At 71.1% G+C, this 57,671-nt stretch carries 46 protein-coding genes and 1 pseudogene (1 of these 47 running past the window's edge); 25 read left to right on the top strand and 22 right to left on the bottom strand.

Annotated elements, in window-relative coordinates; translation table 11 throughout:
• The 4 genes from QIT00_RS12130 to QIT00_RS12115 all read left to right on the top strand — a co-directional run.
• Window positions 1-1,217 carry the 3' portion of a hypothetical protein gene (locus QIT00_RS12130; protein WP_282535203.1) on the top strand. 496 nt of this gene lie to the left of the window's left edge, so 1,217 of the gene's 1,713 nt are visible here — the last part of the coding sequence; the start codon falls outside the window, past its left edge; it ends in the stop codon at window positions 1,215-1,217.
• A gap of 182 nt (window positions 1,218-1,399) precedes the next feature.
• On the top strand, window positions 1,400-1,969 hold the full coding sequence (locus tag QIT00_RS12125; RefSeq protein WP_282535202.1) for a hypothetical protein: 570 nt from the start codon (window positions 1,400-1,402) through the stop codon (window positions 1,967-1,969).
• Window positions 1,970-1,974: 5 nt separating this feature from the next.
• Window positions 1,975-2,574, top strand: a complete 600-nt coding sequence (locus QIT00_RS12120; RefSeq protein WP_282535201.1) for a hypothetical protein — start codon at window positions 1,975-1,977, stop codon at window positions 2,572-2,574.
• A gap of 92 nt (window positions 2,575-2,666) precedes the next feature.
• The gene (locus QIT00_RS12115; RefSeq protein ID WP_282535200.1) at window positions 2,667-3,524 is read left to right on the top strand and encodes a polysaccharide deacetylase family protein; all 858 of its coding nucleotides are present in this window, start codon (window positions 2,667-2,669) and stop codon (window positions 3,522-3,524) included.
• A gap of 161 nt (window positions 3,525-3,685) precedes the next feature.
• Here the strand turns inward: QIT00_RS12115 and QIT00_RS12110 are convergent, their stop codons facing one another.
• From QIT00_RS12110 to QIT00_RS12100, 3 genes are read right to left on the bottom strand one after another with little or no spacing between them, the layout of a single operon-like run.
• Window positions 3,686-4,354, bottom strand: coding sequence for an ABC transporter (locus QIT00_RS12110; protein ID WP_282535199.1), 669 nt, complete (start codon window positions 4,352-4,354; stop codon window positions 3,686-3,688).
• A complete protein-coding gene (locus QIT00_RS12105; protein ID WP_282535328.1) occupies window positions 4,351-5,211 on the bottom strand; it encodes an ATP-binding cassette domain-containing protein in 861 nt (286 codons plus the stop codon). The genes QIT00_RS12110 and QIT00_RS12105 overlap by 4 nt, the downstream gene beginning before the upstream one ends.
• 53 nt (window positions 5,212-5,264) lie before the next feature.
• Window positions 5,265-5,942, bottom strand: a complete 678-nt coding sequence (locus QIT00_RS12100; protein WP_282535198.1) for an AIM24 family protein — start codon at window positions 5,940-5,942, stop codon at window positions 5,265-5,267.
• 137 nt (window positions 5,943-6,079) lie between these two features.
• On the opposite strand from QIT00_RS12100, the gene QIT00_RS12095 reads away from it, so the two are divergent.
• On the top strand, window positions 6,080-6,805 hold the full coding sequence (locus tag QIT00_RS12095) for a peptidyl-tRNA hydrolase (RefSeq protein ID WP_282535197.1): 726 nt from the start codon (window positions 6,080-6,082) through the stop codon (window positions 6,803-6,805).
• Here the strand turns inward: QIT00_RS12095 and QIT00_RS12090 are convergent.
• Window positions 6,729-7,805 carry a phosphotriesterase family protein gene (locus QIT00_RS12090; protein ID WP_282535196.1) on the bottom strand — a complete coding sequence of 359 codons (1,077 nt, stop codon included), beginning with the start codon at window positions 7,803-7,805 and terminating at the stop codon, window positions 6,729-6,731. The genes QIT00_RS12095 and QIT00_RS12090 overlap by 77 nt on opposite strands.
• Before the next feature lie 171 nt (window positions 7,806-7,976).
• Between QIT00_RS12090 and QIT00_RS12085 the strand changes: the two genes are divergently transcribed.
• The 5 genes from QIT00_RS12085 to QIT00_RS12065 all read left to right on the top strand — a co-directional run bounded on the left by QIT00_RS12085 (window position 7,977) and on the right by QIT00_RS12065 (window position 13,972).
• On the top strand, window positions 7,977-8,717 hold the full coding sequence (locus tag QIT00_RS12085) for a DUF4142 domain-containing protein (RefSeq protein ID WP_282535195.1): 741 nt from the start codon (window positions 7,977-7,979) through the stop codon (window positions 8,715-8,717).
• A gap of 184 nt (window positions 8,718-8,901) precedes the next feature.
• Window positions 8,902-10,371, top strand: a complete 1,470-nt coding sequence (locus tag QIT00_RS12080; RefSeq protein ID WP_282535194.1) for a multinuclear nonheme iron-dependent oxidase — start codon at window positions 8,902-8,904, stop codon at window positions 10,369-10,371.
• A 5-nt stretch (window positions 10,372-10,376) separates the two neighbouring features.
• The gene (locus QIT00_RS12075) at window positions 10,377-11,378 is read left to right on the top strand and encodes a TIGR04222 domain-containing membrane protein (RefSeq protein WP_282535327.1); all 1,002 of its coding nucleotides are present in this window, start codon (window positions 10,377-10,379) and stop codon (window positions 11,376-11,378) included.
• A 140-nt stretch (window positions 11,379-11,518) separates the two neighbouring features.
• Window positions 11,519-12,292 carry a TIGR04222 domain-containing membrane protein gene (locus QIT00_RS12070; protein WP_282535326.1) on the top strand — a complete coding sequence of 258 codons (774 nt, stop codon included), beginning with the start codon at window positions 11,519-11,521 and terminating at the stop codon, window positions 12,290-12,292.
• 102 nt (window positions 12,293-12,394) lie between these two features.
• Entirely contained in the window at window positions 12,395-13,972 is a 1,578-nt protein-coding gene (locus QIT00_RS12065; RefSeq protein WP_282535193.1) for an alpha/beta hydrolase, read from the top strand.
• 195 nt (window positions 13,973-14,167) lie between these two features.
• Here the strand turns inward: QIT00_RS12065 and hemQ are convergent, their stop codons facing one another.
• On the bottom strand, window positions 14,168-14,887 hold the full coding sequence (gene hemQ / locus QIT00_RS12060; RefSeq protein WP_282535192.1) for a hydrogen peroxide-dependent heme synthase: 720 nt from the start codon (window positions 14,885-14,887) through the stop codon (window positions 14,168-14,170).
• A gap of 4 nt (window positions 14,888-14,891) precedes the next feature.
• Entirely contained in the window at window positions 14,892-16,373 is a 1,482-nt protein-coding gene (hemG, locus tag QIT00_RS12055; RefSeq protein WP_282535191.1) for a protoporphyrinogen oxidase, read from the bottom strand.
• 100 nt (window positions 16,374-16,473) lie between these two features.
• Here hemG and QIT00_RS12050 point away from each other — a divergent pair, with 100 nt between their 5' ends.
• Window positions 16,474-17,847 (top strand): FAD-dependent oxidoreductase, encoded by a 1,374-nt coding sequence (locus QIT00_RS12050; protein WP_282535190.1) that lies wholly within the window; start codon window positions 16,474-16,476, stop codon window positions 17,845-17,847.
• 84 nt (window positions 17,848-17,931) lie between these two features.
• Here QIT00_RS12050 and hemE read toward each other — a convergent pair whose 3' ends face one another.
• Complete coding sequence (gene hemE, locus QIT00_RS12045) at window positions 17,932-19,023, bottom strand: uroporphyrinogen decarboxylase (RefSeq protein ID WP_408909760.1); 1,092 nt, start codon at window positions 19,021-19,023, stop codon at window positions 17,932-17,934.
• Between the two features lie 91 nt (window positions 19,024-19,114).
• Here hemE and QIT00_RS12040 point away from each other — a divergent pair, with 91 nt between their 5' ends.
• The 6 genes from QIT00_RS12040 (at window position 19,115) to QIT00_RS12015 (ending at window position 26,286) form a co-directional block, all read left to right on the top strand.
• On the top strand, window positions 19,115-19,777 hold the full coding sequence (locus tag QIT00_RS12040) for a DUF3000 domain-containing protein (RefSeq protein WP_282535189.1): 663 nt from the start codon (window positions 19,115-19,117) through the stop codon (window positions 19,775-19,777).
• 334 nt (window positions 19,778-20,111) lie between these two features.
• Window positions 20,112-20,774, top strand: a complete 663-nt coding sequence (locus tag QIT00_RS12035; protein WP_128374800.1) for a response regulator transcription factor — start codon at window positions 20,112-20,114, stop codon at window positions 20,772-20,774.
• Window positions 20,775-20,892: 118 nt separating this feature from the next.
• Window positions 20,893-22,182: a ribonuclease D gene (locus QIT00_RS12030; protein WP_282535188.1), complete on the top strand. Its 1,290-nt coding sequence runs from the start codon at window positions 20,893-20,895 to the stop codon at window positions 22,180-22,182.
• Window positions 22,183-22,425: 243 nt separating this feature from the next.
• Complete coding sequence (locus tag QIT00_RS12025) at window positions 22,426-23,652, top strand: thiolase family protein (RefSeq protein ID WP_282535187.1); 1,227 nt, start codon at window positions 22,426-22,428, stop codon at window positions 23,650-23,652.
• Complete coding sequence (locus QIT00_RS12020; protein ID WP_282535186.1) at window positions 23,649-25,784, top strand: 3-hydroxyacyl-CoA dehydrogenase NAD-binding domain-containing protein; 2,136 nt, start codon at window positions 23,649-23,651, stop codon at window positions 25,782-25,784. Before QIT00_RS12025 ends, QIT00_RS12020 begins: the two co-directional genes overlap by 4 nt.
• 124 nt (window positions 25,785-25,908) lie before the next feature.
• A complete protein-coding gene (locus QIT00_RS12015) occupies window positions 25,909-26,286 on the top strand; it encodes an NTP pyrophosphohydrolase (RefSeq protein WP_282535185.1) in 378 nt (125 codons plus the stop codon).
• On the opposite strand, the gene QIT00_RS12010 is transcribed toward QIT00_RS12015, so the two are convergent.
• The 9 genes from QIT00_RS12010 to QIT00_RS11970 all read right to left on the bottom strand — a co-directional run bounded on the left by QIT00_RS12010 (window position 26,268) and on the right by QIT00_RS11970 (window position 38,119).
• Window positions 26,268-27,770 (bottom strand): ArnT family glycosyltransferase, encoded by a 1,503-nt coding sequence (locus QIT00_RS12010; RefSeq protein ID WP_282535184.1) that lies wholly within the window; start codon window positions 27,768-27,770, stop codon window positions 26,268-26,270. The two genes, QIT00_RS12015 and QIT00_RS12010, sit on opposite strands and share 19 nt — an antisense overlap.
• Window positions 27,771-27,867: 97 nt before the next feature.
• Window positions 27,868-29,382 carry an amino acid permease gene (locus QIT00_RS12005; RefSeq protein WP_282535183.1) on the bottom strand — a complete coding sequence of 505 codons (1,515 nt, stop codon included), beginning with the start codon at window positions 29,380-29,382 and terminating at the stop codon, window positions 27,868-27,870.
• A 190-nt stretch (window positions 29,383-29,572) separates the two neighbouring features.
• Window positions 29,573-31,501: a 1-deoxy-D-xylulose-5-phosphate synthase gene (gene dxs / locus QIT00_RS12000; RefSeq protein ID WP_282535182.1), complete on the bottom strand. Its 1,929-nt coding sequence runs from the start codon at window positions 31,499-31,501 to the stop codon at window positions 29,573-29,575.
• Window positions 31,502-31,907: 406 nt separating this feature from the next.
• Window positions 31,908-33,230: a sugar ABC transporter permease gene (locus QIT00_RS11995; RefSeq protein WP_408909759.1), complete on the bottom strand. Its 1,323-nt coding sequence runs from the start codon at window positions 33,228-33,230 to the stop codon at window positions 31,908-31,910.
• Window positions 33,227-34,066, bottom strand: coding sequence for an ATP-binding cassette domain-containing protein (locus QIT00_RS11990; RefSeq protein ID WP_282535181.1), 840 nt, complete (start codon window positions 34,064-34,066; stop codon window positions 33,227-33,229). The genes QIT00_RS11995 and QIT00_RS11990 overlap by 4 nt, the downstream gene beginning before the upstream one ends.
• A gap of 189 nt (window positions 34,067-34,255) precedes the next feature.
• A complete protein-coding gene (locus QIT00_RS11985; protein WP_282535180.1) occupies window positions 34,256-35,350 on the bottom strand; it encodes a substrate-binding domain-containing protein in 1,095 nt (364 codons plus the stop codon).
• Between the two features lie 135 nt (window positions 35,351-35,485).
• On the bottom strand, window positions 35,486-36,685 hold the full coding sequence (locus QIT00_RS11980) for an ROK family transcriptional regulator (protein ID WP_282535179.1): 1,200 nt from the start codon (window positions 36,683-36,685) through the stop codon (window positions 35,486-35,488).
• Between the two features lie 112 nt (window positions 36,686-36,797).
• Window positions 36,798-37,721 (bottom strand): helix-turn-helix transcriptional regulator, encoded by a 924-nt coding sequence (locus tag QIT00_RS11975; RefSeq protein WP_282535178.1) that lies wholly within the window; start codon window positions 37,719-37,721, stop codon window positions 36,798-36,800.
• 185 nt (window positions 37,722-37,906) lie between these two features.
• Window positions 37,907-38,119 (bottom strand): hypothetical protein, encoded by a 213-nt coding sequence (locus QIT00_RS11970; RefSeq protein ID WP_282535177.1) that lies wholly within the window; start codon window positions 38,117-38,119, stop codon window positions 37,907-37,909.
• Between the two features lie 182 nt (window positions 38,120-38,301).
• Here QIT00_RS11970 and QIT00_RS11965 point away from each other — a divergent pair, with 182 nt between their 5' ends.
• Window positions 38,302-38,595: a hypothetical protein gene (locus QIT00_RS11965; protein ID WP_282535176.1), complete on the top strand. Its 294-nt coding sequence runs from the start codon at window positions 38,302-38,304 to the stop codon at window positions 38,593-38,595.
• Between the two features lie 85 nt (window positions 38,596-38,680).
• Window positions 38,681-40,162, top strand: a complete 1,482-nt coding sequence (locus QIT00_RS11960) for an MFS transporter (RefSeq protein WP_282535175.1) — start codon at window positions 38,681-38,683, stop codon at window positions 40,160-40,162.
• A gap of 10 nt (window positions 40,163-40,172) precedes the next feature.
• Here QIT00_RS11960 and QIT00_RS11955 read toward each other — a convergent pair whose 3' ends face one another.
• The 4 genes from QIT00_RS11955 to QIT00_RS11940 all read right to left on the bottom strand — a co-directional run bounded on the left by QIT00_RS11955 (window position 40,173) and on the right by QIT00_RS11940 (window position 44,608).
• On the bottom strand, window positions 40,173-41,093 hold the full coding sequence (locus QIT00_RS11955) for a carbohydrate ABC transporter permease (RefSeq protein WP_282535174.1): 921 nt from the start codon (window positions 41,091-41,093) through the stop codon (window positions 40,173-40,175).
• Window positions 41,093-42,016 (bottom strand): carbohydrate ABC transporter permease, encoded by a 924-nt coding sequence (locus tag QIT00_RS11950; protein ID WP_282535173.1) that lies wholly within the window; start codon window positions 42,014-42,016, stop codon window positions 41,093-41,095. The genes QIT00_RS11955 and QIT00_RS11950 overlap by 1 nt, the downstream gene beginning before the upstream one ends.
• Window positions 42,017-42,065: 49 nt before the next feature.
• Complete coding sequence (gene ngcE, locus QIT00_RS11945) at window positions 42,066-43,514, bottom strand: N-acetylglucosamine/diacetylchitobiose ABC transporter substrate-binding protein (RefSeq protein ID WP_282535172.1); 1,449 nt, start codon at window positions 43,512-43,514, stop codon at window positions 42,066-42,068.
• Between the two features lie 545 nt (window positions 43,515-44,059).
• On the bottom strand, window positions 44,060-44,608 hold the full coding sequence (locus tag QIT00_RS11940; protein WP_282535171.1) for a DUF1062 domain-containing protein: 549 nt from the start codon (window positions 44,606-44,608) through the stop codon (window positions 44,060-44,062).
• 366 nt (window positions 44,609-44,974) lie between these two features.
• Here QIT00_RS11940 and QIT00_RS11935 point away from each other — a divergent pair, with 366 nt between their 5' ends.
• The 3 genes and pseudogenes from QIT00_RS11935 to QIT00_RS11925 form a co-directional block, all read left to right on the top strand.
• The gene (locus QIT00_RS11935) at window positions 44,975-48,862 is read left to right on the top strand and encodes a GH92 family glycosyl hydrolase (protein WP_282535170.1); all 3,888 of its coding nucleotides are present in this window, start codon (window positions 44,975-44,977) and stop codon (window positions 48,860-48,862) included.
• Between the two features lie 289 nt (window positions 48,863-49,151).
• Window positions 49,152-49,685, top strand: coding sequence for a hypothetical protein (locus QIT00_RS11930; protein ID WP_282535169.1), 534 nt, complete (start codon window positions 49,152-49,154; stop codon window positions 49,683-49,685).
• 352 nt (window positions 49,686-50,037) lie between these two features.
• A pseudogene (locus QIT00_RS11925) lies at window positions 50,038-51,204 on the top strand (MFS transporter); the annotation flags it as partial.
• Here the strand turns inward: QIT00_RS11925 and QIT00_RS11920 are convergent.
• Window positions 51,167-51,334: a hypothetical protein gene (locus tag QIT00_RS11920; RefSeq protein WP_282535168.1), complete on the bottom strand. Its 168-nt coding sequence runs from the start codon at window positions 51,332-51,334 to the stop codon at window positions 51,167-51,169. The pseudogene QIT00_RS11925 and the gene QIT00_RS11920 overlap by 38 nt on opposite strands.
• A gap of 78 nt (window positions 51,335-51,412) precedes the next feature.
• Window positions 51,413-54,130 (bottom strand): aconitate hydratase AcnA, encoded by a 2,718-nt coding sequence (gene acnA / locus QIT00_RS11915; RefSeq protein WP_282535167.1) that lies wholly within the window; start codon window positions 54,128-54,130, stop codon window positions 51,413-51,415.
• A gap of 332 nt (window positions 54,131-54,462) precedes the next feature.
• Here acnA and QIT00_RS11910 point away from each other — a divergent pair, with 332 nt between their 5' ends.
• The 3 genes from QIT00_RS11910 to QIT00_RS11900 all read left to right on the top strand — a co-directional run.
• Window positions 54,463-55,215 carry a TnsA-like heteromeric transposase endonuclease subunit gene (locus tag QIT00_RS11910; protein WP_282535166.1) on the top strand — a complete coding sequence of 251 codons (753 nt, stop codon included), beginning with the start codon at window positions 54,463-54,465 and terminating at the stop codon, window positions 55,213-55,215.
• A 356-nt stretch (window positions 55,216-55,571) separates the two neighbouring features.
• A complete protein-coding gene (locus QIT00_RS11905) occupies window positions 55,572-57,095 on the top strand; it encodes a Mu transposase C-terminal domain-containing protein (RefSeq protein ID WP_282535323.1) in 1,524 nt (507 codons plus the stop codon).
• On the top strand, window positions 57,092-57,671 hold a 580-nt coding region (locus QIT00_RS11900), incomplete at its 3' end, for an ATP-binding protein (protein WP_282535165.1). The genes QIT00_RS11905 and QIT00_RS11900, both read left to right, overlap by 4 nt.

Below are 57,671 nucleotides of genomic sequence, written 5' to 3'. Positions count from 1 at the left end.
TCGCGGCGGCGCTCGGCTACTGGGCGCTGGCGCTCATCGCCCTGTTCGGCGGCGCGGACGTGTGGGCGGCCGTGGTCCTCCCGCTCCTGATGGTGCTGCCGGTGTGGGCGCACCGGCAGCGGGTGACGGCCCTGATGCGCCACGGCCTGAGCCGCCAGGCCTTCGACCGGGCGCCGCGCGAACGACTGCCGGACACCGCGCAGTACCGCCGCATCGGCCAGGCGATCGCGCGCGAACAGTACGCGGGCCTGGCCATCTACGACCCGTTCCGGCCGTTCGTGGGCGCCGGAGAGCCGTACAAACCCTGGTCGTTCGTGGTCGAGCTGCAGCCCGGCGCGCGCAAGCAGCTGCGGCCGGACGCGGCGGGCGGCGGCGTCGCGACGCTGACCGGGCGGGACGTGATCGACCTGATCCGGCCGCGCCTGGAGGACCTGCGGACGTCGGCGGCGGCCACCAGCCGCGACCGGCTGCGCTCGCTCGAGGTCGACGAGATGGTCTACCTGCCGGTCGGGGTCGCGCGCGACCTCGTGGACTACGACCCGGACAACGTCCGCCACCACCGCGAGGGCGCGGTCGGCGAAGGCGCGGAGGCGCGCCGCCACTTCCTGCGGGTGCGGGTCGGCGCGTGGGACGAGCAGATCGGCATCTCGCTCCTGGTCCGGGTCCACACGCAGGGCGGTGTGCTCGTACTGGAGGTCGTGCCGCATGTGCTGACGCCGGTGCGGCCCGAGTACAAGTCGGTGGACGTCCTGGCGGAGCGCCTGGACGACGGTCCGCTGCGCGACGCCGTGCGCGCCCTGGTCACCGCGCCGTCGGCCGGTTTCGCGGCGGGCGTGTGCCTGGTGACGACGGCGTACTCGATCGGCCGCACCTGGCTGAACATCCCGGAGTTCGCCCCGCCGGACGGACCGGACAGATCGGTGCGGGAGCTGGGCAGCGCGCAGGAGGTGTCGCTGTTCCAGGAGATGGACATCAGCCGGTACGTCAAGACGCTGCAGGACCGCATCACGGGCGGCGTACGGGAGGCGCTGCGCGTACGGGGCTACGAGACGGGCGAGTTCGAGAAGTACGTCATCAACGTGGGCGAGGGTGGCGTGTTTATCGGCCAGATGAGCGGCGGAGCGGTCGCGAGCGGCGAGGGGGCCCTGGCCAAGCAGGTCGACTCCCGTCGCTCCCGTACGGCGGCGAAGTCGGAGACGGGAGGGGGTCTGCGGTGAGTGAGGCCACGGGGCGGGAGCCGGAAGGCGACGAGCCCGCCGACTCGGGCTCTCCTGAGGGCGGTTCGAGGGACGGTTCGGGGGACGGTTCGGGGGACGGTTCGGGGGACGGTTCGGGGGGCGGTTCGGGGGGCGGTTCGGGAGGCGGTTCGAGGGGCGGCTCGGAGGACGGCTCGGGGGGCGTGTCGATCGGAGCGCTGTCCGGCGGCGCGGTCGCCGCCGGGCGCGGCGCCACGGCGGAGGACCGCGCGGAGCGCGTCGCCGACCCGGTGCCGGAGGGCCGAGGCGCGGGCGCCGCGCCCGCGGTGCCGCCGCCCACCGCGGGCGGTATCAGCATCGGCGCGATGAGCGGCGGAGCCGTGGCGTCCGGGCCGCGGGCCAGGGCGGTGGACGCGTCGACCCGCGCCGCGCCGGGCGCGGACCCCGTCGCCGTACCGGACGAACTCCGCGCGGCCATCGCGGAGTTGCGCGCCCAGCTGCGGGTACTGCTGCCCGCGGGCGAAGCGGACCGGCCCGAGCAGCCCCCTCCGGGCGAGGACGTCTCCGACGAAGGGCTGGACGAAGAGCTGGCCGAGCTCGACGCCGGACTCGCCGAGGCCGAGGACGAGATCGACGCGACCGGGCAGGTGCGCCAGGACCGGCTGCGGCGGCTGCGCGAGCGCCTGGAGCTCGGCGCGACGGCAGCGGCCGGACTCGCGTCGACGGCCGCGCTCGCCCAGCAGATCGCCCAACTCCTGGGCGGACAGGGGTGACCGGCATGGACCTGTGGGACGAGGACCGGCAGGAGTGGGCCCGGCCGCCCGACAAGGACATCCCGCCACCGCCGAGCCGGGCGCGCCGCGCGCTGATCGCCGCGGCCGCGACCCTGCTGCTGTGCGGCGCGCTCGTCGGCGGGATCTGGCTGTGGACGGACGACGACACGGGCGGCGACCCGCCCGGCATGGGCGGCGATTCGGCCACGCCGTCCGCCTCCTCCGCGTGCGAGGCCGTGGACACCGCGATCAGCGCCGAGTGGGGCCTCGGCAGCGGCACCGAGGAGAACGTGGAGAACACCGCGGCGTCCCTGTTCAGCGGCTGCACCTGGACGATGCCGGGTGACGTCTCGGGGTCCTTGACGCAACTCTCCCTGTTTTACGGCAAGAGGATCCCCGTCGAGCCCACGCCGACGCCGACCCCGGTCGACGGCGTCCCCGCGGCGGAGGTCTCGGGCAACGAGGTGGCCTGCCTGATCGTCTGGCCGACCTCGTTCGGACAGGCAGCGGTCCGCGCTATCCCCTCGGCCGAGGACTTGTACGAGAACCCATGTGACCTGGCGAGCGAGTTCGCGGGTTCGGTGGCGCCCAACGTCCCGGAGTGAGTCCGCACCGAGACCTCACTCCGGCACGGGACCACCCCCGGGCCCCAGCGCGGCAGAGCAAATAGTCCTATTTACGGCGTTATGGTCGCCGGGTGATCGTTCCCGTACGAAGACTCGCCGCCCTCTGTGTCCTTGGTGCCGTCGTCACCGGCTGCGGTACCGGCCACACCTCCGCACCCGACCCGTCCCGGCCCTCCGGGCAGGCCTCGCCCAGCGCCTCCGCCGCCGCCCGGCCGCCGACACTCGCGCCCGGACCCGAGGGACTCGCGCCCGTGTTCAAGAGCGCGCGGCACGCCGTCGGCAAGACCGTCGCGCTCACCTTCGACGCCGACATGACCGCCGACCAGGGACCGCGCGCGGCTCGGGGCGAGCGGTTCGACAACCCGGCGCTGCTCGCCACGCTCCGCCGCCTCAAGGTGCCCGCGACCGTGTTCATGACCGGGCGGTGGGCCGAGGAGTACCCCGACCAGGCCCGCTCGATCGGCGCGGACCCGCTGTTCGAGGTCGCCAACCACTCGTACAGCCACTACGCGTTCACCTCGCACTGCTACGGGCTGCCGACCGTCGCGCCGGACCGGATGACGGCCGATGTGGAGCGGGCGTTCACGGCGTTCAAGAAGGTCGGCATCGAGAACGCCATGCCGTACTTCCGCTTCCCCGGCGGCTGTTACGACCGCACCGCCCTGCGCAACGTCGCGCGGGCGGGCGTGACGGCCGTGCAGTGGGACGTGGTCGGCGGCGACGCGTTCGCCACGGACGCGGACGCGGTCGCCGAGGAGGTTCTGCGCGGGGTCCGCCCCGGCTCGGTCGTCGTCCTGCACTGCACACGCAGCGCGGCCCCGGCGACGGAGCGAGCGATCCGCAAGGTCGTCCCGGAGTTGCGCAAGCGCGGCTATCGCTTCGTACGGGTGTCGGAGCTGATCGGGGCCGCCGGCTCGGGCACGCGCTGAGCTTTCCCCTCCCCGGTCAGGGGCGCGGGGCTGTGACATTTGCGGCTCCGCCGCGGGGCGCGACCAGCCACAACGGCGCAGCAGACGAACGAACAGCGCCGCAGCCACGCGGCGCCAGCCGCATATCGGACCCAGCCGGGAAGGGGCGGGGAGGGGAAGACTCACGCGCGGCGCGAGCTCAGCACGCACGCCGCACCCGCAGCGGCAGCAGCAACCCCCAACGCCCCTACCAGCGGCAGCACCAGCACCGGCACCGCCCCCGTGCGGGACCCGGAGACCAGGCCCCACACCACCGCGCGGGCCGGTGAACCGACCGTCACCACGGCCAGCAGGGCGAGCAGTGCCGTGAGCGTGACCGACCAGCCGGGGCTGCGCAGCAGCGGCCAGGTGCACAGGGTCCCGACCGCCGTGCCGACCGACGCGCAGACCAGGACCGCGAGAAGTGCGGCCACCACCATGGGCAGCGGGTCGACCCGCACCTGATGGCTGGTGTTCCGCCAGTCGCTCATGGCCACGACCAGCGCGTTCCCGGCCACCCCGAGCGCCACCGCACCGCCCGACGCCGTGAGCAGCGCGGCGAGCTGAGCCCGCGCCGGACCGGCCGCGGCGGCCGTGACCTGGCGGGCCGCGGGCGGTTCCTGCGTGGCGCAGATCCTCGCGAGCCAGGCGGCGACGGGGAGCAGCGCGGCGCTCGCGTAGCCGAGCGAGTCGAGCACCGGGTCGCCCGCCCGAGCGCCGACGGCGACCAGGACGGCGTACAGCAGTACGGGCGGGAGCCAGCGCTGTGAGCGCAGCAGCAGGGCCGACTGGTAGCGGACGAGAGCGGTCATCGGCGCATGTCCTCTGGGGTGTTCGCGTCGGCCACCGGTTCTCGTACCGCCCGGACGTGCCACGGCGGATCGGCGTGCAGCAGCGTGCGCAGGAGCGTGTCCGAGTGCGCGGCCGCGACCGTGAAGCGGGCGGTGCCCGCCGCGTCGACCTCGGCGTGGGTGCCCTCGGGGAGGGCGGCGGGCAGCGGCGTGCCCGCACGGGCGCGGGCAAGCACCGTGACCTGTGGCGCGGGTTCCGGGGGCCGGGTGGTGTCGGGTACCAGGGCCGTGCCCTCGACCCGGTGGGCCGCGTCCACCGTGCCCGCGAGGCGGCGCGGGTCGTGGTCGACGTACACCACACGGGCACCCGTGGACGTCAACTCCCCTACGGCCAGGTCGAGTTCCGCGCGCGCTTCGGCGTCGAGCCCGGTCCAGGCCTCGTCGAGCACCAGCAACTCCGGCTCGGCAAGCAGGGCCTGGCTGACGGCGACCTTCTGGCTGGTGCCCTTGGACAGCTCGCGCAGCTGCGTACCGGCGTGCTCCTCCGCGCCGAAGCGCGCGAGCCAGGCCGTCGCCCGGTCCGCGGCGACCGGGCCGGGCAGTCCGTGCACGCGGCCCAGGTGCGTCAGGTAGCCGATCGCCGTGAACGGCAGTGCGGACGGGAAGCGTTCGGGTACGTACGCGGTGCGCGGGCGGCCGGTGATCCGGCCCTCGCTGGGCGCGCCGATACCGGCGAGCAGCCGCAGCAGCGTCGACTTGCCGCTGCCGTTGGCCCCGGAGATCCGCAGCAGCGCGCCGGCCGGCACCTCCAGGTCGACGCCGCGCAGCACCCAGGGGCCGACCGGTCCGTACCGCCGGCCGACCCCGGTGAGCCGCATCCGGGCGGGCCCCGTACGGCGGGTGCGCACCTCGGTCACCTCGGTCACCTCGGTCAGTTCTGGCCGGGCTTGTGCGGGACGGCCTCGCTCGGGCGCACGATCACGAAACCGTCGCCCTGCAGCATGAGTTGGACCGCCTCGCCGGAGCCGCCGCGGATCATCGAGCCGAAGCTCTGCGAGCGGTTCAGCGAGGTGTGCAGCTGCGAGCTCCAGCCGACGACGGCGTCGGTGTCCACGTACACCGGGGCCTGCTGGCTGACGGGGATCACGATGGGGTCGCCCTCGCAGATGACGGCGAGCTTGCCCTGCCCGGTGAAGACACTGTTGAACAGCCCGCCTCCGGCCATGCCCGCGCCCTTCACCGTCTGGATGTCGTACGAGAGGGAGGGGTCGAAGCAGAGGACGTTGCGGCCGTTGATGGTGAGCGAGTCGCCGGGGTCGATGTCGACGATGAAGCAGTTGGCCGCCTCCTGCGCGAACCACGCCTCGCCCTGGCCGCGCACCGCCATCAGCGCCAGGCCCTCGCCCGTGATGGCCCGCTTGAGCATGCCGCCGACGCCCTGCCCCTTGTGCTCGAACTGCAGATTGCCGCGGAAGGCGATCATCGAGCCCTGCCGGGCGTACATCTCGCCATTCACCACGTACTTGATGGACTTCGAGTTCTGCTGGCTCATGCCCGGCGCCGTGGCGGGCTGTGCCATGTTCTGCGAAGCGAACAGTTCGCTCTTCATCGGAACCCCCGGTTCTGCTGCCGTCGACCGGTCTGTGCGCCGGTGCGTCCCTCCGGGTCGGGAGGGCAGGGTCGACTCTAACTGCGGTGCGGCGCCCGGCGGGAGGGTGGCCGTGCCTCGCTGGCACACTGGACGGAGTGAGCAGCCTGAACCCCTCCGCCGAGCCCGAGAACGTCTCCCGCGACCCCGACGAGGCACCGCAGTTCGTCCTCCCCCTCGTCGTCCGCATCGAGAAGGCCGCGCCGCCGGCCCGCACCGACGCCCTGGAGACCGCCGCCCGCGCCGTCCTGACCCTCCTCGCCGACGAGCACGCCCTCGGCGAGGGCCCCTGGGCGCAGGCCGTACGGGACTGGCAGGACGCCCGGATCCGCAAGGTGGTCCGGCGGGCGCGCGGCGCGGAGTGGCGGCGGGCGGAGGCGCTGCCCGGGATCACGGTCACCGGCAAGGCCACGGAGGTGCGGGTCTACCCGCCGGTGCCGCTCGACGGCTGGCCCAAGGACCTGGCCCGCCTCCAGGTCTCCGGCACCGACCTGGACGACCCGGAGCCCCCGCCCGCCCCGGACCGCGCCGAGCCGGTGCTCTGGCTCAGCCCGGACCTCGACATGTCGGCGGGCAAGGCGATGGCCCAGGCGGGCCACGGCGCGCAACTCGCCTGGTGGGCACTCTCCGACGCCCGGCGCGAGGAGTGGCGCGACGCGCACTTCCCCCTCGCGGTCCGCACGGCCACCCCGGCCGACTGGCCCACGCTGACGACGAGCGGCCTGCCGGTCGTACGGGACGCGGGCTTCACGGAGATCGCTCCGGGGTCGTGCACGGTGGTGGCGGACCATCCGGCACTGCGGGGCGCTCCGCAGGCACGCTAGAGACGGCCCCTGGGCCGTCCTGGCCGCCCTCGAAGAACCGCCGCGGCACCTCCGTGAGCATCACGTCGAACTGCTCGCGGGTCAGGCCGTGTTCGAGTGCGTACGGGATGACGTCCTCGAAGAGGTGCGTGTAGTGCCACTGCGGCAGGAGTTCGCGGACGGCCGGGTCGATCCAGTCGATGTAGCAGGACGCGTCCTGCGAGAGGACCATCCGCTCGCCGTAGCCGCGGCGCACCATCTCGATGAGGGTCTTCGCGCGGGCCTCGAAGGTCGTGTCGAGGTTGATGCCGAAGCGGTCCATGCCGAGGACGAAACCCGCGTCGGCGAGGCTCGCGAGGTGGTCGCAGTCCGTGCTGTCGCCACTGTGGCCGAGGACGATACGGCCGGGGTCGACGCCCTCCTCCTCGCACATCACCCGCTCGACCTCCCGGCCGGTGTGCGAGGCGGGATGGGTGTGCACGGTGATGGGGGTGCCGGTCTCCCGGTGCGCCCGCCCGACCGCCCGCATCACCCGCTCGACGCCGGGAGTCAGGCCCTTCTCGTCGATCGCGCACTTCAGCATGCCCGCCCGGACACCGGTGCCCGCGATGCCGTCGCGGATGTCGCCGACGAACATGTCGACCATGGGGTCCGGCACTTCGGTGCCGAGCGCCTCGTTGAGCGCGGGCCCGCGGTGGTGGAAGTAGAAGGGGACGTCGTCGTACGTGTAGACGCCCGTGGCCACCACGATGTTCAGCGGAGTCGACTCGGCGATCGCCCGGACCCGGGGAATGTAGCGCCCCAGACCGATCACGGTGGGGTCGACGATCGTGCGCACCCCCGCGTCGAACGCGCGCTGCAGTCGGTGGACGGCGTCGGTGACGCGTTCCTCCTCCGAGCCCCACTCCTCGGGGTGGTTGGCCTGCACGTCCGCGGTGAGCACGAAGAGGTGCTCGTGCATCAGCGTCACACCGAGAGCGGTGCTGTCGACGGGGCCGCGCACGGTCTGGACCTGCGTCATCGTGATTCCTCTCGGCGGCGGGTGCGCCCACCCTGCTGCGGTCGGTGGGGAGCGTCAACCTGACGGACGGAAGTCAGCCGTTTCCGGGCCCTGTTGAACACGCCCGCCCCGCACTACGTATGCCCGTGCAACAGCGTTCGCGGGGGATGTCGATCGTGAGAGGCGAGGCTCTTGTTCCGACGGATCAACGGCACGGTCCTGATCATCGCCGCCCTCGTGGCGACCCTCGGGGCGCTCGCGTTCCCCGTCTGGTCGTACGGGGACCGGTCCGGGACCGGGGAGGCCAATCTGGACGCGTCGAGTGTCGCCACGCGGTGGGGGCCGTTGTCGGCGACCGACCGGGATTTCATCGTGAAGGTCAGGCTCGCCGGGCTGTGGGAGCTGCCCGCCGGCCAGCAGGCGATCGAGCGGGCGCCCAGCGAGGCGATCAAGGCGGCCGGTGACCATCTGGTCGTCGGGCACGCCGATCTCGACGAGCGGGTGCGCGCGGTCGCGGCCCAGCTGGGCGTCGAGCTGCCGAACCAGCCGAACGAGCAACAGCAGGGCTGGCTGGACGAGTTGACCGAGGCGCAGGGCGAGACGTACCAGCGGAAGTTCGCGAACCTGCTGCGCAACGCGCACGGCAAGGTGTTCTCCCTGATCGCGCAGGTGCGGCACACCACCCGCAACACCCTGGTCCGGCAGCTCGCCAGTGACGCCAACCAGACCGTGCTCGACCACATCACGATGCTGGAGGCCACCGGGCTCGTGGACTTCGACGCCCTCGCCTCCGAGGCCGCGAACCAGGCCACCGCGAGCCCGACCGGACCGCCACCGCCCTCGGGCCCGCTGCCCACCGACCCGGTCCCGGCGACGCCGACCGGCAACCAGTCGTTCACGTCCCGGCCGAAGCCGTCGGAGATGCCGCACTGAGTACGTGCGTGCAGCCGCACTGAGTACGTACGTACAACAGCACCTGATCGGCCCACGGTGTCGCGAAACCTCAAATCAACCTCTGAACGTCCCCGTGCATGGGTTCGGCGACCGCTGCCGGGGCCATGACACCTGCACGCACAGTGTGGTGCCGAGAGACATCGGTGCGGCGAAGGAGGGGGACATGCAGCAGACAGCACACCTGGGGACCGGCATGGGCTGGCGCCCGGAGATCGCCGAGGCCGTGGAGCGGATGCCCGGGCTCGACTGGGTCGAGGTCGTCGCCGAGAACGTGTGCCCCGGCCACATACCGGACTCCCTGACGCGGCTGCGCGAGCGCGGCGTCACCGTCGTCCCGCACGGTGTGGGCCTCGGCATCGGCGGCGCCGAGCGGCCCGACCCGGAGCGGCTCACCGCCCTCGCCGAGCGCGCCCAGGCACTGGGTTCGCCGCTGGTCACCGAGCACATCGCGTTCGTACGGGCCGGGGGTGCCCTGACCGCCTCCCCGCGCCTGGAGGCCGGGCATCTGCTGCCGGTGCCGCGCACCAAGGACTCCCTCGACGTGCTGTGCGAGCACGTCCGGATCGCGCAGGACGCCCTGCCGGTGCCGCTCGCCCTGGAGAACATCGCCGCCCTGATCAACTGGCCGGGCGAGGAGATGACCGAGGGCCAGTTCCTGTACGACCTGGTGGACCGGACCGGCGTACGGCTCCTGATCGACGTCGCCAATCTGCACACCAACCACGTCAACCGGGGCGAGGACCCGTGCACCGCGCTCGACGAGCTGCCGGTGGAGGCCATCGCGTACGTGCACGTGGCGGGCGGGTTCGAGCGGGACGGCGTGTGGCACGACAGCCACGCCCACCCGGTCACGCAGCCGGTCCTTGACGTGCTCGCCGAACTCGCCTCGCGGGTCAGCCCGCCCGGGGTGCTCCTGGAGCGGGACGAGAACTTCCCGGCGCCCGAGGAGCTGGAGCGGGAGCTGCAGGCGATCCGCCGTACCGTCGCGGCCGGCGCCGCCCGGCGGCTGATCCCGGCCACTCCGGAGCGGGCCGCCGAGCTGGTCACCGCCGCCCCGGCCCGCGCCGAGCGCACGGCGACCGAACACGTCACCGTCGGCCGCCCCTCCGGCGCCCCGCTCGGTACGGGAACGCCCCCTCCGGCCAGGGAAACGGAGGCGGATCCCGAGTCGGAGTCCGAGGCCGACTCCCCGGCCACGGAGACGGAGACCGTTCCCGACCCCGCCCGGCAGCGGCTCGCGCTCGCGCAGGCCGCGCTGCTCTCCGCGCTCGTCGCCGGTACACCCGTGCCCGAGGGCTACGACCGGCAGCGGCTCGCCGTGCAGAGCCGCGCGCTCACCGGCAAGCGGGCCGACGTGATCGCGAAGGTCGCCCCGGAACTGCCCGTGATCCTCGGCGACACGTACCGCCCCAGCTTCTTCGCGTACGCCGCGAAGCGCCCGATGACCGGCGGCTACCGCCGCGACGCCCTGGACTTCGCCGAGCATCTGCTGCTCGACGGCCGACCCGAAGACGCCGAAGCGCGGCGGGAGTTGAGCGACTGGTGGCTGGAGCGGTCCGGGCCAGCACCGGTCTCCACCCACCCCGTGGCCCGTTTCGTACGCCGGGCCCGCTACACCCTGACCGGACGGTGAGCGACATGTACATCGTCCTGACGCTCCTGTACTACCTGGGCATCGGCGGCTCCGCGATCGGGCTGCTCGTCAACGTGGTCAAGGCCCGCTCGGCGGGCACGCCCACGCATCCGTACGTGTCCGACCCGCTGGAGGCGGCGTTCCTCGCGGGCGGTCCCGGCCGGGTCGCGGACACGGTCCTGACGGCGATGCACGCGGACGGACGGCTCGCCCTCGCCGGGCCCGGCGTGGTCGGCGTGCGGCAGGCCGTCGCGTACCACCCGGTGGAGCAGGCGGTCCTGGACGCGCACGCGGCGGCGCCGAGCGGCGCCCTGCACTGGCTGCGGATCGGCGTGATGCGCAGCCCGTCCGTGCAGGCGGTCGGGGACGCCCTCGCGCTGCGCGGGCTCCTGGTGCGGCCCGAGGAGCAGCGCCCGCTGCGGCGCTGGTCCGGCACGCAGACCCTGGTGTCGTTCCTGGCGTTCTGTCTGGCGGTCGTCCTGACGGTGGTCCAGTTCGCGGCCCTCGACGGTGCGGGCTTCGGGGTGCCCTTCGTCGTCGTCGCGATCCCGGTGACCGGCGCCGGGTTCGTGATCGGCCTGGTGTGCCTGGGGATCACCGGAGCGCGGGTGACCGGCGCGGGCAAGCGGGCGCTCTTCCAGTTCCGGTCGGCGGGCAACGGCGCGGACCCGGTGCACCTCGTGGCATGCGACGGTCCGCGTGTCGTGCCGGACCCGGTGATGCGCGAGCAGCTGACGACGGCGAGCCGGATGCGGGCGAACAGCGCGGCGGCCTCGGCGGGGGTCGGCGCGCCGGTGGTGTTCGTCGGCGACACCTCGGTGACGTGGTGCGGCGGCGGCAGCGGCGGCTCCTCCTGCGGGGGGTCGTCCTGCGGCGGCTCGTCCTGCGGCGGCTCGTCGGGCGGCTCGGGCGGCTCCAGTTGCGGGGGCGGAGGGGGCGGTTCCAGCTGCGGTGGGGGTGGCGGAGGCGGTGGTGGCGGTGGGGGTTGCGGAGGCGGCGGCTCCTGATCCGCGTACGCCCCTCGGCCCGCCGACCTCCACCCCCGCGTCACAGATCGCCCGCCCTCCACCGTCCCCGGTCGTCCGCATCGTGAACGCCCCATGGCGCACCGGCCCCCACCTCGCATACAAAATCCGCCATGTCCGCCATGTTCTGGGTGTTCTTCCTCGTTCCGGCCTGGGCCATCGCCGGCCTTGCCTGCGCCCGCCTGTGTGTCGCGGCGACCCGCGCCGCGGAAAGCCCCGCGGCCGAGCGGCGCGCGGCGGCCCGGCATGAACTGACCCTGTACGAGGCCGCGTTCCTGGCCGGCGGGCCGCGCCGGGTCGCCGACCTGACCCTGGTCTCGATGGCCGGCGCCGGACGGCTGCTGCTCGCGCACACCGGCTGGGCAACCGTCGTCGACCCGGACGGCCGGGACGAGATGGAGCGCTGTGTGCTCGGCGCGATCGGGCCCGAGGGCCAGCAGCGGATCGCCCCGGTGCGCGCCTCGGCCGCCGCCACGGTCCCGGTGCACGCACTCGCCGAACGGCTCACCGCGGCGGGGCTCGCCGTACCGACCGCGGCGCGGCTGCACGTCACGGGGGCGATCCGGCAGGTGCGGGCGGCGGCCCTCGCGGTGTTCGCGCTCGCCGTGGTGGCCCTTGCCCTGCACCCGCGGGAAGCGGGCGGTGCGCTTCCGGTCCTGGCCTGGTTCGCGCTGCCGCTCGCGCTGACCCTCGGCTCGCTCGCGATCGCCCGCACCGAGATCCACGCGTACACCCGCTGGGCCTCCCCCGCGGGCCGGCGGCTGCTCGGGGCGCTCGGCCCGGCGCTCGACCAACGGGACCCGCTCGCGGCGGTCGCGGTGCGCGGCGTGGACGCGCTCTCCGACCCGCGCCTGCGGGCCGCGTTCGCGCACGGGCGTACTCGTCAGGGTCAATAGCCCGGATGGGGCGCGGCGTTGCTTTACTTCGCCAACCGCCCGCCGAAGGATCCCTTCTGTTCTGCTGCCGTCTGCCGCCGCTCGAAGGGATGCCGAAGCACGATGCGTGCACCGCTGCTGTACGGATTCGCCGGTTCACTGGTCCTCACCGCCCTGACCGCCGCCCCCGCGGGAAGCACCCCCGCGGGAAGCGTCCCCGCGCCCCCGAGGTCCGCCGAGGCGCGCGGCACCGCGCAGGCCGCGCAGCGCGCCGCGGCCGCCGGGCTCGACTGGGCGGCGTGCCCGAAGGAGGAGGCCCTGCCGGATTCCGTGAAGTGCGCGACGGTGACCGTACCCCTCGACTACGCGCGGCCCGACGGCAAGAAGATCAAGCTGACCGTCAGCCGCGCCAAGGCCAAGGGCAAGGCGTCCGAGCGGCAGGGCGCTTTCGTCTTCAACCCGGGCGGGCCCGGCGGTTCCGGAATGTACTGGCCGCTGGCGGCGGGCACCCCGGAGTGGCGGCGGATCGCGAAGGCGTACGACTTCGTCGGCTACGCGCCGCGCGGCGTGGGCCGGTCGGCGCCGCTGTCCTGCCAGGACCCGAAGGAGTTCGCCAAGGCGCCGACGGACGAGCCGACCCACCCGGACCGGGCGCACAAGGAGAAGCGCATCGCCCAGGCCAAGGCGTACGCCGAGGGCTGCGCGCGGAACGCGGGCGAGGCGCTGCGGCACTTCAACACGCTGAACAACGCCCGTGATCTGGACGTGCTGCGCGCGGCGCTCGGCGAGAAGAAGCTCAACTTCATGGGCGCCTCGTACGGGACGTACTACGGCGCGGTGTACGCCACGCTGTTCCCCTCGCACGTACGCCGCATGGTCTTCGACTCGGCGGTCAACCCGGACCCGGAGCAGATCTGGTACCGCAACAACCTCGACCAGTCCCTGGCCTTCGAGGCCCGCTGGGCCGACTTCCGCACCTGGGTCGCCAAGCACGACAAGACGTACCACCTCGGCAAGACGGCCCGCGCGGTGGAGCGCAGCTACGAGAAGGTGCGCGACCGGCTCGCGAAGAAGCCTGCCGGCGGCAAGGTCGGCCCCGGCCAGCTGCAGTCCGCGTTCCTCCAGGCCGGGTACCACGACGACTACTGGCCGCGCCGCGCCACCGCACTGTCGAAGTATCTGAAGGGCGACCCGGAGCCGCTGATCGAGCAGGCCGCGCCGAAGCCGCGGGCGGCCGTGGAGAACGAGAACGGCAACGCGGTCTACATCGCCGTCGAGTGCAACGACTCCGGCAACTGGCCGCGCGACTTCGCCACCTGGGACCGCGACAACTCGGCCCTGGCCCGCCTCGCGCCCTTCGAGACCTGGGACAACGCCTGGATGAACCTGCCCTGCGCGTACTGGCCCGCGCCCCGGCAGGAGCCCGTCGACGTCCGTACGGCGCCGGGCGCGCTGCCCGCCACACTGATCCTCGCGGCGGAGCGGGACGCGGCCACCCCGTACGAGGGCGCCGTCGAACTCCACCGCAGGCTGGCCGGGTCGGCGCTCGTCACGGAACGGGACGCGGGGACGCACGGGGTCGCGGGCGGCACCAACAAGTGCGTCAACGGCCACGTGGACACGTACATGCTGTCGGGCCGCACCCCGCAGACCCCCCGCGAGGAGTGCGCCCCGCACGCGGAGCCGGAGGCGACGGCCTGAGCGGGTCTCGCCCCGGACGCCGCGAGGTTCTTTCCCCTCCCCGCCCCTTCCCGAAGTCCTCGCCGGACGGGCCTCCTCAAGCGCCGGAGGGGCTGAAACTCAGCCCCTCCGGCGCTTGAGGAGCGGGGGTCCGGGGGCTGGCCCCCGTGCCGACGGCAGTCTTTCGGGAAGGGGCGGGGTGGGGAATTCGACGCCTCAGGCGAGGCCCGCCACCAAGTCCGCCACAGACTTCCGCCGCCCCGTGTAGAACGGGACTTCCTCACGCACATGCATCCGCGCCTCGGACGCCCGCAGATGCCGCATCAGGTCCACGATGCGGTACAGCTCGTCCGCCTCGAAGGCGAGCAGCCATTCGTAGTCCCCGAGGGAGAAGGACGCGACGGTGTTGGCGCGCACGTCCGGGTAGCCGCGGGCCATCTTGCCGTGGTCGGCGAGCATGCGGCGGCGGTCCTCGTCGGGCAGCAGGTACCAGTCGTACGAGCGCACGAAGGGGTACACCGAGACGTAGTTGCGCGGGGTCTCGTCGGCGAGGAACGCCGGGATGTGCGCCTTGTTGAACTCGGCGGGGCGGTGCAGGGCCATGTTCGACCAGACCGGTTCGAGGGCGCGGCCCAGCTTCGTGCGGCGGAAGAGGTTGTACGCCTCCTGCAGCTCGTCCGCGGTCTCGGCGTGCCACCAGATCATGACGTCGGCGTCGGCGCGCAGGCCGGAGACGTCGTACGTGCCGCGGACGGTGATGTCCTTGGCGGCGAGCTGGTCGAACAGGTCCTGGACCTCGTCGGCGTAACCGGCCCGGTCTTCGGGCAGCAGGTCCTTCAGCTTGAAGACCGACCACAGCGTGTACCGGATGACCTCGTTGAGGTCCTTGGCCTTCTTGCCGGCGTTGGGGATCTTGGCGGGGGCGTCGTCACTCATGCGGCTATTCTCCTCCGCCGCCGTGCAGACTCTGCACCGGGTTCGCGCTCAGCAGATCGATCCCCGTACGGTCGCCCGCCAGCTGGTCGACGGCCGCGTGCGCGCTCGCGACGCAGGCCGGGATGCCGACGCCGTCGTACGCCGCCCCGCAGACCGCGAGCCCCGGCAGTTCCGCCACGTGCGCCCGGATCCGCGCCACGCGCGCGTGGTGCCCGACCGGGTACTGCGGCAGTCCGTCGTCCCAGCGCGTGACCCGGGTGGCGACGGGCGCGGCGGTCAGGCCGACGGCGGCGCGCAGGTCGGCGCGGGACACGTCGACCAGCTCGTCGTCGCCGCGCCGCAGCACCTCCTCCTCGCCGTACCGGCCCACGGAGGTGCGCAGCACGACCAGTTCGGGGTTCTCCTCGGCGATCCACGCCCACTTCTGCGAGGCGAAGGTTGACGCCTTGATGGTGTGTCCATCCACGGGCGGTACGAGGAAGCCGCTGCCCTCGGGCAGGTCCACGTCCCGGCGCCGGAACGCGAGCGTCATCAGGGCCATCGAGGCGTACTCGACGGCGCGCAGTTCGGCGGCCGCGGCGGGCGCGTCCGGGGCGAGCAGCCGGGCGGCCTGCGCGGCGGGCACGGCCAGGACCACGGCGTCGGCGAGCAGTTCACGGCCCTCGGTGCGCACCGACCAGCCGTCGGGAGTGCGGCGGACCGCGTCCACGCGCGCGTGGAGGGCGATTTCGGCACCCTTCGCGCGGACGGCGTCGGCGACCGCGAGGGGCAGCCGGCCGATGCCGCCCTCGATGCCCATGAACACCGGCCCGGTCCGCTGGTTCCGGGCGGCCCGCTCCTGCACCGCGCGGACCCCGGCGAGCAGCGAGCCGCCGGAGCGCGCGACGTCGAAGAGCTGCGGCACGGCCATGCGCAGCGACAGGCGGTACGCGTCGCCCGCGTACACCCCGCCGAGCAGCGGCTCCACGAGGCGGTCCACGACCTCACGGCCGACGCGGGACGCGACGTACTCGCCGACCGCGATGTCCTCGCCGATCTCGCCGGCCTCCGTGGGCGGCAGCTCGCGCTCGGCCTCGACGCGGCGCAGGCCCTCGGCTGACAGCACCTCGGCGAGCACGGCCGCGTCGCCGGGCACGCCCATCACGTGGCCCTTCGGCATGGGCGTGAGATGGCCGCGGTTCCACAGGGCGGCGCTCGCGACGGCGGGCGGTTGCAGCGCGGCGTCGAGGCCCACTTCGCGGGCGAGGGCGACCGCCTCGGGGCGCCGGGCCAGCATCGACTCGGCGCCGAGGTCGACGCGGACCCCCTCGATCTCCCCGGCGTGCAGCTTGCCGCCGACCCGGCCGGACGCCTCCAGGACGGTGACCTGCGCACCGCCCGCGAGCAGCCGGTGGGCGGCGGCGAGTCCGGCGATGCCGCCGCCGACGACGACGGTGCGGGGCGATCGCCCCTGTTTCTGGCTGGTCCTGGCATCCGATGCGCGCATACCGCAAGCCTCTCAGACCGGCGGCGTGCCCCGGCCACGCTCCGCTTCGCTGTCAGCAGAGCACTGCGGGAACCCCGCGTTCCGCACGTAGCGTTGCCTCATGAGCGAACGACTGGTGGTCATCGGGGCGGACGCGGCGGGCATGTCGGCGGCGTCGCAGGCGCGCAGACTGAAGGGGCCGGACGAGCTGGAGATCGTCGCGTTCGAGCGGGGACGGTTCACGTCCTACTCGGCGTGCGGCATCCCGTACTGGGTGGGCGGTGACGTGGACAGCCGGGACGAGCTGATCGCGCGTACGCCCGAGGAGCACCGGAAGCGCTCCATCGACCTGCGGATGCGCACCGAGGTCACGGAGATCGACGTGCCGGGGCGGCGGGTACGCGCCCGTGACCTGGAATCGGGCGAGGAGGCCTGGACTGCGTACGACAAGCTCGTGATCGCCACCGGCGCCCGCCCGGTCCGCCCGGAGCTGCCGGGCATCGACGCACCGGGCGTGCACGGCGTGCAGACCCTGGAGGACGGCCAGGCCCTGCTCGACACGCTGCGGCGGACGCGCGGGGAGCGCGCGGTCGTGGTGGGCGCCGGGTACATCGGCGTGGAGATGGCGGAGGCGCTGACGAAGAGGGGCTATCAGGTCACGGTCGTCAATGCCGACCCCCAGCCCATGGCGACGCTCGACCCGGACATGGGCGCCCTGGTCGGCGAGGCGATGACCGGCATGGGCATGGAGATGGTCAACGACGCCGAGGTCACGAAGATTCTCACGGGCGAGGACGGCCGGGTCCGCGCGGTCGCCACGGACGACGCCGAGTACGCGGCGGACATCGTGATCCTCGGCATCGGCGTCCGCCCGAACACCGACCTGGCCAGGAACGCCGGCCTGCCCCTCGGCGAACACGGCGGCCTGCTCACGGACCTGGCGATGCGGGTGCGGGGCCATGAGGACATCTGGGCGGGCGGCGACTGCGTCGAGGTCCTCGACCTCGTCTCCGGCCGCGAACGGCATGTCGCCCTGGGCACGCACGCCAACAAGCACGGCCAGATCATCGGTTCGGGCGTCGGCGGGGACTACGGCACGTTCCCGGGCGTCGTCGGCACGGCGGTCAGCAAGGTCTGCGACCTGGAGATCGCCCGTACGGGACTGCGCGAGAAGGACGCCAGGGCGGCGGGCCTGCAGTACGTCACGGCCACCATCGAGTCGACCAGTCGCGCGGGCTACTTCCCCGGCGCCGCCCTGATGACGGTGAAGATGCTCGCCGAGCGCCGCACGGGCCGCCTCCTCGGCGTGCAGATCGTCGGCAGGGAGGGCGCCGCCAAGCGCGTGGACATCGCGGCGGTCGCGCTCACGGCCCGCATGACGGCCGAGCAGCTCACCACCCTGGACCTCGGGTACGCCCCACCCTTCTCCCCGGTCTGGGACCCGGTCCTGGTGGCGGCACGGAAGGCGGTGACAGCGGTACGAAAGGGGGGGTAGGGAGCCCCCGCCCGGCCCTCAGCGCTCAATTCCAGCCATTTGACGGAGCGTTGAGGGCCGCCGGAGCACGGAGGCGGGAGTTCCTCAGCGAGCGGTGCGCGTGTGCACGTATTCCACGAGGCGGGTGAGCGCGTCCGGGTCGGTGGTCGGGAGCACTCCGTGGCCGAGGTTGAAGACGTGGCCCTCCAGGCCGTCGGCCGCCGCGAGGACCTCGTCCGTCTTGGCCTCCACCGCGTCCTGCGTGGAGAAGAGGACGGCCGGGTCGAGGTTGCCCTGGAGCGCCTTGCCGGGGCCGACGCGGCGGGCGGCCTCGTCGAGCGGGACGCGCCAGTCGACGCCGACGACGTCCGCACCTGCCTCGCCGAGCAGCCCGAGCAGTTCACCGGTGCCGACGCCGAAGTGGATGCGCGGCACCCCGTACCCGGAGACGGCCTCGAAGACCTTCCGCGAGGCGGGCATCACGGAGCGGCGGTAGTCGGCGGGCGACAGGGCGCCCACCCAGGAGTCGAAGAGCTGCACGGCCGAGGCGCCCGCCTCGATCTGCACCTTCAGGAAGGCCGCGGTGATGTCGGAGAGCCGGTCGAGCAGGTCGGCCCAGAGCTGCGGGTCGCCGTACATCAGGGCCTTGGTGTGCTCGTGGTTGCGGCTCGGGCCGCCCTCCACGAGGTAGCTGGCGAGCGTGAACGGCGCCCCGGCGAAGCCGATCAGCGGCGTCGCGCCCAGCTCACCGGTCAGCATGCCGATGGCCTCGGTGACGTACGAGACGTCCTGAGGGGTGAGGTCGCGCAGCTGCGCCAGGTCGGCGCGGGAACGGATCGGCCGCTCCACGACGGGGCCGACGCCGGGCTTGATGTCGAGGTCGATCCCGATGGCCTTCAGCGGGACGACGATGTCGCTGAAGTAGATCGCCGCGTCCACGTTGTGGCGGCGCACCGGCTGCAGCGTGATCTCGGTGACGAGGTCGGGCCGCATGCACGAGTCGAGCATCGTGGTGCCCTCGCGCACCTTGCGGTACTCGGGCAGCGAGCGCCCCGCCTGTCGCATGAACCAGACCGGGGTGTGCGGCACGGGCTCCCGCCTGCACGCCCGCAGGAAGGCGGAGTCCTTGACCGCGTCGGCGGCGGTCGGGTTCGGGTTCGGCTGCTGGCCCGCTCGGGGAAGGTCGTTGGCGCTCACGTCGGAAAGTCTCGCACGTGCCGCGAACTGCGCGGCCGGGACCGGGTGTCCTTCCCTGCAGAGGCGGCCCGTTCCGCTTAATCTTCCCCGCATGGCTGCGGCGCAGGGACGACTCTCGGAGGATGCTGACGGGATGGACAGTAGGGAGGGGAATGCGGCGGCCGATGCTGTTCCGCTCCCGTTCCGCACCGCCGTGGACGCGCTGCGCGCGGCCCGGCTGCGGCCGGAGATCGAGATCGACCCGACCCGCGCGCCGAAGCGGCTCGCCCCGCACGCGTACGCCCTGGAGGCGGCGGTGGTCGAGGACGACGAGGACCTCGCGGACGGCCGTCTCGTCCTGCTGCACGACCCGGCCGGCCACGACGCCTGGCAGGGCACGTTCCGCCTCGTGACCCTGGTCCGCGCGGAGCTCGAACCCGAGATGGCCGCCGACCCGCTGCTCCCCGAGGTCTGCTGGTCCTGGCTGACCGGCGCACTGCAGGGCCGCGGACTCTCGTACGGAGAACCCAGCGGCACCGTCACACGGGCCAGTTCGCACTACTTCGGCGGGCTCGGCACGCGCCGGCCCGCCTCGCAGATCGAGATCCGGGCGTCGTGGACGCCGCGCGAAGGCATGGGCGGAGTGCCGGACACGGCGGCGCATCTGGCCGCGTGGTGCGATCTGCTCTGCCAGGTCGCCGGGCTGCCGCCGGCCGGTCCGGCGGACGCCTCGGTGGTGTCGCTGCCGCAGCGCCGCGGGCCGCAGACGCACTGAACACGTTCCCCCGACAACCGACGGGCCCGGCGGTCGCCGGGCCCGTCCGCGTGTGCGAGGCACACCGGCGGCGCGTCATCCGTACGGCCCATCAACGCTTCGAACGGATGCGGTACGGGACCGTCGTTGACCGGTGACTGACCGACGGGCGACTCGGTTCGATCTTCGGATGATCGATCACACGTCTGAATTGCCCGAATTGCGAGTCACCAAATCGTGATCATTCGCTAAAGGCGGGTGGGTTTGCTGCCGAAGACGTCTGTGACCTTGAAAGCACGGTTGTCCCGGCTTCTTCCCCGAGCCGGCCCGTCCCCGCCATCCTTCAGGAGGCCTGGTGTCCGTTCTCCTCGAGCAGCCCGCAAGCCTGGTCGCCTACCGCCCGAACAAGCCGACCGCCATGGTCGTCGTGGCGGACCCGCGCGTCCGTTCCACCGTCACCCGCCACCTCTGGGCGCTCGGAGTGCGCGACGTGATCGAGGCGTCCTCGATCGCGGAGGCCCGTCCCCGCATCGGCAACCCGCGCGACATCTGCGTCGCCGATGTCCACCTGCCCGACGGCTCGGGCCTGACCCTGCTGTCCGAGACCCGCGCCGCGGGCTGGCCCAACGGCCTCGCCCTCTCCGCCGCCGACGACATCGGCGCCGTACGCAACGCCCTCGCGGGCGGCGTCAAGGGCTATGTCGTCACCGGTACGCGGACCAACGTCGGCCTCCCCACCCGCCCCGGCGCCGCACCCATCGGCGCCGCCGCGGCCCGTATGCACCGCCGCCCGCCGGGCGCCCCGAGCCACCCGGGCGGGTACCGCGAGCTGTCCGGCCGCGAGGTGGAGGTGCTGCGGCTCGTCGCGGAGGGCCAGTCCAACAAGGCCATCGGCGTCTCGATGGGCCTGTCGGCCCTGACCGTCAAGAGCCACCTCGCCCGCATCGCCCGCAAGCTCGGCACGGGCGACCGGGCCGGAATGGTCGCCGTCGCCCTGCGCACCGGCATCATCCACTGACCCCGACCCCTTGCCGCACACGGGTACATAACCGCTCAAAACCCAGCACATAAGTCCCGCGCCCGCCGACGGAACGTTCCGTCGGCGGGCGCTCTGCTCGCACAGATACCCTTGACCGGTGACCGACGCCCAAGAGACCGCAGAAGACAGACCACTGCGAACCACCGGAGGCGCTCCTCCGGACGAAGGCGTCGCAGCCCCCGAGGAGGAGCCGATTCCGCTGCTCGAACCGCGCGAGGGCGTCCCCGAGGTGATCGCCGACGAGGACTCGCTCGCCGAGGTCGTCGCCGCTTTCGCCGCAGGCCGGGGACCCGTCGCCGTCGACGCCGAGCGGGCCTCCGGCTACCGCTACGGCCAGCGCGCCTATCTCGTACAGCTGCGCCGCGAAGGTGCCGGCAGCGCCCTGATCGACCCGATCGCCTGTCCCGACCTGTCGGGGCTCTCAGCGGCGATCGCGGATGCCGAGTGGGTGCTGCACGCCGCGACTCAGGACCTGCCGTGCCTGCGCGAAATAGGCATGATCCCCACCCGCATCTTCGACACCGAGCTGGCCGGACGGCTCGCGGGCTTCCCGCGCGTCGGCCTCGGCGCGATGGTGGAGTCGGTGCTCGGGTACGTGCTGGAGAAGGGCCACTCCGCCGTCGACTGGTCGACGCGGCCGCTGCCCGACCCCTGGCTGCGGTACGCCGCGCTCGACGTGGAACTCCTCGTGGACCTGCGCGACAGCCTGGAGAAGGAGCTCGACCGGCAGGGCAAGCTGGAGTGGGCGCACCAGGAGTTCGACGCGATCGCCAGTGCCCCGCCGCCGCCCCCGCGCAAGGACCCGTGGCGGCGTACGTCGGGCATGCACAAGGTGCGCCGACGCCGGCAGATGGCGGCCGTACGGGAGCTGTGGACGGCCCGCGACAAGGTGGCGCAGCGGCGTGACGTGTCGCCCGGCAAGGTGCTCGGCGACGCCGCGATCGTGGAGGCCGCGCTCGCGCTGCCGCCCAACGTGCACGCGCTGCGGCAGCTGCCCGGCTTCGGGCACCGGATGGGCCAGCGTCAGCTGGAGCAGTGGCAGGCCGCGGTGGACCGCGCCAAGGCGCTGCCGGAGAGCGAACTCCCGCAGCCGGGACAGCAGTTGGCGGGCCCGCCGCCGCCCCGATCGTGGGCGGACCGCGACCCGGCGGCGGCCGCACGCCTCTCGGCGGCGCGGGCGGCGGTGACGGCGCTCGCGGAGCGGCTGAACATGCCGCAGGAGAACCTGATCACGCCGGACACGGTGCGGCGGGTGTGCTGGGAGCCGCCGGCGTCCCTCGACGCGGAGTCCGTCGCCTCGGGGCTCTCGGGGTACGGGGCGCGGGCCTGGCAGATCGAGCAGGTGACGCCGGTTCTGGTGGAGGCACTGGCGGTCGGGGCCGGGTAGGGCTCCTTCTTCCCCACCCCGCCCCTTCCCGAACTGGGGCTCCGCCCCAGACCCCGCTCCTCAAACGCCGGAGAGGCTGAATTCTCAGCCTCTCCGGCGTTTTACGTCTCCACCATTGAGTGTGACCTTCGCCGCTCCGGGCGGGGGGCCTGTTCCACTTGGTTACCGGCAAGTAGCATGAGCCGTGTAGCCGCCGGAGCACGCCCAGCGGCAGCGATCCCGCACCCCTGGAGGAGAGCCATCGTGCCTCGTACCGTCAGGGACGTCGTCTTCGTCGACGGCGTCCGCACCCCGTTCGGCAAGGCGGGCCCGAAGGGCATCTACCACGAGACCCGCGCCGACGATCTCGTCGTGAAGTCCATCCGGGAGCTGCTGCGCCGCAACCCGAACCTCGACCCCGCCACCATCGACGAGGTCGCCATCGCCGCGACCACCCAGATCGGTGACCAGGGTCTGACCATCGGCCGGACCGCAGGCATCCTCGCCGGGCTTCCGCAGTCCGTGCCCGGATACTCGATCGACCGCATGTGCGCCGGCGCCCTGACCGCCGTGACCTCGGTCGCCGGTTCCGTCGCCTTCGGCGCGTACGACATCGCCGTCGCCGGTGGTGTCGAGCACATGGGCCGTCACCCGATGGGTGAGGGCGTGGACCCGAACCCGCGGTTCGTCAGCGAGAAGCTGGTGGACGAGTCGGCCCTGTTCATGGGCATGACCGCCGAGAACCTGCACGACCGCTACCCGAGCATCACCAAGCAGCGTGCCGACGAGTACGCCGTGCGCTCGCAGGAGAAGGCCGCCAAGGCGTACGCCGACGGCAAGATCCAGGCCGACCTGGTGCCGATCTCCGTACGTCGGACGAATGAAGAGGCCGGTGAGACCGGTTGGGGGCTCGCCACCGCCGACGAGCCGATGCGTCCGGGCACGACCCTGGAGAGCCTGGCCGGGCTCAAGACCCCGTTCCGTACGCATGGTCGCGTCACCGCCGGTAACGCAGCGGGGCTGAACGACGGCGCCACCGCCTCGCTGATCGCGTCAGAGGACTTCGCGCGCGAGAACGACCTGCCGGTCAAGATGCGCCTCGTCTCGTACGCCTTCGCGGGTGTCGAGCCGGAGGTCATGGGCTACGGTCCGATCCCCGCGACCGAGAAGGCCCTCGCCAAGGCCGAGCTGTCGATCGACGACATCGGCCTGTTCGAGGTCAACGAGGCCTTCGCCGTGCAGGTGCTCGCGTTCCTGGAGCACTACGGCATCGCGGACGACGACGCGCGCGTCAACCAGTACGGCGGCGCCATCGCGTTCGGCCACCCCCTCGCCTCCTCCGGTGTGCGTCTGATGACGCAGCTGGCGCGGCAGTTCGAGGAGCAGCCCGAGGTCCGTTACGGCCTCACCACCATGTGCGTCGGCTTCGGCATGGGCGCCACGGTCATCTGGGAGAACCCGCACCACAAGGACGCCGGAGGCAGCAAGTGAGCACCACCACCACCGCTGAGCTTCTGAAGGGCGCGGCCGAGCTGTTCCCCGACGAGATCGTCACGCAGGCGCACGTACGCCACCTCGACCTGCCGTACGGGGCAGGCAAGTTCGCCCTCATCACGCTCGACAACGGCCTGGACCACACCAAGCCGACCACCTTCGGGCCGCAGTCCCTGGCCAACCTCGACGTGGCAATCAGCCAGGTCGAGAAGGAGGCCGCCGAGGGCTCCATCGTCGGCGTCGGCCTCACCGGCAAGCCGTTCATCTTCGCCGTGGGCGCGGACCTCAAGGGCGTCGAGCTGCTCAAGCGGCACTCGGACGCGCTGGCCATCGGCAAGGGCGGCCACGACGTCTTCAAGCGCCTCTCCGCGCTCGCCGTGCCGACCTTCGCGTACTACAACGGCGCGGCCATGGGCGGCGGTGTCGAGGCCGGTCTGCACTGCACCTACCGCACCGTGTCCAAGGCGCTGCCCGCGTTCTCGCTGCCCGAGGTCTTCCTCGGTCTGGTGCCCGGCTGGGGCGGCTGCGCGCTGCTGCCGAACCTGATCGGCGCCGAGCGGGCCGTCCAGGTCATCATCGAGAACTCGCTCAACCAGAACCGCCAGCTCAAGGGCAAGCAGGTCTTCGAACTCGGCATCGCGGACGCGCTGTTCGAGGGTGCGGACTTCCTGGAGCAGTCGCTGCTTTGGACCGCTCGGGTCCTGGGCGGCGACGTCAAGGTGGAGCGCCCCGAGGTGGACCGCGGTGAGGCCTGGGACCAGGCCGTCGCCAAGGGCCGGTTCATCGCCGACTCCAAGGTGCACGGCGCCGCCCCGGCCGCGTACCGCGCGCTCGACATCATCGCCGCCGCCAAGGACGGTGACCTCCAGGCCGGCTTCGACGCCGAGGACCAGGCGCTCGCCGACCTCATCATGGGCGGCGAACTGCGCGCCGGGCTCTACGCGTTCAACCTGGTCCAGAAGCGCGGCAAGCGTCCCGCGGGCGCCCCGTCGAAGGACCTGGCGCGTCCGGTCAGCAAGGTCGGCGTCGTGGGTGCGGGCCTGATGGCCTCGCAGCTCGCGCTGCTCTTCCTGCGCCGCCTGGAGGTGCCGGTCGTGCTGACCGACATCGACCAGGAGCGCGTCGACAAGGGTGTGGGCTACGTCCACGCCGAGATCGACAAGCTGCTCGGCAAGGGCCGCATCAACCAGGACAAGGCCAACCGCCTGAAGGCCCTGGTGACCGGCGTGCTCGACAAGGCCGAGGGCTTCGCGGACGCCGACTTTGTCATCGAGGCCGTCTTCGAGGAGATCGGCGTCAAGCAGCAGGTGTTCGCGGAGGTCGAGGCGGTCGCCCCGGCGCACGCGATCCTCGCCACCAACACCTCCTCGCTTTCGGTCACCGAGATGGCGTCGAAGCTGAAGCACCCCGAGCGGGTCGTCGGCTTCCACTTCTTCAACCCGGTCGCCGTGCTTCCGCTCCTGGAGATCGTCCGCGGCGAGCAGACCGACGACGCCTCCCTGGCCACCGCGTTCGGTGTCGCCAAGAAGCTGAAGAAGACCGCGGTTCTCGTGAAGGACGCCCCGGCGTTCGTCGTGAACCGCATCCTGACCCGCTTCATGGGCGAGGTGCAGAACGTCATCGACGAGGGCACCCCGGTCGCCGTCGCCGAGAAGGCGGTCGAGCCGCTCGGTCTGCCGATGTCGCCGCTGGTGCTCCTGGAGCTCGTCGGCCCGGCGATCGGCCTGCACGTCTCCGAGACACTGAACCGCGCCTTCCCGGAGCGCTTCACGGTCTCCCCGAACCTGAAGGCCGTCGTGGACGCCGGCAAGCGCGGCTTCTACGTCTACGACAGCGGGAAGCCGGAGCTCGACCCCGAGGTCCAGGCGCTCCTCCAGCAGGGCGACAGCGTCCTGACGGAGGAGCAGGTCCGCGACCGCGTGCTCGACGCGGTGGCCCAGGAGATCGGCCTGATGCTCGACGAGGGTGTCGTCGCCGAGGCCCAGGACATCGACCTGTGCCTGATCACCGGCGCCGGCTGGCCCTTCCACCTGGGCGGCGTCACGCCGTACCTGGACCGTGAGGGCGTCTCCGAGCGCGTCAACGGCAAGCGGTTCCTGGAGCAGGGCGTGGCGAGCATTCCCGCCTAGTCCGGCCCTTTCCCGTACGGCTGCCCCTGATGCCCTCGTCGGCATCGGGGGCAGCGGTGCCTCCGGGGTCGTACAGGAGGTGCTCTCGTACGACGGTCGGGGCGCGGCGTGAAAGAGTCGGCGTATGCGCACTCTGCTCGTCGTGGACGCCGCCAACACCGTCGGATCGGTGCCGGACGGATGGTGGCGGGACCGCAGGGGTGCGGCCGAGCGGCTGCGGGACGGGCTCGTGGCGTACGTCGAGGCGGGGATCGACGGCCATCCCGGCCCGCTCGATGTCGTCCTCGTCGTGGAGGGCGCCGCGCGCGGCGTGGAGTCCCTGCCGGATGTGCGGGTCGAGTCGGCGCCCGCGAGCGGTGACGACCGGATCGTGGAGCTGGTCGCGGAGGCCGCCGCGGAGGTCGTGGTCGTGGTCACCGCCGACCGTGAACTGCGGCGCAGGGTCGAGGAGTTGGGCGCGGTGTGCGTCGGGCCGCGTACGGTCTATCCGACGCGGCGGTAGATGATCGCGCCCTCCACGACCGCCGTGCGCTCGTACCCGGCGGCGAGGAGGGCGCGGAGCGTGGGGAGGGCGTCGGGGGTGTAGGGCTTGCCGCGGGAGTCGTCGACGATCAGGGCGGGCGGGTTCTCGGCCATTTCCGTACGGAACACGTCCCAGGCGCCTTCTACGGCGTACTTCTCCCCCACCTGGGGGCCGTTGCGGCCGCCGCTGTAGTTGGTGAGGAAGCCCGCGGTGAGGTAGCGGGTGGCGGGGGCGCGGTCGGCGAGCCAGTACGTCTCGGGGTGCATGCCCCAGACGAGGACGCGGTCCTCGGGCTCCGTGGCGCGGCCGATCGCCTGGGCGAGCCGTTCGGAGTGCGCGAGGCCGGGGCGCGGCGCGAGCAGGCCCCAGGCGAGGAACAGGGCGCAGGCGAGCGCGGACGTGCTGAGCGTCGCCGGGGTCCAGTCGCGCGGCAGGCTCTGCAGGGCGGCAGTGCCCAACAGGGCGAGGGCGGGAACCAGTTGGAGGTAGTAATGGCCGAAGAAGTGGAAGCCGACGCAGACGGCGACCGCGGACGCGCCGAGCCACACCCACAGGTCGGCCGCCCCGGTGCGGGCGATCCGCAGCACCCGCAGGACAGCCGGGATCAGCCCCGCGCAGGCGATGGCGAGCAGCGCGGTGTTGGTCAACGCCCGGGAGAGTACGTGCAGTTCGGAGCCGGTGAACGAGGCGTACGCGCCCGATCCGGTGACCGTCCAGAAGAGAAAGCCCCGCGGGTCGGTGGCGACGGCGGCCGCAAGGACGGGCAGCACGGCACCCGCCGCGAGCCGCAGCACGTCGGCCCGCCGCGCACCGGAGCGCCACAGCATCCAGAGCACGGGCAGGAGGACGGCCCCGCCGGTCTGCTTGGCGAGGAAGGCCGCGGCGACGGCGAGACCGCACCAGGCCCAGCGGCGCCGGTCGGCGAGCCATACGGCGGCCGCGGTCGCCGGGAGCATGAACACCTCGAACGTGGCGGCCTGCGTGTCCTCGGGGTTCAGCCCGATGGAGAGGAGCAGGTAGAGGACGCCGGCGGTGCGGCCCGCGCCGTCGCCCCAGCGGCGGCGGGCGAGCGAGGCGAGGAGCAGGGCCGTGGCGAGGTGGGCGAGGACGGCGAGGACCTTCAGGGGTAACAGCGAGTCGTCGCCGAACACGGCGAAGGCGGCCTCGTACAGCCAGGGCAGGAGCGGGGGTTTGCGGTCGACGACGGTCTCGTAGAGCGTGCCGCCGTCGGCCAGCATGCGGGCCTGGACGGCGAGATAGCCCTCGTCGGGGTTCCACAGCTTGAGGCGGAACGACGGGATGCGGGTGACGCAGGCGAGCAGGGCGAGGGCGATGACGAGCGGGGGCCAGTACGCGGTCCGCCGCCTTGGCCGCGCGCGGACGGGGCGCGCGTCCCGTCCGACGCGCTGGTGCGGCAGCGTAGGCGTACTGGGGGGTGGGTCGGAACGCTGCTCGGCCGGCATGGGCGCCAAGGTATCTGGCGTGGCGGGTGGGGCGGTTGAGGGGGTACGGGCTTCGCCCTACGGGCGATTGGTTCCCCTCCCCGCCCCTTTCGCGTCCCTATCGGGGCTCCCCGCCCGACAGCGCCCGTCCCAGCCTGCTGCGGCTGCGGCCGTACAGGAAGTAGACGATGACGCCCAGGACCATCCAGACGCCGAACCGGACCCAGGTCTCGCCCGGCAGGTTCAGCATCAGCCACAGCGAGGCGGCGATGGAGAGGAGCGGCAGCACCGGCACCCACGGGGTGCGGAAGGCGCGGGGCAGTTCGGGGCGGGTGCGGCGGAGCACAAGCACGCCGGCGGCGACCACCACGAAGGCGAACAGGGTGCCGATGTTCACCAGAGTCGCCAGCTCGTTGATGCTGGTGAAGCCGGCGATGACCGCGATGACCACGCCGAGCAGGATCGTCGGCCGGTACGGGGTACCGAACTTCGGGTGGGTGACGGCGAAGGCGCGCGGCAGCAGCCCGTCCCGGCTCATCGCGAAGAACACCCTGGTCTGGCCGAGGAGCAGGATCAGACAGACCGTCGTGAGGCCGACGGCGGCTCCGAAGCTGATCACGCCGGCGTAGAACGGGTGCCCGACCGACTTGAAGGCGTCGGCGAGCGGGGCGCTGACGGACAGTTCGGTGTAGTGCTGCATACCGGTGACGACCAAGGCCACCGCCACGTACAGCACGGTGCAGATGAGGAGCGAGCCGAGGATGCCGCGGGGCATGTCGCGCTGCGGCAGCTTGGTCTCCTCGGCGGCGGTGGCCACCACGTCGAAGCCGATGAAGGCGAAGAAGACGATGGACGCTGCGGTGAAGATGCCCATCACGCCGAAGTTGGTGGGCTCGTAGCCGAACATCAGCTGGACCAGCGGGGCGGTCGCCCAGGCGCCGCCGGTCTCCGGGGTGACCGGGTCGGGGATGAACGGCTTGTAGTTGTCGCCGACGACGAAGAACAGACCGGCGACGATGACGATCATGACCACGGTGACCTTGATCGCGACGACCAGGGCGGTGATCCGGGCGGACAGCTTCATGCCGAGGACCAGGATCACGGTCAGGACCAGAACCAGGATGAAGGCCAGGATGTCGAAGGTGCCTCCTGGCACGTCCGGCCCTTGGAGCCCCGTTGGCAGGTGCCAGCCGATGTTGTCCATCAGCGAGCGCACATAGCCGGACCAGCCGACCGCGACCACCGCCGTACCGAGGGCGAACTCCAGGACGAGGTCCCAGCCGATGATCCAGGCGGGCAGCTCACCGATGGACGCGTACGCGAACGTGTACGCCGAACCGGCGACGGGCACGGTGGACGCGAACTCCGCGTAGCACAGGGCGGCAAGCGCGCAGACGATGCCCGCGGCGACGAAGGCCAGGGCGGTCGCCGGTCCCGCGTTCTCCTTCGCCACCTTGCCGGTGAGGACGAAGATGCCGGTGCCGATGATGACGCCGACGCCGAAGACCACCAGGTCCCACGCGGACAGCGACTTCCTGAGCGCGTGCTCCGGCTCCTCGGTGTCCTGGATCGACTGTTCGATGGTCTTGGTGCGGAACAGTCCGCCGGAGGGCGGAGGTGTGCTGCTGCTCACGGGCGTGCTCCCTTGCTGACGATGCTCGCCATGATCGAAATCTGTGCGGCGTGCCTGTGTGCCGGTATGCCCGAATGGCAAGGAGTTTCACACGAAAGGCCCGGCCCGGCCACCCGTAGGGGGTGGCCGGACCGGGCCTGATGACGCCTTGCGGGCGCCGCTGTTCCGTGGTGTGCGTACGCCGTTCGGATCAGTCTCGGGCGGGCTCCACCGTGTTCTGTTCGGCGGCCGGGTTCTCGTACCGCCCGTCCAGCTTGGCGACGAGGCCGGTGACCTGGCGGGCGATGTCCGGTGCCGTAAGACCGATCTCGGCCATGACTTCCTTGCGCGAGGCGTGGTCGAGGAAGCGCGGCGGGATGCCGAAGTCACGCAGCGGTACGTCCACACCGGCGTCCCGCAGGCCCTGCGCCACGGCCGAACCGACGCCGCCCGCGCGGGAGTTGTCCTCGACGGTGACGACGACGCGGTGCTGCTCGGCGAGCGGGGCGAGGGCTTCGTCGACGGGCTTGACCCAGCGCGGGTCCACGACGGTGGTGCTGATGCCCTGCTTGTTGAGGAGGTCGGCGATCTCCAGGCACATCGGCGCGAGGGCGCCGACGGAGACCAGGAGGACGTCGGGCCGGTTGGTGCCCGGCTTGCGCAGCACGTCCATGCCGCCGACCGTGCCGACGGCCTTCACGGACGGGCCGACGGCGCCCTTGGAGAAGCGGACCACGGTCGGGGCGTCCTCGACGGCGACGGCCTCGCGCAGCTGCATCCGGACCTGGTCGGCGTCGCGCGGGGCGGCGATGCGCAGGTCGGGCACGCACTGCAGGATCGACATGTCCCACATGCCGTTGTGCGAGGCGCCGTCCGTGCCGGTGACGCCGGCCCGGTCCAGGACGAAGGTGACGCCGCACTTGTGCAGGGCCACGTCCATCAGGAGCTGGTCGAAGGCGCGGTTGAGGAACGTGGCGTACACGGCGAAGACGGGGTGCAGTCCGCCGTGTGCGAGGCCGGCGGCGCTGACCGCGCCGTGCTGCTCAGCGATGCCGACGTCGTACACCCGGTCCGGGAAGGCCTTGGAGAACCTGTCCAGGCCGACCGGCTGCAGCATGGCCGCGGTGATCGCGACGATGTCCTCGCGCTCGTGGCCGAGCTTGACCATCTCCTCGCCGAAGACCGACGTCCAGTCGAGGCCGGAGGACGAGATCGGCAGGCCGGTGTCCGGGTGGATCTTGCCGACGGCGTGGAAGCGGTCCGCCTCGTCGTCCAGGGCGGGCTTGTAGCCGCGGCCCTTCTCGGTGAGGCAGTGCACGATGACCGGGCCGCCGAAGCGCTTGGCGCGCTGCAGGGCGGACTCCAGGGCCTCGATGTCGTGGCCGTCGATCGGGCCGACGTACTTCAGGCCGAGGTCCTCGAACATGCCCTGCGGGGCGATGAAGTCCTTCAGGCCCTTCTTGGCGCCGTGCAGGGTCTCGTAGAGCGGCCTGCCGACGACCGGGGTGCGCTCCAGGAGGTCCTTGCCGCGGGCCAGGAAGCGCTCGTAGCCGTCGGTGGTGCGCAGGGTGGCCAGGTGGTTGGCGAGACCGCCGATCGTGGGGGCGTACGAACGCTCGTTGTCGTTGACGACGATGACGAGCGGGCGGTCCTTGGCGGCGGCGATGTTGTTGAGCGCCTCCCAGGCCATGCCGCCGGTGAGGGCGCCGTCGCCGATGACGGCCACCACGTGGTCGTCCTTCTTCCGCAGCTCGTTGGCCTTGGCGAGGCCGTCGGCCCAGCCGAGGACGGTGGAGGCGTGCGAGTTCTCGATCACGTCGTGCTCGGACTCCGCCTGCGAGGGGTAGCCGGAGAGGCCGCCCTTCATCTTGAGCTTGGAGAAGTCCTGGCGGCCGGTGAGCAGTTTGTGGACGTAGCTCTGGTGGCCGGTGTCGAAGAGGACCTTGTCCTTCGGGGAGTCGAACACACGGTGCATGGCGATGGTGAGCTCGACCACGCCGAGGTTCGGGCCCAGGTGGCCACCGGTCTTGGAGACCGCGTCGACGAGGAAGCCACGGATCTCTGCCGCGAGCTCGTCCAGCTGCTCGTGGCTGAGCCGGTCCAGATCGCGCGGCCCCTTGATACGGGTCAGCAGGCCCACCCGTGCCTCCTAGGTTCTGTGGTTCGGTCGAGCTGTTCGGTCAAGCGTTTCGAGTCGAGCTGTTCGAGCTGTGCCGGGTCTGTCGAGTCTAATGTTCCGCCCACACTGCCCGCCGCCGGGTGGGTTCACCCATCGGGGCGTACGGGACGCATCCGACCGTATGCGAGGAGACGCGTCCGCGCCGGTCCGGGTTGCGTCGCCCGCGCGGCGGGGCGTGTCGTGGCGGGGCGTGGCGTGGCGTGGCGTGGCGGACAGGGGTGTGCCCGGCACCGGGGTGTGTCGGTGCCGGGCACGAAATCCAGCCCGTCTGGGGGCACCTCCCGGCCGAAGGCTGGGGGAGATTGAGGACGAGCCCGCAGGGCGATCGACGGCGCCCGAGTCGACGGTGCGGGACGTGGGACGGGACCTACGCCCGCCCCGCCGTCTTCTGCGTACGGCGCGAGACCGAGTCGATCACGACCGCCGCGAGCAGCACCGCGCCGGTGATCATGAACTGGATCTCGCTGGCCATGCCGAGCAGGTTCAGGCCCTGCTGGATGGCCTGGAGCACGAGCATGCCGAGGAGGGCCGACCAGACCTTGCCGCGGCCGCCGAAGAGGCTCGTACCGCCGATGACGGCTGCGGCGATGACCAGCATCAGCGTGTTGCCCGCGCCCAGGTTCTTCGTCGCGCCGCCGGAGAGCGAGGCAATGAAGAGGCCGCCGAACGCGGCGAGCATGCCGGAGATCGCGAAGACCGTGATGCGGATCCGGTCCACGTTGATGCCCGCGCGGCGCGCCGCCTCCGAGCTGCCGCCGACCGCGAAGACCTGGCGGCCGAACGTGGTGCGCCGGGCCACGAAGTCCGCGATCACGAGGACGGCCAGGAACAGCACGAGGGCGAGCGGCAGTCCGCGCGAGCCGGGCAGCTCGTTCAGGACGTACGCGGCGGCGAGCACCAGGACCGCGACGACGCCGGTGCGCAGCACGATCTCGCTGACCGGGCGGGCCGGAAGCCCGGTGCTCTTGCGGCGCTTGGTGTCGAGGAGCAGCGAGGCGGCGTACCCGACGATGGCTATCAGGGCCAGGCCGTACGCGGCGGCCTTGTCCTCGAAGAAGTAGCCGGTGAGGCTCTCGACGACGCCGCCGGAGGGCGCGTTGATGCTGCCCTCGTTGCCCATCAGCCAGATCTGCAGACCGCTCCAGCCGAGGAAGCCGGCGAGGGTGACGACGAACGCCGGTACGCCGATCTTGGCGAAGAAGAAGCCGTGCAGGGCGCCGATGGCCAGGCCGCACAGGACGGCCACCAGGACCGAGGGCCAGTCGCCCCAGCCGTTGCTGACGTTCAGGACCGCCCACACCGCGGCGCCCATGCCCGCCACCGAGCCGACCGACAGGTCGATCTCGCCGAGCAGCAGGACGAAGACGATGCCGACGGCCATGATGCCGAGGCCGGAGGTGAACACCGCGATGTTGGTGAGGCTGCTCGCGGAGAGGAACTTGTCGTTCTGCGCCTGGAAGACGATCGCGATGACGATCAGGCCGATGACGACGGGCAGCGAGCCCAGCTCACCGCCGCGGATCTTCCGCGAGAACTCCGTCCAGTAGCCCTTGAGCCCCTGCTCGCGGACGAGCAGCCGGGGGTCGACGGCCGGTACGGGGGCGGCACTGGCCTCGGCCGCGCGCGGCTCCTTGCCTACGGACTCGGCGTTTTCGCTGTCCGGCGCGGGCTTCTTGGTGAGGTCGCTCACTTCGCGTCCCCCTTCGTGAACGTGCCGTCCGCGCCGCCGGCTTCGGCCTCGCCGCCGCCGTTGCTCGTACGGGCGTTGCGGCGGGTCACGGCGTTGTCCGTGGCGCCGGTGATGGCGGCGATGATCTCCTCGTGGGAGGTGCCCGCGACGTCGAAGACTCCGTTGTTGCGGCCCAGGCGCAGCACGGCGACGCGGTCGGCGACGGCCTGCACGTCGGCCATGTTGTGGCTGATGAGGATCACGGCGTGGCCGCGCTCGCGCAGCCGCTCCACCAGGTCGAGGACCTGCGCGGTCTGCTCGACGCCGAGGGCGGCGGTCGGCTCGTCGAGGATGACCACCTTCGGGTCGCCGACGAGGGCGCGGGCGATGGCGACGACCTGGCGCTGGCCGCCGGAGAGCGCGGCGACCGGGATACGGACGCTGGGGATGCGGATGGAGAGCGTGTCGAGCAGCTCCTTGGCCCGCTTCTCCATGCCGATCTCGTCCAGGACCGGGCCGTGCTTCAGCTCGCTGCCGAGGAAGAGGTTGGCGACGACATCGAGGTTGTCGCAGAGCGCCAGGTCCTGGTAGACGGTCGCGACGCCGAGGTTCTGGGCGTCCTGCGGCCGGTTGACGCGGACGGGCCGCCCCTCCCAGACGAGGGCGCCGTCGTCGATCGGGTGAACCCCCGAAATGGTCTTGACGAGGGTCGACTTGCCGGCGCCGTTGTCGCCGACCAGGGCGACCACCTCACCGGCGTGGATCTCCAGGTGAACGTTCGTGAGTGCCTGCACGGCACCGAACCGCTTGGAGACTCCGCGCAACGCCAGCACGGGCGTAGCGGACACGTGAATCATCTCCTTCGCCGCCTGATGGGGCGGGACTTGCGAGATACGAGGGGGGGGTGTCCGGTGGACGAGCACCGGGCTAAATCAAGCCCGTCTGGGGGCACCTCCCGGCCGAAGGCTGGGGGAGTTTGAGGACGAGCCCGGAGGGCGATCAAGGGCAACCGAGCCGACGGAACCTGAACTCGTGCCGTACGACCGTTACTTGATCCCCGCCGCCGCGCACGCCTTCTTGAACTCCGCCGTGCAGATCTCGCTCGCCTTATACACCTTGTCCTTCAGGATCGTGCCCGCGATGTCCGCCTTGGTCACGATCTGGGCGTCGTACAGCTTGGCCGGGGTGCCCTTGAACTCGCCGCTGATCGAGTCGACCTTCGTCGGCGTCAGGTCCTTGATGTCCTTGCCCTGCAGCAGGCGGACGGCGATCTCGGCGGTGGTCTCGGCCTCCGGCTTGATCTGCTTGTAGATGGTGAACGACTGCTTGCCGCTCAGGATCCGCTGCAGACCGGCGAGTTCGGCGTCCTGGCCGCCGACCGGGACCTTCACGTCGCGCTTGTCGAGGGCGGTGATGATGCCGCCGGCCATGCCGTCGTTGGCGGAGTAGACGCCGTCGAAGCCGTCCTTGCCGAGGGAGTCGATCGCGGCGGCCATCTTCTTGTTGGCCTGGTCCGGCGACCAGTCCGGGATGTCCTGCTCGTACACGATCTTGCCGACCTGCTTGTCCAGGACGCTGTGAGCGCCCTTCTTGAACAGCGGGGCGTTCGGGTCGGTCGGCGAGCCGTTGATCATCACGACGTTGGCGTCGGCGGCGTCCTCGCCGAGCGCCTTGACCAGACCCTCGCCCTGCAGGCGGCCGATCTTCTCGTTGTCGTACGACACGTAGGCGTCGAGCGGGCCCTCGGCCAGGCGGTCGTACGCGACGACCTTCACGCCCTGGTCCTTGGCCTTCTTCACCCAGGACTTGGTGGCCTTGTAGTCGACGGCGTCCAGGATGATCACCTTGACGCCCTCGGTGAGCAGCGCCTCGAACTGCTTCTTCTGGGTCTCGGTGTCCTGGGCCGCGTTGTTGTACTTGACCTCGCAGTCGGAGCACAGCTCCTTGATCTTGCCCTCGATCAGCGGGCGGTCGAAGGTCTCGTAACGCGTGGTCTTGTTCTCCGGCAGCAGCAGACCGATGGTCTTGCTGTCGCCGCCGCTGGACTCTTCGCCTTCTCCGGCCTTGCCACAGGCGGTCATCGCCAGTGCCATGGAAACCGTCGCGGTGCCTATGACGACGCGGCGCGTCATTGCGTTCATAAGGGGTGCCTCCCTGACGAGGCCGCGTCGTTGCGGCCGAGGTGGCTGGAAGTCAACTCGGCCGCGAGAGCAGCGTCAAGGAGTAAATCCTTAACGAGATGACAACGGTGCCATCCGTTATCTAAGTGAAGGCGGCTAGGTGAAGGCGGGGGTGGGTGCGGGCATCGCGCCGTCCAGAAGGGTCGAGTCGCCCATCTCGCTCAGCGCCAGCGCCAGGGCGCCGAGCACCTCGGCCCGCCCGCCGAGTGCACCCGGCAGCACCGAGAGCTTCCGCGCCGCGCTCGGGATCGCGTACCGCCCCACCGACTCGCGGATCGGCCCGAGCACCAGCTCACCGGAGTCCGCGAGGTCCCCGCCGAGCACCACGCGCGAGGGGTTGAGCAGGTTGCACAGGTTGGCGACGCCGCTGCCGATGTGCCGGCCCACGTCGGCGATCACGCGACGGCAGCCCGGGTCGCCGTCACGCGCGAGGGCGACGACCTTCTCCATGGTCAGGCCCGAGCCGTGGCTGGACTCAAGGAGCGGCAGGACGTACCGCGCGGCCGTGAAGGTCTCCAGGCAGCCGCGGTTGCCGCAGCGGCAGACCGGGCCCGACTCGTCGAGCGTGATGTGCCCGATCTCGCCCGCGGTGCCGCCGGGGCCGCGGTAGATCTGCCCGTTGATGACGAGCCCGGCGCCGACGCCGCTCGCCACCTTGATGTACGCGAGGTCCTTCACGCCCCGCCCGCTGCCCCAGACCAGCTCGCCGAGGGCGCCGAGGTTGGCGTCGTTGTCGACATACACCGGGACGCCGAGGCGGCCCGCGAGCTCCTGGCCCGGGTTCGTGCCCTGCCAGCCCGGCAGGATGGCCGTCGAGCCGAGCGTGCCCGTCTCCACGTCGATCGGTCCCGGCACGCCGAGGCCGACGCCCGCGACCTTGGAGCGGTCCACTCCGCTCGCCTCGATCAGCCGGTTGACCAGCTCCTCGGCCCGGTCGAAGCCCTGCGCGGCGGAGGCGTCCACGTCAAGGGGCTCGGCCTCCTCGGCGAGCACCTGGTGGGCCAGGTTGCCGATGGCGACGCGCAGGTGCGTGTGCCCGAAGTCGACGCCGACGACCAGACCCGCGTCCCCGCTGAGCGAGACGCTGCGGGCCCGGCGGCCGCCCGCGGAGGTCGGCGTGACCTCGACGGTGCCGCTGTCCTTGAGCTCCCGGACGATGTTGGAGACCGTGGCCGCCGACAGGCCGGTCGTCCTGGCGATCTCCGCCTGGGTGAGCGATCCCGCCATCCGCACGGCCCGCACGACCCGTTCGAGATTGGCCCGGTGCAGCGACGACTGCGACCCCGGAGTCTCCACGACGACCTCCCTTGCCGAGGCCGCTTCTCTGAGGCCCCGGCTTAGTAAAACTTGTAAACCCTAAGCTCAGCCTCCGGGGACAATGCCCGTCAAGCCCTTGACGGAAGTAGGTTCAGACGACAGCTTCCTGCCCGGGCAGGACCGGCACCGGCCCCGTGGGCCGCCGCTGCCCCTGCGAACCCTCCCCGACCTGCGCCGCGAGCAGCCGCAGCGCGTCCGCCGAGGCGGTGTCGGCCGGGGTGTAGAGCTCCAGGCGGTGGTCGGGACTCTCAGGCTGGAGCCACACCTGGTAGTCGACGTCGACCCCGCCGACCGTCGGGTGCTGAAGGCTCATCCGCCCGACCGTGCAGTCGGCGACGTCGCCCTTGGCCCACAGGGCCGCGAAGTCCGCGCTGCGCATGGTCAGTTCGCCGATCAGCTCGGCGAGCCGCCCGTCGGTGGGGTACCGGCCCGCGGTCAGCCGCAGATACGCGACATGGATACGGGCCAGCTCGTCCCAGTTGCGGTGCAGTTCACGGGCGAGCGGGTCGAGGAAGAACATCCGCGGTACGGAGGGGCGGTGGGCCGGGTCCCACGGCGCGTCGGAGTCGAGGTGTTCGGCGACGAGGGCGTGCCCGGTGCGGTTCCAGGCGAGGATGTCGCCGCGCCGCCCGAGCACGACGGCCGGGCTCGCCTCGCCGAGCGCGTCGAGCAGGTTCAGGACGCGCTGGTGCGGCCGCTCGGGCCGGGGCCGTACGAGCCGTGGGGCGCCGCGGCTGCCGCTCCGCAGGGCGAGGTTGTGCAGGTGGGCCGTCTCGGTCGGGTCAAGCCGCAGCACCCCGGCGAGGGCGTCGAGCACCTGCTGGGACACGGTGCCCGCCTGCCCTTGTTCGAGCCGCGTGTAGTACCCGGCGCTCACCCCGGCGAGCTGCGCCAACTCCTCGCGGCGCAGGCCCGGTACGCGACGGGCGGTGCCGTAGGTGCGCAGGCCGACGTCGGCGGGCGTGACGCGGTCGCGGCGGTTCTTGAGGTAGGCCCCTAGGCTGTCCGGCTGCATGGCGTCGAGCGTAGGCGGGCGGGGCGGGGCGTGGGTGTCCCTGTCAGGTGCAGTCAGGGTCAGGTGCCGTCAGGGTCAGGTGCCGTCAAGGTCAGGTGCCGTCAAGGTCAGGTGCAGGCAGGGTCAGGTGGAGTCAGGTGGAGTCACGTGCGGACAGGGGGCGCGGGCTTCGGCGTGCGGGCCCGTCACGCCGCGTCGTACTCATGGGCCCGGCCGCCACGCCACTCGATCAGCGGGGAGTCGCCCAGGACGAGACCGTCGGGTTCTTCCAGGCCGGTGCGCCGGAGGAACTCGATCAGGTCGCGGTCGTTGCGGGCCAGGCCCAGGATCTCGCCGTGCACGGTGACGCGGCGGCCTCCGCTGCCCTGCGGCGGGTGGACGACTATCGGCGCACTCATACCCCCAGGGTGCCGTAGGGCGGGCCGTCCGGCTCCGGCTCGGCGGGGATCCGTGGTCGTGGCATGAACCCGTGGCATGTTCCGGAGGTGCTCGCGCGCGTAGAGTTCGAAGGGACGTGACCGGATTCCAGCGGTCGCGGACAGAGCCGCTCCCGGTCCGTCGTACATGAGGAGCGTGCGTCATGAGGATGATGCTCAAAGCACGACTGGACACCGAGACGTCCAACGAGGCGTTCAAGAACGGCACCCTCCCGAAGCTCATGCAGCAGCTGACCGAGACCCTCAAGCCCGAGGCGGCCTACTTCGGCCCCGAAGAGGGTTGTCGCTGCTGCACCTTCGTCTTCGACATGCAGGACAGCTCGCAGATGCCGTCCATCGCCGAGCCGCTGCTCAACGAGCTCAACGCGAAGATCGACCTCCACCCGGTGATGAACGCGGAGGACCTGCAGAAGGGCCTGGCCGCCCTCCAGCGGTGACCCTCGCCCCGCAGGGTGAACCCACGAGGTGTACCCACGAGAGGGGGATGTCTGCCGTACGTGCCGAGGCCGCATCGTGCGAGGCATGAACGCAACACACCCCGCTCCCGTAACCACCTCACCCACCCCCTCCCCCGGCCTGCGCGCCTGGCTCGGGCTGCTCGTCGTGCTCGGTCCTGTGCTGCTCGTCGCGATGGACAGCTCGGTGCTGTTCCTGGCGATGCCGGCGGTGTCCGCCGCACTCGCGCCGAGCGCCGGCCAGGCGCTCTGGATCCTGGACGGGTACGGCTTCGCCGTCGGCTCCCTGCTGGTCGCGTTCGGTGCGATCGGTGACCGGTACGGCCGGCTGCGGCTGCTCAAGGGCGGCGCGGCGGTGTTCGGGCTCGCCTCGGCGGGGGCGGCCTTCGCCCCGAGCCCCGAACTCCTCATCGCCTTCCGGGCGTTGATGGGCGTCGCCGGTGCCACCCTGCTGCCGTCGGCGCTCGCCGTGCTCAGCGGGCTGTTCCCCGATGCGCGGCAGCGCTCGCGTGCGATCGGCATCTTCGCGGCGACGTTCGCGGCGGGCTTCGCGATCGGCCCGGTGGTCGGCGGGCAGTTGCTCAGCGGCTTCTGGTGGGGCTCGGTCTTCCTGGTCAACCTGCCCGTGGTCCTACTGTTCCTGCTGCTCGCGCCGCTGCTGCTGCGCGAGGTGCCGAGCGGGCGCACCGACCGCGTCGACGTCCTGAGCGTGCTGCTCTCCGCCGCCGGTCTGCTGTTCTCCGTGTACGCCGTCAAGCACACGGCCGCCGAAGGGCTCGCCGTCGGACCGCTCACGCTCGGTGCGGTCGGCGTGGGCGCGCTGGTCTGGTTCGTACGGCGCCAATTCTCCCTGGCCCACCCCCTGATCGACTTCCGGCTGTTCCGCGACCGGGTGTTCACGATCGCCGCCGTGACCGGGCTGCTTCCGCTGGCGGCGTGGTCGGCGGTCGCGTACCTCGGCGGCGTCTACCTGCAGTCCGTCCTCGGCCTCTCGGTCCTGGACGCCGCGCTGACCGCGCTGCCGGGAGCGGCGGTGCTCACGGTCACCTGCGTCGTGACGCCGGCCGTGGTCGCCCGTACAGGCGTCCGCGCCGCGCTCGTCACCGTGCACTTCACGATCGCCGGGGGCCTGCTTCTGCTGCTCGCGACCGGGGCTTCGGGCGGGGTCGGCTGGTACGTGGCGGCCACGGTCGTCACCGGGGTGGGGTACGGCATCTCGTTCAGCGTGGTCGCCGACACCGCCGTCGCAGCGGTGCCGCCCGAGCGCGCCGGGTCGGCCGCGGCGATCGCCGAGACCAGCAACGAGCTCGGCAACGCCCTCGGCATCGCCCTCCTCGGCTCCCTCGCCGCCCTGATCTTCCGACTCGACGGGCCGGGGCTCGCGGGCACGCTGGGCGAGACACTGCAACTCGCTGGCGCGAGCGGGGCGTTGGCGTCCGACGCCAGGTCCGCGTTCGTCACGGGGCTGCATGTGGTGGCGGTGGTCGCGAGCGGACTGCACGCCGCCCTTGGCTTGTTCGCGGTACGGAGCCTCCCCAGGTCCACCTAGCGCCGCCGCACTACTTCAGCGCACCCGCGGTGAGCCCCGCCACCACCTGCCGCTGGAAGATGATGTACGCGGCGAGCACCGGCAGCATCGCCATGACCAGGCCCGCGAACAGGCCGGACCAGTCGCCCTTGTAGCCCTGGTTGACGGCGAGTTCGACCAGGCCCTGGGCCAGGACGCGGCGGTCCGGATCCGTGTTGAGGACCGTGGGCAGCATGTACTGGTTCCACTGCCCGAGGAAGTTGAAGATGCCCACGCTGATCAGGCCCGGCTTCGCCATCGGCAGCATGATCTGGAAGAACGTCCGGGTGTGCGAGGCACCGTCGACGAACGCCGCCTCCGCCACCGAGGTCGGCAGCGTACGGAAGAACGCCGTGAGGAAGAAGACGGTGAACGGCAGCGAGTAGGCGATGTAGACGAGGACGAGCCCGGGGATCGTGTTGAGCAGGCTCATGTTCTGCATCACGAAGAACAGCGGCACGAGCGCCAGCATGATCGGGAAGCTCATCCCCCCGATGAACAGGAAGTAGAGGAAGCGATTCCCGGGGAACGTGAAGCGGGCCAGGACGTACGCCGCCATCGAGCCGAGGATGAGCGTGCCCACGAGCGAAAAGCCCACCACCACGACGGTGTTGAGGAAGTACTCGCTCATGTGCGCGTCGCTCCACGCGCGCGACCAGTTCTCGAAGTGCAGCGAGTCCGGCAGCTTCCAGGGCGAGCCGAAGATGTCCGCGTCGGTCTTGAAGGACGTCATCACCGCCCACAGCAGCGGCATGACCACCATGAACGCCCAGAGGACGAGCATGCCGTGGGAGAAGACGTTGAGGACGGAGCCTTCGCGCTTCTGCTTCGCGGGCGGCGCGCCGTTCGTCTTGGTCACGGCGGGCGGGCGGTTCCCGGTGACTTCGGCGGGAGGTGTGTCGGTCGTCTTCATCAGTACTCCAGCCGCTCGCGCCGGCCGAGTCGCATCACGACGGCCGCGAAGCAGAGCGTGACGACGAGCAGGGCGACACCGATCGTGGTTGCGTAGGCCGCGTTGGCGTCACGGAACGCCGATTGGTAGATGTACAGCGGCAGGATCGACGTCGAGTAGTCCGGGCCGCCGGGGCCCACACTCATGATGTGGACGACGGCGAAGGCCTCGGCGCCCAGAGCGAGGATTCCCATGTAGATCCAGCCGGACTGCACGGTGTCCCAGAGCAGCGGCAGGGTGATGCGGAAGAACGTCGTGAACCGGTTGGCCCCGTCGAGCAGCGCCGCCTCGTAGAAGTCCCTGGGGATGGAGGCCATTCCGGCGCTGAAGAGCACCACGAAGAAGCCGACGGTGCTCCACACCAGGACCGCCATGATGGCCCACAGCGCGTAGTCCGGGTCGCCGAGCCAGGACGGCTGGAAGCCGTCCAGACCGATGGCGGCGAGCGCCGAGTTGATGGCGCCGTTCCGTGGGTTGTACGCGAACTGGAAGAGCAGCGCGACGATCGAGATGGAGAGGACCTGGGGGAAGAAGTACGCGATCTTGTAGAAGCCGGAGCCGCGAACTCCCGTGACGGCGGCGCTCTTTCGGGCCCGGCCGCCGACATTGATCATGAAGGCGAAGAACAGCGCCAGGGAGAGCGTCACCAGCGGCAGCAGCACCACGAACAGCACACTGTGCTGCAGTGACTTCCAGAAGATCTCGTCCTCGAACATGCGCTGGTAGTTGGCGAAGCCGACCATCTTGAAGTCCGGGCTCAGCCCCGTCCAGTCCGTGAACGAGTAGTAGATCGCCTGGATGAACGGCCAGATGACGAAGACCGCGTACAACGCGAGGGGTGCCGCGAGGAACCCCACGATGAACCGGTACTTGCCGTGTTGCATGATCACCGACCTCGATCTTCCTGCGGGTGCCGCCGCTGGTGACGCACGGTCACTTCTTGTGCTTGTAGTGCTTGATCGAGGAGTCCTTGGCCGTCTTGTCGGCGAAGCCCTGGATCTTCTTGATGGCCTCGGCCGGGGTGAGGCGTCCCGCCATCAGCTCGCCGAGACCGGCGACGCCGATCTGCTCCTTCTGGAGCTTCACGTACCAGTCCTGCATGCGCGGGTTGACGACGTTCTCGCCGGCCAGCTTCAGGGCCGCCTCGCAGCCCTTGAGGCCGGAGGTCAGCTCGACGCCGTCGGTGCCGCCGTCGAAGGCCGTGAGCGACTTCACCAGCTTGGTGGTGTTGCGGGAGGCGTCCTCGCTGAGCATCAGGCGGAGCTGCTCCATGCCGCCGGCCGGGTTCTTGGCCTTGGCCGGGACGATGAAGGGCTCGGAGCCCGAGGCCCAGATGGTGCCGAAGGGCATCTTGTCGGAGCTGTCCATGCCCTGCGGGGCGCCCACGGACATCCGGAAGTCCTTGGGCGTGGTGCTGGCGGACTCGTTCTCCACCCAGGAGCCGTTCGGGATGAACAGCGCGTCGCCCTCGTTCCACGCGGTCTGCGACTGGATGTGGGTCATGCCCGTGGTGCCCTTGAGGATGTAGCCCTTCTTGAAGAGCTCGTAGTACGCCTCGAAGACCGCCTTGACCGCCGGGTGCTTCCAGGCGTTGGGCTCCAGGTTGTCGATGGCGTCGAGGACTTCCCGGCCACCGATCTTGGCCATCATCGGGTACATCGAGAAGGGCATGTAGTACGGGTACTTGCCCGGGTACGTCCAGCCCGCGATGCCCTGCTTCTTGGCCTTGGCGCAGACCGCGAGCATGTCGTCCCAGGTCTCCGGGTACTCCGCGTCGAGCTTCTCCAGGGCGGTCTGCGAGTACCAGACGCCGTACACGGTGTACGCGTAGTACATGATCCACACCGGGTCGCCGTCGAACTGGCCCATCTCGACGATGCCGGGGCGCAGGGTGTCGCGGACCTTCTTGTCCGGGTCGTCCACGGAGGGGGCGTCGAGCAGCGGGGTGAGGTCGGTGAGCTGCTTCTTGCCGACGAGGACGCCCATGTCCATCTGCTCGGCACCGGAGTTGTCGATGAGGTCCGGCGGGTTGCCGCTGTTGAAGCGGGGCTGGAGCACCGACTGGATCTTCTGCGTGGAGGAGAACTTGACGCTCGCCTTGGGGAAGTTCTTCTCGTACGTCTTGGTGGCGTCCTCGGCGTACTGGGTGCCGAAGCCGCCGTCGAAGAGCACGAACTCCATCTGCGCCGACTCGTTGACGCCCAGCGGGTTCTTCTTGCTCTTCGTGCCCTTCTCGACGGCCCCGCCACCCCCGTCCCCGCTCGCACAGGCCGAAAGGAAGCTCATCGCCGGCACGGAAATCAGGCCGAGCGCGGCCGAGCGCTTGATCAGATCACGGCGTCCGACACCGTCGTGGCCGTTGCGTGCTGAAGTGGATCCCATGCTCAAGTCCTCGCCTTCTCCAGGACTCAGGCGGTGAACCGGACCCTCCCCGGCACCGCGGTGTGGTGAAGCTGGGGTCGTGCGATCTCTTGTCGGGAACGGCTGAAACCGATGGGCGGTGGAACCTTTTCCCCGGCTCCCCCGCCTTGCCCCCGCCCCCGTGCCCGCTGCCGTGAAACGGCTGCGCGGACGCCGACAGGTATAGTCCACTCTCCTTCGGGTGAGCAAGATCGAATACAGCTTTGGTCGGCAGTCTTTCCCGAGTTGAGACCTCACGGACGCCCTGTCGCAGCCTCCCTCAGGGCACGGCCTCCGGCCAGTGGACTTTCGTACGTGATCACCTGGACTTTCGCGCACGCACACGACCTCGGGGCGGTCGCTTCCCCGACACCGCACGCCGGACCCCGACTTGGCCGTTTTCCGACTGGCTCAGCCATCACCCCACACCCCTGATGGTCCCCACACGTCGGAAATGCGCCACCTGTACCACCCAGGGCGCCGGGGGCCCGTCGGACACCCCGCCCCCCAACCCCCGGAGGGGCTCCTCAGCGCTTCAGCGTGAACGTGAAGTCGCCGGAGAGCTTGCCGGTCAGGCGTACGGCCGCGACCACTCGTCCCTCCGAGACCAGCCTCTCCACCTCGGCCCGCGGCAGGCCGCAGCCTTCGGCGATCAGGCGTACGGGCCGGACGGGTATCCGTGCCGCGAAGCGGACCGAGACGTCCAGGGCCTCCCGGTCCAGGTGAACCGGTCCCCCGGTGTCAAGGCGCCACGCGCCCGCCCAGTCCAGGCCGATGCGGTTGCGGCGCAGTACGGCCGGGTCCTGGAGCAGTTCGGCGGCCAGGGCCGGGTCGTTGGCGTGCAGCCGGTCGAGGAGTTCGGATCGTACGGAACGCACCTGGGTCCGCTCCAGAACCGTGAGATCGGCCGTCGCCCCGCACGTCGTGCAGAGCGCGAGGAGCCAGACGTCGATGCGTTTGTGGTGGGCGTTGACACGGAACCTGCCGTGCGGCCGGAAGCGGTCGGACGCGCACACGTGGCAACGGCGGCGGACGAGAGGCAGGCAGGTGGGCATGACCACCCAGCTGGTGAGCACAGAAGTACACCGGTTTCAGTGAGGAAAATCCGCAGCAAGAAGGAGCGCGGCGCACAGGCGCAGCAGAGCTGCACAGCGACGCGCGACAGTTCAGCGCTCGGGAGATCTCACAGGGTGTACAACGGCCGGTCCTTCGCGAGACGACGGGGACGGGGACGGGGACGGGGACGGAACACGGTAGCCGCGCACCGCGCCGTCGCTCCACCGGATTTCGCAACCTCGTAGCGCCTCGGCCGGCGGCCCTGATCCCCTTTCAACACCCTTGACACCACAGCTCACTTGACGCCCTACTGGACCCTGCGCAGCGACCTGACAACGTTGTCCGTCCGCCCGACGCCGAGCCATGCCATGCCTGGAGGCCCCCGCATGCAGAGTCCCCAACCCCTGCTGTCGCGCCGGAGAGCGCGCGGCAGAAGTCCGTGGCACAGACCCCTCGCCACCGTTCCCGTCGCCGCCCTCCTCCTCGTCACCGCCGTCCAGGGCACCGCGACCGGAGCGCCCCGACCCGGCGGCGAACAGCGGGAGTTCAGCTCGTCCTTCGAAGAGGGGCAGCCACGCCCCGACTGGACGGACACCGTCGAGACCACCCCGGACGGCAAGAAGAAGGCCGCCGGGGTGGACGGCGCGTTCAGCGGCGGGTTTCCGGGCGATGTCACCGACCGGGTGAGCGAGGTGCGCGCCAGCGACGAGAACGCCGGCTCGGGGGAGGTGAAGGAGAACCTCATCGACGGCGAGGCGAGCACCAAGTGGCTGGCGTTCGCCGCGAAGGGCTGGGTGGAGTACGACCTGGCGGAGGCCGTCAAGGTCCGCAAGTACGCCCTGACTTCGGCCAACGACCACGCCGAGCGCGACCCCAAGGACTGGGTCCTGAAGGGCTCCGCGGACGGCAAGGAGTGGAAGACCCTCGACTCCCGCTCCGGGGAAACCTTCGGCAAGCGCTTCGAGACGAAGACGTACGACATAGCGGGCGACATAGCGGGCGGCACGGCGTACGCGCACTACCGCCTGGAGATCACCGCCAACAACGGCGCGGAGGACGCCACTCAACTCGCCGACCTGCGGATCTCCGACGGCAGTACCGGCGACCCCGCGCCGGACGACATGCGGTCGGCGGTCCACCGCGGCCCGAGCGGCTCGCCAACCGCGAAGCCCGGTGCCGGGTTCACCGGCAAGCGGGCACTGCGCTACGCCGGTACGCACCGGGCGGACGGCCACGCGTACTCGTACAACAAGGTCTTCGACGTGGACGTCGAGATCGCGCGCGACACCGAGCTGTCGTACCGGGTGTTCCCGGCGATGCCCGAGCCCGCGCCCGATCTGAGCTATGCGGCGACGCACGTCTCGGTGGACCTGGCGTTCACGGACGGCACGTATCTGAGCGACCTCAAGGCCACCGACAAGCATGGCGGGTCGCTCACGCCGCAGGGGCAGGCGGCGGCGAAGCGCCTCTACGTGAACCAGTGGAACCATGTCGCCGCCGAGCTCGGGCGGGTCGCCGCGGGCAAGACCGTGGACCGGATCCTGGTGGCGTACGACTCCCCGAAGGGACCGTCGAAGTTCCAGGGCTGGGTCGACGACGTGAACCTGAAGCGGGTGCCGCCGGCGAAGCCGAAGGCGCACCCCTCGGACTACGCGTCCACGATCCGCGGCACCAACTCCAGCGGCGGCTTCTCGCGCGGCAACACCATCCCGGCGACGGCCGTCCCGCACGGCTTCAACTTCTGGACGCCGGTGACCAACGCGGGCTCGCTGAGCTGGCTGTACGACTACGCGCGCGGCAACAACGAGGACAACCTGCCGACGCTGCAGGCGTTCAGCGCGAGCCATGAGCCGAGCCCGTGGATGGGTGAGCGGCAGACGTTCCAGGTCCTTCCGTCGGCGGCCGGAGGCACGCCCGGCCTGGACCGCAAGAAGCGCGCGCTCGCGTTCAGGCACGAGAACGAGACGGCCCGCCCGCACTACTACGGCGTCGAGTTCGAGAACGGCATCGAGGCCGAGATGACGCCGACGGACCACGCGGCGATGATGCGCTTCACCTACCCCGGCGACGACACGAGCGTCCTGTTCGACAACGTCTCCGACAAGGCGGGCCTGAGCCTCGACAAGGAGAAGGGGGTCGTCACCGGCTACTCGGACGTCAAGAGCGGCCTGTCCACGGGCGCGACGCGGCTGTTCGTGTACGGCACCTTCGACAAGCCGGTCAAGAGCGGTGACGCGAGCGGGGTCAAGGGCCACCTCCGCTTCGACGCGGGCAAGGACCGCACGGTCACGCTGCGCCTGGCCACGTCCCTCATATCCGTCGACCAGGCGAAGGCCAACCTGGACGAGGAGATTCCGGCGGGAACCTCCTTCGAGCGCGTGAAGAGCAAGGCCCGGGCGCAGTGGGACGCGCTGCTCGGCAAGGTGAAGGTGGAGGGCGCGACGGAGGACCAGCTGACGACGCTGTACTCCGGGCTTTACCGCCTCTACCTGTACCCCAACTCGGGCCACGAGAAGGTGGTGCAGAAGGACGGCTCCACGAAGACGCAGTACGCGTCCCCGTTCTCGAAGCAGACCGGCCCCGACACCCCGACGCACACCGGCGCGAAGATCGTCGACGGCGAGGTGTACGTCAACAACGGCTTCTGGGACACGTATCGCACGACGTGGCCCGCCTACTCGTTCCTCACTCCGAAGAAGGCGGGCGAGCTGGTCGACGGGTTCGTGCAGCAGTACAAGGACGGCGGCTGGATCTCCCGCTGGTCCTCTCCGGGTTACGCGGACCTGATGACCGGCACGTCCTCGGACGTGGCCTTCGCCGACGCGTACGTGAAGGGTGTGGACTTCGACGAGAAGTCCGCGTACGACGCCGCGCTGAAGAACGCCACGGTGGTGCCGCCGAGTTCGGGCGTGGGCCGCAAGGGCATGGAGACCTCGCCGTTCCTCGGCTACGCGTCCACCGAGACGCACGAGGGCCTGTCCTGGTCCCTGGAGGGCTACCTCAACGACTACGGCATCGCGAAGATGGGCCGGGCCCTCTACGAGAAGACCGGTGAGAAGCGGTACAAGGAGGAGTCGGAGTACTTCTTCAACCGGGCCCGCAACTATGTCGAGCTGTTCGACGCCAAGGCCGGTGCCGAACAAGGGAGTTCGGGCTTCTTCCAGGGCCGTGACCTGAAGGGCGACTGGCGCGTGGAGTCGTCGGAGTACGACCCGCGCGTGTGGGGCTACGACTACACGGAGACCAACGGCTGGGGCTACGCCTTCACCGCGCCGCAGGACTCGCGGGGCCTCGCGAACCTGTACGGCGGCCGGTCCGGCCTGGGCAAGAAGCTCGACACGTACTTCGCCACCCCGGAGACGGCGTCCCCGGAGTTCACCGGCTCGTACGGCGGGGTCATCCACGAGATGACGGAGGCCCGTGACGTGCGGATGGGCATGTACGGGCACAGCAACCAGGTCGCGCACCACGCCACGTACATGTACAACGCGGCCTCGCAGCCCTGGAAGACGCAGGAGAAGGTCCGCGAGGTGCTCTCCCGGCTCTACACCGGCAGCGAGATCGGCCAGGGCTACCACGGCGACGAGGACAACGGCGAGCAGAGCGCCTGGTATCTGTTCTCCGCCCTCGGCTTCTACCCGCTGGTGATGGGCAGCGGCGAATACGCCATCGGCTCCCCGCTGTTCACCAAGGCCACGGTGCGCCTGGACGGCGGGAAGAAGCTGGTCGTGAAGGCCCCGAAGAACAGCGCGGAGAACATCTACGTGCAGGGCCTGAAGGTCAACGGCAAGCGCTGGACGTCGACGGCCCTGCCGCACGAGGAGATCGCGCGCGGCGGCACCCTGGAGTTCGACATGGGCCCGGAGCCGTCGAAGTGGGGCACGGGCAAGGACGCGGCGCCCGTCTCCCTCACGAAGGACGACAAGGTCCCCTCGCCCCGGAAGGACGCGACGAAGAGCGAAGGGCCGCTCTTCGACAACTCCTCGAAGACGGACGCCCAGGTGGCCTCGGTGAACCTGCCGCTCTCCGGCGAGACGCGTGCTGTGCAGTACACGCTCACGTCGGCGGACCGCGCGAACGCCCCGGACGGCTGGGTCCTTGAGGGCTCGGCGGACGGCGACCAGTGGAAGGTGCTGGACCGGCGGGACGAGCAGTCCTTCCGGTGGGACCACCAGACGCGGGTGTTCTCCGTGTCCGATCCCGGTACGTACCGCCACTATCGGCTCGTTCCGAAGGGAGCTGCGACACTGGCGGAGGTGGAGTTGATCTCGTGATCCCGTAGACCGAGCTCTGCTCCCCGTGCCGGGCCCCGACCGCGTCGGGACCCGGCACGGCCGTTCGGCGTGTTCGGCACGAACAGCGCGAACGGCGCGAACTGCCGCGAACGGCGCGGACAGGAAGGGCAGTTGGAGAGCGATGAGCAGCAGTTCCGGGTCAGGATCGGAGGGCCCCGGGGGCCCGCCCCCGACCCTCATAGCCCCGCCGCGGCCGGACCCTCCCCCGCCGCCGCGGCTACCCCTGATCACCCGTGCCGGGCGCGCCCTGCGCCGGGGCTGCACCACCGTGCTGCACGCCGGTGAGTGGCTGCTCGGACTGCGCGGCCGGACGCTCGCCGGCGCCGTACTCCTCGCCGCCTGCGGACAGATGGTGCTGATGGCGCTGCTGACCCGGGAGGTTCCCGAGGTCGCGGCCTCCTATCCGGACCTGCGCGTCCCCGGCCTGTGGCTGCTGCTCACCACGCTCGTGCTGCTCCTCGGCCATCTCCTGCTCGGCGTCACCACGGTGGTGCTCGCGCGGGCCCTCGGCGGCCGCGGCGGCCTGCACCGCACGCCCGCCGTCCTGGCCGTCCTGGCGCCGCTCTCCTCGCTGCCCCTGCTGCTCGGCGCGTTCGTGGCGCCGCCGGACAGCACGCTGGTGCGGGTGCTTCAGGTCGGCGGCCTGGTCGTGCTCGCCGCCCAGCTCACCCGGCACATCAAGCGCACCCAGGACATGCTGTGGGGCCGCGCCCTCCTGTCCGTGTCCCTGGCCCTGCTCGGCGAGTGGCAGCTGGCGCACGCCGCGGTGGTGCAGGCGGGGGTGCACGCGGGGATGCTGTGAGGCGTACGCGGGGGTGATCCGCACCCCCCGCCCTCGCGCCCGCGCGCCTCGCACCCCCGCGCCTCGCGCCCCCGCGCGCCTGTCACCGAGGGGTGGCCCGCGTGACATCCGGCTGCCGCCCCATCGTGGCTGGTCGCGCCCACGCGACGAAGCCGCAAGTGTCACAGCCCGCCCCTGTCGTGGCACAACTCAGCCCCTCCGGCGCTTGAGGAGCAGGGTCCGGGGCTTGGCTCGCAAAATCAGCCCCTCCGGCGCTTGAGGAACAGGGGTCCGGGGGCTGGCCCCCGTGGCGGTCCGCAGGACTTCGGGAAGGGGCGGGTAGGGGAAAGCTCGCCCCGCAGGGGCCGCACGCCCACTGGTCGGAGGGGTGTCACTGTTCGGCGCCCGGGTCACCGAAGTGCTCGGCGCCGCCCTGTTCGCCGCGGCCTCGCTGCTCGCGGGGCTCGCGCCCAACCTGGAGGCGCTGATCGCCGCCCGCTTCGCGCAGGGCGCCGGCGAGGCACTCGCCTCCCCGGCCGCGCTCTCCCTGATCGCGCTGCTCTACCCGGAGCCCGCGGAGCGCGCCAAGGCGCTCGGAATCTGGGGCACGATCTCGGCGGGCGGCCTCGTCGTCGGCGTCCTGCTCTCCGGTGCGCTCACCCAACTCCTGCACTGGCGCTGGATCTTCGGCGTGAATGTCCCGATCACAGCGGCCGTCCTCGCCCTCACCCCTCTGCTCGTACGACCTGACGGGCCGCGACCCCGCTCCGGGCGCCTGGACGTGCCGGGTGCGGTGCTGCTCACCGCCGGTCCGCTGACGGTCGTGCACGGGGTGATCGAGCGGAACGGGGCGGTGCTCGCGGCGGGTTGCGCGCTGCTCGTCGCGTTCGTGGCCGTCGAGGCGCGTACGAAGTCCCCGCTCGTCCCGCTCGCCTTCTTCGCGCACCGCGCCCGTGCGGTGGCCAACGGGGCGACGGTCCTGCTCAGCGCGGCACTCTCGACGACGTTCTACCTGCTCACGCTGCAGCTGCAGAACGTGCTCCACCTCACCCCGCTGCAGGCCGGGTTGGCGTACCTGCCGTTCTGCGGGGCGCTGCTCCTCGGCCTCTCGCAGGTGTCCCGGCTGATCGGCGCCCTCGGCCTGCGCGGCACCGCGCTCCTCGGGCTCGGGGCGACGGCGGCCGGACTCGCGTGGCTGACCCGGCTGCCGGACGAGGGGAGTTACGCGGTGGACGTGCTGCCCGGCATGCTCGGCGTGGCCACGGGCATGGGCATCGGCCTGGTCGCCCTGCAGAACGCCGCGCTCCTCGACGTCACCGAGGCGGACGCGGGCACGGCGGCGGGCGTCCAGCGCTCGGTCGACCAGCTCGGCGGCTCGCTCGGCCTCGCGGTCCTGGTGGGCGTGGCGGCCGCCCACACCACGCCTCAAGTGGCCGGATTCCGGGCGGCGTTCACCTGGGCGCTGATCGGGGTGGCGGTCGCCGCCGCGGGTGTGTGGGCGCTCAGGCCCGGCCGGGGAGCCGCCGCGGACCGGTCGTGAACCGTATCGAGCAGATGTCCTCCGCAACCTCGGTGCGGTAGCGCGGCTCCTCGTCCGGAGTGAACGGGCGGGGCCTGAACTCGCCCACGCCGCCCGGCACTTCGCCCACCTTGCACAGGTCGCGCACCAAGGCGACTCCTCACAGAAACGCGGTCGGGCCGCACCCGGAGAGCTCCAGGTGCGGCCCGACCGTATCGGCTGCAGGTCCCTACTTGCGGATCAGGCTGCGCAGCACGTACTGCATGATGCCGCCGTTGCGGTAGTAGTCAGCCTCGCCGGGGGTGTCGATGCGGACGACCGCGTCGAACTCCACACCGGTGTCGGTGGTGACCTTGACCGTGGACGGCGTGGAGCCGTTGTTCAGCTCGGTGACGCCCGCGAAGGAGAAGGTCTCCTCGCCGGTGAGGCCGAGGGCCTCGGCGGACTGGCCCTCCGGGTACTGCAGCGGCAGGACGCCCATGCCGATGAGGTTCGAGCGGTGGATGCGCTCGTACGACTCGGCGATGACGGCCTTGACGCCGAGGAGCGCGGTGCCCTTGGCGGCCCAGTCACGGGACGAGCCGGAGCCGTACTCCTTGCCGGCCAGGACGACGAGCGGGGTGCCCTGGTCGATGTAGTTGCGCGAGGCGTCGTAGATGAAGGAGACGGGGGCGTCCTCCTTCGTGAAGTCGCGGGTGAAGCCGCCCTCCGTGCCCGGCGCGATCTGGTTGCGCAGGCGGATGTTGGCGAACGTGCCGCGGATCATGACCTCGTGGTTGCCTCGGCGCGAGCCGTAGGAGTTGAAGTCACGGCGCTCGACGCCGTGCTCCGTGAGGTACTTGCCGGCCGGGGTGTCGGCCTTGATCGCACCGGCCGGAGAGATGTGGTCGGTGGTGACCGAGTCGCCGAGCTTGGCGAGGACGCGGGCGCCCGAGATGTCGGAGACCGGGGTGGTCTCCATCGTCATGCCCTCGAAGTACGGGGGCTTGCGGACGTACGTCGACTCGGTGTCCCACTCGAAGGTGTTGCCGGTCGGGATCGGCAGCGCCTGCCACTGGGCGTCACCGGCGAAGACGTCGGAGTAGGACTTGTTGAACATGTCCTCGCCGATGGCGTTCGCCACGACGTCGTTGACCTCGGCCTCCGACGGCCAGATGTCCTCGAGGTGGACCGGCTTGCCGTCCTGGTCGACTCCGAGGGCGTCCTTGGTGATGTTCACCTTCATCGAACCGGCCAGGGCGTACGCGACGACCAGCGGCGGGGACGCCAGGTAGTTCATCTTGACGTCGGGGTTGATGCGGCCCTCGAAGTTCCGGTTGCCGGAGAGGACCGAGGTGACGGCGAGGTCGTGGTCGTTGACGGCCTTGGAGACCTCCTCCGGCAGCGGGCCGGAGTTGCCGATGCAGGTGGTGCAGCCGTAGCCGACGAGGTTGAAGCCGACCTTGTCGAGGTACGGGGTCAGGCCCGCCTTGTCGAAGTAGTCGGTGACGACCTTCGAACCCGGGGCGAGGGTGGTCTTGACCCACGGCTTGCGGGTCAGGCCCTTCTCGACGGCTTTCTTCGCGACGAGCGCGGCGGCGACCATCACGTACGGGTTCGAGGTGTTGGTGCAGGAGGTGATCGCGGCGACCGTGACGGCACCATGGTCGATCTCGTACGTCGAGCCGTCGGGGGCGGTCACGGTGACCGGCTTCGACGGGCCGCCGTTGGGGTGGTTCGCCGGGGCGTCGGAGGCCGGGAAGGACTCGATGCCGGCCTCGTCTGCGGTGCCGACGTAGTTCAGGACGTCCGTCTTGAACTGCTCGGCGGCGTTGGCGAGGACGATGCGGTCCTGCGGACGCTTCGGTCCGGCGATCGACGGGACGACCGTGGAGAGGTCCAACTCCAGCTTCTCGGAGAAGTCGGGCTCGGCGGCCGGGTCCAGCCAGAGGCCCTGCTCCTTGGCGTAGGCCTCGACGAGCGCGACCTGCTCCTCGGAACGGCCGGTCAGCTTGAGGTAGTTCAGGGTCTCGCCGTCGATCGGGAAGATCGCGGCGGTGGAGCCGAACTCCGGCGACATGTTGCCGATGGTGGCGCGGTTCGCGAGCGAGGTGGCGGCGACGCCCTCGCCGTAGAACTCTACGAACTTGCCGACGACGCCGTGCTTGCGCAGCATCTCGGTGATGGTGAGCACGAGGTCGGTGGCGGTGGTGCCGGGCTTCAGCTCACCGGTCAGCTTGAAGCCGACGACGCGCGGGATGAGCATCGAGACGGGCTGGCCGAGCATCGCGGCCTCGGCCTCGATACCGCCGACGCCCCAGCCGAGCACGCCGAGGCCGTTGACCATCGTGGTGTGCGAGTCGGTGCCGACGAGCGTGTCGGGGTACGCCTGGCCACCCCGCACCATGACCGTACGAGCGAGGTGCTCGATGTTGACCTGGTGGACGATGCCGGTGCCGGGCGGGACGACCTTGAAGTCGTCGAACGCGGTCTGGCCCCAGCGCAGGAACTGGTAGCGCTCCTTGTTGCGGCCGTACTCCAGCTCGACGTTCTGGCCGAAGGCGTCCGCCGTGCCGAACTTGTCGGCGATGACGGAGTGGTCGATGACCAGCTCGGCCGGGGAGAGCGGGTTGACCTTCGCCGGGTCGCCGCCGAGCTCCTTGACGGCCTCACGCATGGTGGCGAGGTCGACGACACAGGGAACGCCGGTGAAGTCCTGCATGATCACGCGGGCCGGCGTGAACTGGATCTCCTGGGAGGGCTGGGCCTGCGAGTCCCAGTTGCCGAGGGCACGGATGTGGTCGGCGGTGATGTTGGCGCCGTCCTCGGTGCGGAGCAGGTTCTCCAGAAGAACCTTGAGGCTGTAGGGAAGGCGAGCAGAGCCCTCGACCTTGTCCAGCCTGAAGATCTCGTACGACTCGTCGCCCACGCGCAGCGTGCTGCGGGCGTCGAAGCTGTTCGCCGACACGACAGTCTCCTTCATATATGTGCGCGTACCACCGCACTGTGCCTACTTGCGCCTACCGGCGCGTGGTTGCCGTCACGACGCTGGACCGATCCGCTAAGGTAGGGCTAAGTTAGGTAACCCTTACTGCCGGACCGGAAGCGTCGCGTGGCTGCGGTGCGCCTCGGCAGATATCTCGATGTCGAGATAACTCTAGTACATGCCGCCGGATCGGTCATGCCCCGCCCCGGCTGACCGGTCTCATCCAATCGAGTCGTTTACTCAACGAACCCAGTCGTTTCGCCTTCTGTCTCAGTGAACCTAGTCGTACGGGGTGGACGCACTGGGGGTGCTGGGTGGCTGTACCGGCTGGGGTAGAACTCGCGGGGCCGTACGTCGAGCTCTCGTACATAGACGCTGCGTGCGAGCGTCAGCGGCGTCCGCTGTTGGACTGTGTGACGGCCCGCTTTGAGGACACATCGCCCGTAAGGCCGTTTCGGTGGGTTCGTGGTGAGCGTAACTTCGCGGGCTGGTATTGGGCGGCTACGACTGGGCAGCACGTCGGCTTCGAGTCCTGGCTGGAGCGAGACCGGCTTGTGCTCATGGACTCGGACCCCGAGGTGGTGGGGATCGCCTCGCAGCCATTCTGGCTGCACTGGCGCGACGGCAAGCGGGAGCGTCGGCACGCCCCGGACTACTTCGTACGCCGTACGGACGGCTCGGCGGTGGTTATCGACGTCCGCGCGGATGAGCGGATCGAGCCGAAGGACGCGGAGGCGTTCGAGGTGACGCGGATCGCCTGTGCTCAGGCGGGGTGGAGGTTCGAGCGGGTCGGGGCGCCGGAGGCGGTGCTGCTGGCGAATGTTCGGTGGCTATCGCGCTACCGGCACCCGCGTTGCCTGCACCGCAGGGCCGCGAACCGGCTTCTGGAGGTCTTCGCGACGCCGGGCCCGCTGCTGGCCGGGGCTGATACGGCTGGGGACCGGCTTGCGACGCTGCCCGCGCTCTTCCATCTGCTCTGGCGCCAGGAACTGGCTGCTGAGGATCTGTCGGTTGCGTTGTTGGGGCCGCGCACGGTCGTGCGCCTGTCTGGTGGAGGTGCTCCGTGAGTGGGACGGGGCGGTGGGTTCCGCCGACGGCGCGGATCGGGGAGTTCCCTGAGTCGGCAGCTGAACAGGCTCGCTGGTGGGAGGGGCACATCTTGGAGGTCCTGCAGGGTCTGCCGCCTGATGCTCCGGATGGGGCTGTCCCCCGTCCGGAGTTCGACCCGAGGCAGACCTCGCTGGCTCAGCGCGAGCTGGCCAAGGCGGCGGAGCTGACGGCAGTTGGGCACACGGTGACGGCCAGCGGCGTCAAGCAGCGGCGGCAGCGTTACCAGCGCGACGGGCTGGTCGGGCTGGCGGACGGCCGGTCGGCCAAGCAGATGCCGGCCTTCGGTACGGTCGACCCCGCGGTGGTGGAGGCGATGCGGCAAGCGATCGCCGAGGCCGCCGACGCGTCGTCGAGGACCATCGGATTCATCGTCTGGCGAACGAAGCAGATCCTGGCTGACCGAGAGGGCACCACCGCCGTCGAGATGCCCTCTCGGGCCACGCTCTACCGGCTGTTCGACAAGCTGGCCACGGGCACGCACGCCACCGGATCAGCCCGCACCCGCCGCTCGATCGCCTTGCGGCCGCCCGGCCCGTTCGGGGAAGTGCCGGCCAGCGCGCCGGGCGAGCTGATGCAGATCGACTCCACCCCGCTGGATGTGTTGGTTCGGCTGGATGACGGGCTCGCCGAGAAGGTCGAGCTGACGGCGATGGTCGACATCGCGACCAGGTCGATCACCGCGGCAGTGCTGCGGCCGACCACCAAGGCCGCCGACGCCTCCGCGCTGCTGGCCCGCAGCGTCACCCCGGAGACGATGCGTCCGGGCTGGCCGGAGGCCCTGCGGATGTCTCGCTCGGTGCTGCCGCATCGGCGACTCCTGCCTCTGGACGAGCGCCTGGAGCACGCGGCCGCACGGCCGGTGATCGTGCCGGAGACGATCGTCTGCGACCACGGCAAGGTGTTCATCTCGAACAACTTCCGCGCCTCCTGCCGTTATCTGGGCATCAACCTGCAACCCGCCCACAAGGCGACGCCTACTGACAAGGGCACGATCGAGAAAACGCTGGGCTCGATCGCCACTCTGTTCGCACAGTTCGTCGCCGGTTACACCGGCCGGTCAACGGACCGCCGGGGCCGGAATCTGGAAGACGGGCCTCTGTGGTCGCTGCCCGAATTACAGAACCTTCTCGACGAGTGGATCATCGCCGTCTGGCAAACCAGGCCACACGACGCTTTACGGGACCCGGACGCGCCGAAGCGAGCGTTCTCGCCGAACGAGAAGTACGCGGCGCTGGTGGAGTCCTGCGGCTATGTCCCGGTCCCGCTGAACGGCGAGGACTACATCGAGCTGCTGCCCGAGCGGTGGCAGGCGATCAACGCCTACGGCATCCGGATCAAGCACCGCACCTACGACGACCGCGAGTTGAGCCCTCTGCGCCGCCAGCACTCCGGGGTGGTGGAGAAGAAGGGCTTGTGGGAGATCCACCACGACCCTTACGACATCTCCCGGATCTGGGTACGCGACCGCCGTCGTGAACGGTGGATCACCGTGTTCTGGAAACACCTGCACCGCGTTGGCGTCCCCTTCGGCGAAATGGCCTGGGACCACGCCTGCGAACAGGTTCCCGGCGGCACCGAGGAACAGATCGCGGACGCCGCAGCAGCACTACTGCGGCGAGCCCACGACGGCCCCTCCCCGGAGAAGGACCGTCCGGCCAAGCGTTCCCGCCGCGACCGCCGCGTCGCCGCCCGCACCCGCGCCACCACCGCCGACCGGCCGATTTTCGACCCGCCTGCCGCCGAGACACCGGCGGATGAAGCGGCGGACACCGAGCTGGCCAAGGTCATCCCACTGGGCCTGTTCGACCCGCTCGCGAACCCCTGGAGGCGCCCGTGACCGTCCCTGAACCGGCAGGCCGGGATACTGCCCTGCAAGAGGCCGATGCCGTGGCCAACCGGCAGCTCACCACCCTGGAGGGATGGCGGCGGTTCGTCGACGACCCGCCCAAACCCCCGGCTCTGCTGTCTCCCGGCCAGTCGCGAGGGCTGTCCCCGACCGGGCGGGCTCTCTACGACGAGGACCGACTCGACCATCACGCCCGGATGCTCGTGGTCGCCACCTCGTTCGTCGAGAAGACGGTGGTCTGCGGCCGCCGGCTGGTCCTGCTCAACCGTCATGCGATCAGCGCTCGCCGCGGCCTGATGGTCTCCGGCCTGCCCGGCACAGGCAAGACCAGCGCCATCACCCAGCTCGGGCTCGCCCATGAACTCCTCGACCGGGCCCGCCATCCGAACGTTGCCGACCGCATCCCGGTGCTCTACATCACCGTCCCGCCCGCCGCGACCGCCCGCATGGTCGCGGCCGAGTTCGCCCGCTTCCTGGGCCTGCCGGTCCGGCCCCGGTCGAACATGACGGACATCATCGAGGCAGTGGTCGGCGTCTGCACGGACACCCGCACCGGGCTGGTCCTCG

The organism is Streptomyces luteolus (assembly GCF_029968015.1).
In the GTDB taxonomy this organism is placed as follows: Bacteria; Actinomycetota; Actinomycetes; order Streptomycetales; family Streptomycetaceae; genus Streptomyces; species Streptomyces luteolus.
This window is presented reverse-complemented; position numbering and strand designations above follow the sequence as displayed.

What these genes read in the sequence shown, in the direction of transcription:
- QIT00_RS12120 (WP_282535201.1), top strand. Translation starts at nt 1,975, where the DNA reads ATGGACCTGTGGGACGAGGACCGGCAGGAGTGGGCCCGGCCGCCCGAC.
- QIT00_RS12110 (WP_282535199.1), bottom strand. Translation starts at nt 4,354, where the DNA reads ATGACCGCTCTCGTCCGCTACCAGTCGGCCCTGCTGCTGCGCTCACAG.
- QIT00_RS12105 (WP_282535328.1), bottom strand. Translation starts at nt 5,211, where the DNA reads ATGCGGCTCACCGGGGTCGGCCGGCGGTACGGACCGGTCGGCCCCTGG.
- QIT00_RS12100 (WP_282535198.1), bottom strand. Translation starts at nt 5,942, where the DNA reads ATGAAGAGCGAACTGTTCGCTTCGCAGAACATGGCACAGCCCGCCACG.
- QIT00_RS12090 (WP_282535196.1), bottom strand. Translation starts at nt 7,805, where the DNA reads ATGACGCAGGTCCAGACCGTGCGCGGCCCCGTCGACAGCACCGCTCTC.
- QIT00_RS12080 (WP_282535194.1), top strand. Translation starts at nt 8,902, where the DNA reads ATGCAGCAGACAGCACACCTGGGGACCGGCATGGGCTGGCGCCCGGAG.
- QIT00_RS12075 (WP_282535327.1), top strand. Translation starts at nt 10,377, where the DNA reads ATGTACATCGTCCTGACGCTCCTGTACTACCTGGGCATCGGCGGCTCC.
- QIT00_RS12070 (WP_282535326.1), top strand. Translation starts at nt 11,519, where the DNA reads ATGTTCTGGGTGTTCTTCCTCGTTCCGGCCTGGGCCATCGCCGGCCTT.
- QIT00_RS12065 (WP_282535193.1), top strand. Translation starts at nt 12,395, where the DNA reads ATGCGTGCACCGCTGCTGTACGGATTCGCCGGTTCACTGGTCCTCACC.
- hemQ (WP_282535192.1), bottom strand. Translation starts at nt 14,887, where the DNA reads ATGAGTGACGACGCCCCCGCCAAGATCCCCAACGCCGGCAAGAAGGCC.
- hemG (WP_282535191.1), bottom strand. Translation starts at nt 16,373, where the DNA reads ATGCGCGCATCGGATGCCAGGACCAGCCAGAAACAGGGGCGATCGCCC.
- QIT00_RS12050 (WP_282535190.1), top strand. Translation starts at nt 16,474, where the DNA reads ATGAGCGAACGACTGGTGGTCATCGGGGCGGACGCGGCGGGCATGTCG.
- QIT00_RS12040 (WP_282535189.1), top strand. Translation starts at nt 19,115, where the DNA reads ATGGCTGCGGCGCAGGGACGACTCTCGGAGGATGCTGACGGGATGGAC.
- QIT00_RS12015 (WP_282535185.1), top strand. Translation starts at nt 25,909, where the DNA reads ATGCGCACTCTGCTCGTCGTGGACGCCGCCAACACCGTCGGATCGGTG.
- QIT00_RS12010 (WP_282535184.1), bottom strand. Translation starts at nt 27,770, where the DNA reads ATGCCGGCCGAGCAGCGTTCCGACCCACCCCCCAGTACGCCTACGCTG.
- QIT00_RS11990 (WP_282535181.1), bottom strand. Translation starts at nt 34,066, where the DNA reads ATGATTCACGTGTCCGCTACGCCCGTGCTGGCGTTGCGCGGAGTCTCC.
- QIT00_RS11985 (WP_282535180.1), bottom strand. Translation starts at nt 35,350, where the DNA reads ATGAACGCAATGACGCGCCGCGTCGTCATAGGCACCGCGACGGTTTCC.
- QIT00_RS11975 (WP_282535178.1), bottom strand. Translation starts at nt 37,721, where the DNA reads ATGCAGCCGGACAGCCTAGGGGCCTACCTCAAGAACCGCCGCGACCGC.
- QIT00_RS11970 (WP_282535177.1), bottom strand. Translation starts at nt 38,119, where the DNA reads ATGAGTGCGCCGATAGTCGTCCACCCGCCGCAGGGCAGCGGAGGCCGC.
- QIT00_RS11965 (WP_282535176.1), top strand. Translation starts at nt 38,302, where the DNA reads ATGAGGATGATGCTCAAAGCACGACTGGACACCGAGACGTCCAACGAG.
- QIT00_RS11960 (WP_282535175.1), top strand. Translation starts at nt 38,681, where the DNA reads ATGAACGCAACACACCCCGCTCCCGTAACCACCTCACCCACCCCCTCC.
- QIT00_RS11955 (WP_282535174.1), bottom strand. Translation starts at nt 41,093, where the DNA reads ATGAAGACGACCGACACACCTCCCGCCGAAGTCACCGGGAACCGCCCG.
- QIT00_RS11950 (WP_282535173.1), bottom strand. Translation starts at nt 42,016, where the DNA reads ATGCAACACGGCAAGTACCGGTTCATCGTGGGGTTCCTCGCGGCACCC.
- ngcE (WP_282535172.1), bottom strand. Translation starts at nt 43,514, where the DNA reads ATGGGATCCACTTCAGCACGCAACGGCCACGACGGTGTCGGACGCCGT.
- QIT00_RS11935 (WP_282535170.1), top strand. Translation starts at nt 44,975, where the DNA reads ATGCAGAGTCCCCAACCCCTGCTGTCGCGCCGGAGAGCGCGCGGCAGA.
- QIT00_RS11905 (WP_282535323.1), top strand. Translation starts at nt 55,572, where the DNA reads ATGCGGCAAGCGATCGCCGAGGCCGCCGACGCGTCGTCGAGGACCATC.